The organism is Streptomyces sp. NPDC104367 (assembly GCF_055583825.1).
On the sequence record NZ_JBVJND010000009.1, the window covers coordinates 115344 to 172216 of the forward strand.

Genomic DNA, 56873 nt, shown 5'->3' on the forward strand with positions numbered 1-56873 from the left:
CCCTCTTCTGTTGTGCCGAACGCCAATGAAGACACTCCCACTGCCCTGAGTCAGGCGCAGCAGCGCGCGGTGAGCGAACTGCTGCGGGTGGCGCCCGTCGCCGACGATCTCGCCCGTCGATTCCAGGAGGCCGGGTTCTCGCTCGCCCTGGTCGGCGGCTCGGTCCGGGACGCGCTGCTGGGCCGGCTCGGCAACGACCTGGACTTCACCACCGACGCGCGACCCGAGGACGTACTGAAGATCGTCCGGCCGTGGGCGGACGCCGTCTGGGAGGTCGGTATCGCCTTCGGCACGGTCGGGGTGCAGAAGGAAGCCCGCGTCGGCGACACCGTTCGGCACTTCCAGATCGAGGTGACCACCTACCGGTCCGAGGCCTACGACCGCACCTCGCGCAAGCCCGAGGTGTCCTACGGGGATTCGATCGAGGAGGACCTCGTCCGGCGTGACTTCACGGTCAACGCGATGGCGGTGGCACTCCCGGAGAAGGAGTTCATCGACCCGCACGGCGGCCTGGAGGACCTGGCGCGCGGGGTGCTGCGCACGCCGGGAACGCCCGAGGCCTCCTTCTCGGACGACCCGCTGCGGATGATGCGAGCGGCCCGCTTCTCCGCGCAGCTCGACTTCGAGGTGGACCCCGGGGTCGTCGCGGCGATGAAGGACATGTCCGGGCGCCTGGAGATCGTCTCGGCCGAACGGATCCGGGACGAGCTGAACAAGCTGATCCTCTCCGCCCACCCCCGCCAGGGGCTGACGCTGCTGGTCGACACCGGCCTCGCCGACCACGTCCTGCCCGAGCTGCCGGCCCTCCGTCTGGAGAGCGACGAGCACCACCGGCACAAGGACGTCTACGACCACACGCTGATCGTCCTGGAGCAGGCGATGGCGCTGGAGGAGAACGGGCCCGACCTCACCCTCCGTCTCGCCGCGCTGCTGCATGACATCGGCAAGCCGCGCACCCGCCGCTTCGAGAAGGACGGCCGCGTCTCCTTCCACCACCACGAGGTGGTCGGGGCGAAGATGACCAAGAAGCGCATGACGGCCTTGAAGTACTCCAACGAACTGGTGAAGGACGTCTCGCGGCTGGTCGAACTCCATCTGCGCTTCCACGGCTACGGCACCGGGGAGTGGACGGACTCGGCGGTCCGCCGCTATGTCCGGGACGGGGGTCCGCTGCTGGACCGGCTGCACAAGCTGACCCGGTCCGACTGCACCACCCGGAACAAGCGCAAGGCGGCGGCACTGTCCCGTGCCTACGACGGCCTGCAGGAGCGCATCGCCGTGCTCCAGGAGCAGGAGGAGCTGGACTCGATCCGCCCGGACCTGGACGGCAACCAGATCATGGAGATCCTCGGGATCAGGCCCGGTCCGGAGGTGGGTCAGGCCTACAAGCACATGCTGGAGCTCCGCCTGGAGAACGGTCCGATGACGCATGACGCCGCGGTGGCCGCACTCAAGGAGTGGTGGGCGGCGCAGGGCTGACCGTACGGGACGGGGTCATGTTTCACGTGAAACATGAACGGCCCGGAACGCGAGAAGGGGCGATGTTTCACGTGAAACATCGCCCCTCTGTCTTACTCGCTTACTTCGAGTAGTCCTTCAGGCAGAGCAGGAAGTTGTCGCTGCTCTGGGTCTCCGTGTAGGCGTACTGGAAGTCCTTGGCCTTCGTCTCACAGGAGGCCTGGGCGCTGGTGCTGGTGAACGAGCCGTCGATCTTGGCCAGCACCACGTACTGCGCCTTCGAGGAGCTGCAGTCCACGACCTCGAGGTCCGGGTTGCTGTCGTTGCTGCTGCCCCGGTGCATGCAGTCGCCGACCTTCGCGGTGTCGGCGTCGTCGCGGCTGGCTATGTAGCCGCCGATGGCCACCACGATGGCGGCTCCGATGATGACGATGTTCTTGATCGCCTTGAAGCCGAGCTTGCGCTTGGGCTGCGGAGGCACCGGAGCGTACGGGCCGCCCTGCTGCGGGAAACCGGGCTGCGGCGGGTAGGGGGCCTGGCCCGGCTGCGGGTACCCACCCTGGGGCGGGTACGGAGCCTGACCCTGGGGCGGATAGGGGGCCTGCCCCTGCGCCGGGTGCTGCGGGTACGGAGCCTGGCCCTGGGGTGGCTGCGGAGTTGTCACTTTGGGGTCCCCCTTGAGAACGTCGGTGCGCGATGCGCAAGTTAAGACCCGCGTAAGTTAGCCGCTGCCACTGACACTGCTGTGACCCAGGTGGCATTCCGTGACTCCGCTGTGACCGTCAGCGGAGCTCAAAGCGGGCCATAGTCCCAGCAACCGCCGCGTAGACGAAGGCGACCGTGACGACGAGGGTCGCGGAGCGGCCGTCCGGCGGAAGCATCAGGGCGGCGACACCGGCGGCCCCGACGAAGGCGACGTTGAAGAGCACGTCGTACACGGAGAAGATCCGGCCCCGGAATCCGTCGTCGACGGACGACTGCACGACGGTGTCCGTGGCGATCTTCGCGCCCTGGGTGATCAGTCCCAGCACGAAGGCGGCGACGAGCATGGGGCCGGTCGTGAAGGGCAGGCCGAGGGCGGGCTCCAGCACGGCGGCGGACGCGGCGCACACGACGATCCAGCGGCCCGGGCCGAGCCGTCCCACCGCCCACGGGGTCACCATGGCCGCCGCGAAGAAGCCGGCGCCGGAGATCCCCAGCGCCAGCCCGAGCAGCCCGAGCCCGTTGTCCGGGTCGGAGGAGAAGGCGTACCGGCACAGCATCAGCACCATGACCAGCAGAGCGCCGTAGCAGAAGCGCATCAGCGTCATGGCGAACAGGGCCCAGGCCGCCTCGCGGCGCCGGGGTTCGGCCAGATGACGTACCGCCGCCCGCAGGTCCCGGGCTGTGGTGACGACGGCCGTACGCAGGCTCGGCTGCGCCGTTCGCCGGTCGGGGCCGAGCAGTCCGGGAGCCATGGTCAGGGAGGTGAGGGCCGCGCACAGATAGAGCGTGGCGCCCAGCAGCACCACCACGGCGTCGGAGTCCGAGGCCACCAGCCGCACGGCGAAGGCCAGCCCGCCGCCCGCGGTCGCGGCGAGGGTGCCGGCGGTCGGCGAGAGCGAGTTGGCCAGCACCAGCCGTTCGGTGTCGACCACCCTCGGCAGCGCGGCGGACAGACCCGACAGGACGAAGCGGTTGACGGCCGTGACGCACAGGGCGGAGACGTAGAAGAGCCAGTCGGGCACGTGGCCGACCATCAGGACGGCGGTGGCCGCTGCCAGCAGGGCCCGCAGCAGGTTGCCGTAGAGGAAGACCTGGCGGCGGCGCCAGCGGTCCAGCAGGACGCCGGCGAAGGGGCCCACGAGCGAGTACGGGAGGAGCAGGACCGCCATGGCCGAGGCGATGGCGGCCGGTGAGGTCTGCTTCTCCGGGGAGAAGACGACGTAGGCGGCGAGCGCGACCTGGTAGACGCCGTCGGCGCCCTGGGAGAGCAGGCGTACGGCGAGCAGACGGCGGAAGTTCCGCAGGCGCAGCAGGACCCGCAGGTCACGGACGACGGGCATGGGGCACAGCCTCACATATGGGACCGCACCTATGGGAAGGGTCCCCGGGTCGGATGACCCGGGGACCCTCACAGCCCTGGCAGGAGCGTTGTTTTTTTGGTGAGGAGCGTCAGCGCTCGACGTCGCCGCGGATGAACTTCTCCACGTTCTCGCGGGCCTCGTCGTCGAAGTACTGGACCGGCGGGGACTTCATGAAGTAGCTCGACGCGGAGAGGATCGGGCCGCCGATACCGCGGTCCTTGGCGATCTTCGCGGCGCGCAGGGCGTCGATGATGACACCGGCCGAGTTCGGGGAGTCCCAGACCTCGAGCTTGTACTCCAGGTTCAGCGGAACGTCACCGAAGGCACGGCCCTCGAGGCGGACGTAGGCCCACTTGCGGTCGTCCAGCCAGGCCACGTAGTCGGACGGGCCGATGTGGACGTTCTTCTCGCCGAGGTCCCGGTCGGGGATCTGGGAGGTGACAGCCTGCGTCTTGGAGATCTTCTTGGACTCCAGGCGGTCACGCTCGAGCATGTTCTTGAAGTCCATGTTGCCGCCGACGTTCAGCTGCATCGTGCGGTCCAGGACGACGCCCCGGTCCTCGAACAGCTTCGCCATGACGCGGTGCGTGATGGTGGCGCCGACCTGCGACTTGATGTCGTCGCCGACGATCGGGACACCGGCCTCGGTGAACTTGTCCGCCCACTCCTTGGTGCCGGCGATGAAGACCGGGAGGGCGTTGACGAAGGCGACCTTGGCGTCGATGGCGCACTGGGCGTAGAACTTCGCCGCGGCCTCGGAGCCGACGGGCAGGTAGCAGACGAGGACGTCGACCTGCTTCTTCTTGAGGATCTTCACGACGTCGACCGGCTCGGCCGCGGACTCCTCGATGGTCTCGCGGTAGTACTTGCCGAGGCCGTCGAGGGTGTGGCCGCGCCGCACCTTCACACCGGTGTTGGGCACGTCGCAGATCTTGATGGTGTTGTTCTCGGAGGCGCCGATGGCGTCCGCCAGGTCGAGGCCGACCTTCTTGGCGTCCACGTCGAAGGCGGCGACGAACTCGATGTCCTTGACGTGGTAGTCGCCGAACTGGACGTGCATCAGGCCGGGGACCTTGGACGCCGGGTCGGCGTCCTTGTAGTACTCGACTCCCTGCACCAGCGACGCGGCACAGTTGCCCACGCCGACGATGGCTACGCGAACCGAACCCATTCCGGTTGCTCCCTGTGTGTACGAGTGAGGCCCTGCACGGGACTCACGTGGCGGTGTCGTCGGGCAAATCCGGCCGGGGAGTGTCCCCGGACCGGGGCAGGTTGCCCGGCGCTCCATTGGTGGTGTTCTGCTGAGCGGACCCCCCGGAGGCGGAACCCTTCAGGTCCCGTCCGGCCCGCTCGCTCTCGATGAGCTCGTTCAGCCAGCGCACTTCGCGCTCCACGGACTCCATCCCGTGGCGCTGGAGCTCAAGCGTGTAGTCGTCGAGACGTTCCCGGGTGCGCGCCAGCGAGGCGCGCATCTTCTCCAGACGCTCCTCCAGCCGGCTGCGACGGCCCTCCAGCACGCGCATCCGCACATCGCGCGAGGTCTGCCCGAAGAAGGCGAACCGGGCGGCGAAGTGCTCGTCCTCGTAGGCGTCGGGGCCGGTCTGGGAGAGGAGCTCCTCGAAGTGCTCCTTACCTTCCGCCGTCAACCTGTAGACGATCTTGGCGCGGCGGCCGGCGAGCGGTGCGGCGAGGGCGTCCTCGGTGGTGTTCCCCGGCTCCTCGATCAACCAGCCGCTGGCGACCAGCGTCTTGAGGCAGGGGTAGAGCGTTCCGTAGCTGAACGCACGGAACACACCCAGTGAGGTGTTGAGCCGTTTCCGCAGCTCATAGCCGTGCATCGGCGATTCGCGGAGCAGACCGAGCACGGCGAACTCAAGGATGCCGGAGCGCCGGCTCATGGTCGCCTCCTCTCGTCCGCGGGTCGCTTATCTCGCTCTGATGTATCGACTCGATACATCACGACGATAGATCGGGCTCACCCGTGCGACAAGAGGAGGGACGGTGAACGGGATCACATCACCGATTCGTAGGAGGTAACTTGCCTGATTTGGGGTGAACTTCGGGGCTCGGAGGGTTTTGGCGGTGCGTAGTCTGTGCGGCATGCAGACCACCGGGAACCGAGTGACGCCTGGGGGGCGTCCCTGTCCCCGGTGCAGTACGGGTGAATGCAGGACCGACCACATCCGTATTTCGGGGGGACCGGAAACCAGCCGCCGTTTCCAGGCGCGCACGGGTGCGCCTGCCCGAGGAGTAATCGTTCGATGAGCGAGCACCGTCGCAAACCGCCGCAGCCGCAGGGAGGCGGACGTGCCGCGGCCCGACGCGGCCAGCCCGGTCCGTCCTCCGGCCGCCGCGCGGCACCGCGAGGCGCCACCGGGTCTCCGTCCGACTCCTATGGGTCTCCTTCCTATGGGTCGGACTCCCAAGGCTCGGGTGGCGAAGAGCGCCCCTACGGCAGTCGTGCTGAGGCACGCCGGGCGGGGCAGAGAAACACGGGAGGTAACCGCCGCAGAGGGGCCGAGAACGAGAGTCCGGCCGGCCGGGGTCCTGGTGGGTCCGGTCCCGGGCGCGGCAGAGGGCGCGTGTCCACGGCGCCCGGCAAGAAGCGCCTGATCGACTACCCGAGGGTGAACAGGTTCGGCTGGCGCCGCTGGGTGCCGTCGTGGAAGCTCGTCTCCGGGCTGTGCATCACCTTCTTCGGCAGCCTGGTGGCGCTGGTCGGCGTCAGCTACGCCATGGTGACCATCCCGAACGAGAACGACGCCGCCAAGTCCCAGAACAACGTCTACTACTGGTCCAACGGCGATCAGATGGTCGCGACGGGCGCCGGTGCGAACCGGCAGAACGTCACCATCGACCTGATCCCCGAAGCCATGCAGAACGCGGTGATCTCGGCCGAGAACAAGAGCTTCTACTCGGACTCGGGCGTCGACCCCATGGGTATCGCCCGCGCCCTGGTCAACATGGCCCGCGGTGGTGAGACGCAGGGTGGTTCGACGATCACCCAGCAGTTCGTCAAGAACACCTACCTCAGCCAGGACCAGACGGTCTCCCGGAAGTTCAAGGAGATGTTCATCTCCATCAAGGTGGGCACCAAGCTCACCAAGCCGCAGATCCTCCAGGGTTACCTGAACACCTCGTACTTCGGTCGCGGCGCGTACGGCATCCAGGCCGCCGCCCAGACCTACTACGGCGTGGACGCGAAGGACCTCACCCCGAGCCAGTGCGCGGTCCTGGCCGCCCTGCTCAAGGGGGCGACGTACTACGATCCCGCGGGTAACCCGGACATCGACGCAGCGGCCACCAAGGACGCCAACTACAAGCGCTCTTATGATCGCTGGGGCTGGATCCTCGAGGAGATGCACAAGGACGATCACCTCAGCGACGCGGAGTACCAGAAGGCCATCAAGAAGTACCCCATGCCCCAGGGCCGCAAGGCGACCAAGGGCATGACCGGCCAGATCAGCTACCTCGCCGACACGGCCAAGAAGTACGTCCTCGCGCACTCCGACATCACCGAGGCGCAGTTCGACAAGGGCGGCTTCCAGATCTACACGACCTTCCAGAAGGACAAGGTCAACGCGCTGAGCGCGGCCGTGCAGAAGGTCCAGAAGGCGCGTCTGGATCCGAAGAACCGTGAGAAGGACAAGTACGTCCAGTTCGGCGCCGCCTCGGTGGTGCCCAACGACGGCGCGATCGTCGCCCTGTACGGCGGCGCCGGCTACGAGAACAACCACTTCACCAACAACGCGGACACCTCCGGTGTCCCCGTCGGTTCGACGTGGAAGCCGTTCGTGCTGGCGGCCGCCATGGAGTACGGGACCTACAAGACCGACGGTGTCGGGGTCTCGCCGCAGAGCAAGTACAACGGCGACGACAACCTGAAGGTCCAGAAGCAGGACGGCTCGTACTACCTGAACAAGGACAACTCGATCTTCCGCCAGAGGAACGAGAGCGACCACGCCTGGGGCTACATCACCCTGCGCAAGGCGATGGAGCAGTCCATCAACACGCCGTTCGTCCAGCTCGGCGTGGACGTCGGTATGACGAAGGTGCGGGACGTGGCCCAGGCGTCCGGGATCCTGCCCGACAGCATGTCCCAGGACCTGAACCCGTCGTTCGCCATCGGTACCTCCACCCCGAGCGCGATCCGTATGGCGGACGCCTACGCGACCTTCGCCGCGGCCGGCAAGCACGCGGACCCGTACTCGGTGACGGCGGTCAAGGAGGACGGGCAGCCGGTGGACGGCTTCAGCAAGCCGAAGGTGTCCACCGCGATGCCGGAGAACGTCGCGAACAACGTCACGGACACCCTGGAGAACGTGATCCAGAACGGTACGGGTACCAACGCCAAGGCCCTCGGCCGTACGGCGGCGGGCAAGACCGGTACCACCGACAGCAACAAGTCCGCCTGGTTCGTCGGCTACACCCAGCAGCTGGCGACCTCGGTGGCGATGTTCCGTGAGAACCCGAAGGACGCCGAGCTGCTCTCCATGAACGGCACCGCCGGCGTGGAGTCCATCCACGGTGGTGACATCCCGACCTCGGTGTGGACCGAGTACATGACGGCCGCGCTCAAGGGCAAGAACGACCCCGGCTTCCCGGATGCCATCAAGATCGGCAAGGTCGCCGACGAGGCGGGTGCTCCGTCCCCGACGCCGACCATCAGCATCACGCCGAGCGAGACGCCCAGCGAGACGCCGAGCGCCACGCCCAGCGAGACGTTCACCTCGCCGTCGCCCTCGGCGACGGAGACCTGCCAGTTCGCCTTCAACTGCTCGACCGACGGCGGCGACAGCGGGAGCACCTCGGATACGACGTCCTCGCCATCGGCCACGGAGACCACCAGCGAAGGCAACACCAGAGGCAACTCCAACGGTGGAAACCTTTTCGGGGGGTCGAGCGGCTAGCCGCGAGGTCTGACCGATTGGCGGCTGTTTCGCCCGTCGTAGTGTGTTTCACGTGAAACAAGGGCCGCCGTACCCGACCAGGTACGGCGGCCCTCGGCGTATTCCTAGAGAGGTACGGCAGGATGGGCCCCATGCCCAGTGCAGAGACGACGCCCGCGGGCGTGCGCGAGCCGGAGCCGGTACGGCCGACCAGGGAAGACGCGGTCGCCGCAGCCGGGAGTGAGCTGATCGGCGGCCCCATCGGGCGGCGTGCCCTGCCAGGGACGTCCTGGTGGACGCCTGTACGAGTCGTGGCGCTCGTGGCGATCGGCATGTTCGCCCTGGGCCTGGTCCAGAAGGCGCCCTGCTACAACGGCGCCTGGTTCTTCGGCGCGAGTTCCCAGTACACCCACGCCTGCTACTCGGACATCCCGCACCTCTACCAGGGGCGGGGCTTCGCCGACGGCCTGGTGCCGTACTTCGACAAGATCCCCGGCGACATGGACTACCTCGAATACCCGGTGCTGACCGGTGTGTTCATGGAGGTGGCCGCATGGCTCACGCCGGGCACCGGCAGCATCCAGCTCCAGGAGCAGGTGTACTGGTTCGTCAACGCCGGGATGCTGATGGTGTGCGCCGCCGTCATCGCCGTGTGCGTGGTCCGTACGCACCGGCGGCGTCCCTGGGACGGTCTGCTGGTCGCCCTCGCGCCCGCCTTCGCGCTGACCGCCACCATCAACTGGGACCTCCTGGCGGTCGCTCTGACGGCCGCGGCGATGCTGATGTGGTCCCGGAGCCGTCCCCTCGCCTTCGGGGTCCTCCTGGGGCTCGCCACGGCCGCCAAGCTGTATCCCGTGTTCCTGCTGGGGCCGCTGTTCCTGCTGTGCTGGCGCGCGGGCAAGTGGCGCGAGTTCTGGACCGCCACGGGCGGCGCGGTGGTCGCCTGGCTCGTCGTGAACCTGCCGGTGATGCTCTTCGCCTTCGACGGCTGGTCGAAGTTCTACACGTTCAGCCAGGAGCGGGGCGTCGACTTCGGCTCCTTCTGGCTGATCTGGGCGCAGAACACCACCACCCCGCCGTCCACCGGCTTCGTGAACAACGCGGCCATGGTCCTGGTGCTGCTCTGCTTCCTGGGTATCGCCGCCCTGGCGCTGACCGCTCCGCGCCGGCCGCGCTTCGCCCAGCTGGCCTTCCTGGTGGTGGCGGCCTTCATCCTCACCAACAAGGTCTACTCCCCGCAGTACGTGCTGTGGCTGGTGCCGCTGGCCGTCCTCGCCCGGCCCAAGTGGCGGGACTTCCTGATCTGGCAGGCCTGCGAGGTGGCGTACTTCGTGGGCATCTGGATGTACCTCGCGTACACGACCAGCGGAGACGCCCACAAGGGTCTGCCGACACACGGCTACCACTGGGCGATCGCCGTACACCTGCTGGGCACGCTCTACCTGTGCGCGGTCGTCGTCCGCGACATCCTGATGCCCGAGCGGGACGTGGTGCGCCGCTCCGGCGACGACGATCCCTCCGGCGGGGTGCTGGACGGAGCCGAGGACGTCTTCATGATCGGCCTCGCGGCCCATCCCCCGCACCACGCGGTCGAGTTCGAGGGACCCCAGGTGGAATGGGGAAGCCGGCCTTCCGAAGACGGTTCGCTCTGAGCGAACAGAAGAGAAGGGCCGTCACACGGGGTTCCGTGTGCGGCCCTTTTCGCTGTTCCCAGGTCCGTCAGCGGTCCACGAGACGGTCGAACTGGGTGGTGGTGTGCCGCAGATGGGCCACCAGTTCCTCTCCGACCTTCGGCTCCGGGGCGTCCGAGGGCACGAAGAGGATCGACACCTGCATGTGCGGCGGCTCCGCGAACCAGCGCTGCTTGCCGCCCCAGACGAACGGGGCGAGGTTCCGGTTCACCGTGGCCAGGCCGGCCCGTGCGACGCCCTTGGCGCGCGGCATGACGCCGTGCAGGGCCTTCGGGGCCTCCAGACCCACCCCGTGCGACGTACCGCCCGCCACAACCACCAGATAGCCGTCCGAGGCCGACTTCTGCTGCCGGTAGCCGAACCGGTCGCCCTTGGCGACACGGGTGACGTCCAGGACCGCCCCGCGGTACTCGGTCGCGTCGTGGTCCCCCAGCCACAGCCGGGTGCCGATCCGCGCCCGGAACCGCGTCTGCGGGAACTGCTGCCGCAGCCGGGCGAGTTCGTCGGCCTTGAGGTGGCTGACGAACATCGTGTGCAGCGGCAGCCGCGCCGCGCGCAGCCGGTCCATCCAGCCGATGACCTCCTCGACGGCGTCCGAGCCGTCCGTGCGGTCCAGCGGCAGATGGATGGCGAAGCCCTCCAGGCGGACGTTCTCGATGGCCTGGTGCAGCTGCGGCAGGTCCTGCTCGCTGATGCCGTGCCGCTTCATCGTGGACATCACCTCGATGACCACACGGGCCCCCACCAGGCCGTACACGCCGTCGATCGACGACACCGAGCGGATCACCCGGTCGGGGAGCGGCACCGGCTCCTCACCGCGCCGGTACGGTGTCAGCACCAGCAGATCGCCGCCGAACCAGTCCTTGATGCGCGCGGCCTCGTACGTCGTGCCGACGGCGAGGATGTCCGAGCCCAGGCGCGTGGCCTCCTCCGCCAGCCGTTCGTGCCCGAAGCCGTAGCCGTTGCCCTTGCAGACCGGGACCAGGCCCGGGAACTGTTCCTGCACGTGCTTGTGATGCGCCCGCCAGCGCGCGGTGTCGACGTAAAGCGTGAGCGCCATGGCCGGACCTGGAACCTTTCTGGGAGGCTGGGCTGAGTCAGAGGGAGCGGTGTGTCAGGGCTATAGAAGCACGGAGCGTGACGTCAGCGACGCGACATGTAGATGTCGAGCGCCTTGTGGAGCAGCTTGTTGAGCGGAAAGTCCCATTCGCCGAGGTATTCGGCGGCCTGGCCGCCGGTGCCCACCTTGAACTGGATCAGACCGAAGAGGTGGTCCGTCTCGTCCAGCGAGTCGGAGATGCCGCGCAGGTCGTAGACGGTGGCACCGAGCGCGTAGGAGTCGCGCAGCATCGTCCACTGCATCGCGTTCGAGGGCCGCACCTCACGGCCGATGTTGTCGGAGGCGCCGTAGGAGTACCAGACGTGCCCGCCGACGACCAGCATGGTGGCGGCGGACAGGTTCACCCCGTTGTGGCGGGCGAAGTACAGCCGCATCCGGTTGGGGTCCTCGCTGTTGAGGGCCGTCCACATGCGCTGGAAGTACGACAGCGGGCGCGGCCGGAAGTGGTCGCGCACGGCCGTGATCTCGTACAGCCGCTGCCATTCCTCGAGGTCCTGGTAGCCGCCCTGGACGACCTCGACGCCGGCCTTCTCGGCCTTCTTGATGTTGCGTCGCCACAGCTGGTTGAAGTTCTTGTGGACCTCTTCCAGGGAGCGGTTCGCCAGCGGCACCTGGAAGACGTAGCGGGGCTGCACGTCGCCGAAGCCGGCGCCGCCGTCCTCGCCCTGCTGCCAGCCCATGCGGCGCAGCTTGTCGGCCACCTCGAAGGCGCGCGGCTCGATGAAGTCGGCCTCGATGTCGCGCAGCCGCTTCACGTCCGGGTTCTGGATGCCCTGCTTGATGGAGTTGGACTCCCAGCGCCGGATGATCACCGGCGGGCCCATCTTCACGGAGAAGGCGCCCTGCTGCTTGAGGTGGGCCAGCATCGGCTGGATCCACTCGTCCAGGTTCGGCGCGAACCAGTTGATGACCGGGCCTTCGGGCAGGTAGGCGAGGTAGCGCTTGATCTTGGGCAGCTGGCGGTACAGCACCAGGCCCGCGCCGACCATCTCGCCGGTGCGCTCGTCGAACCAGCCCAGGTTCTCCGAACGCCATTCCGCCTTCACGTCAGCCCAGGCCGGGACCTGCATGTGGCTCGCCGCAGGCAGGCTCTGGATGTACGCCAGATGCTGTTCGCGGCTGATGGTCCTCAGGGTCAGGCTCATGTCGGGGCGCTCCTCGGGCTGGTGTGTCCCCATGGGTACAGGGGCTCCGGCTCTCGCGCCGAAGCCTACTGCGCCTTTCCCGCGGCCTGACTGGCCGTACGGCACCTACGCCCCGGCTGCTGGCGGCCGGGGCGTTCCGCGACGGTGCGGAAGGTGCCGGGGCCTACCCGAAGAGCCCGCCGTTCGCCATGCCGAGGAAGAAGCCGACCCCCGAGGCACCGAGACCCAGGACCAGACCGAAGCGCTCGCGCGTGGTGATCGAGACCCACTGCCCGTACAGGCCGGTGAAGATCCCGATCAGGCCTGCCCACGAGCTGAGCAGGTGCAGGCTGTCGAAGAAGCACGTGATGAAGGCGATCACCCCGAGCACCAGGGTCGCGGCCATCAGCGAGTCCTGGAGGGGATGGGTCTTGCCGTCCGTGGCGAACAGTGATCCGGCGGTGTTGGGTCGCAATGCCTGTGCCATAGGGCACCTCCTGCGGAAGGCGGCGCATGGTAGCGCCGTACACACCCGATGTGTACAGATTGAGGGCCCTGGCCGCCGGATTTCAACCGGAAGCGGGTGTGCAGGTACTCTGTACCCTCTGCACCGGTGTCTGCCCAGGCCGCGGCAGGGGGATCCCGAGGGAACCCCCGAATGTCAGTGGCGGCCGATACCGTTGCGTACGCATCACAACCCTCCTGCCACGGAACGACCGTGGCCGCTGAGTCCAAAGGAGGTGGGTTCCACATGCGTCACTACGAGGTGATGGTCATCCTCGACCCCGATCTGGAGGAGCGCGCTGTCGCCCCCCTGATCGAGAACTTCCTCTCCGTCGTCCGTGAGGGCAACGGCAAGGTGGAGAAGGTCGACACCTGGGGCCGTCGTCGTCTCTCGTACGAGATCAAGAAGAAGCCCGAGGGCATCTACTCGGTCATCGACCTGCAGGCCGAGCCTGCGGTCGTCAAGGAGCTCGACCGCCAGATGAACCTGAACGAGTCGGTCCTCCGGACCAAGGTCCTCCGCCCCGAGACCCACTGAGCTTCCAGCTCAGCTGAGTTCGGGATTCGAGTAGCAGCAACCAAGCAGCCAGAGCAGCAAACCCGCCGAGAGGTTCCCCATGGCAGGCGAGACCGTCATCACGGTCGTCGGCAATCTTGTCGACGACCCCGAGCTGCGCTTCACCCCGTCCGGTGCGGCGGTCGCGAAGTTCCGCGTCGCGTCCACTCCCCGCACCTTCGACCGCCAGACGAACGAGTGGAAGGACGGCGAGAGCCTCTTCCTCACCTGCTCGGTCTGGCGTCAGGCGGCGGAGAACGTCGCCGAGTCGCTCCAGCGAGGCATGCGCGTCATCGTGCAGGGCCGGCTGAAGCAGCGGTCCTACGAGGACCGTGAGGGTGTCAAGCGCACGGTCTACGAACTGGACGTCGAGGAAGTCGGCGCCAGCCTGCGGAGCGCCACGGCCAAGGTCACCAAGACCGCCGGTGGTGGCGGCCGTGGTGGCCAGGGCGGTTACGGTGGCGGTGGCGGTGGCGGTGGCGGTGGCGGTGGCGGCGGCTGGGGCGGCGGCTCCGGCGGCGGCCAGCAGGGCGGCGCTCCCAACGACGACCCCTGGGCCTCCGGCGCTCCCGCCGGCGGCGGCAACCAGGGTGGCGGCGGCGGCGGTGGCGGTGGCGGCTACTCGGACGAGCCCCCCTTCTAAGGACCACAGGTCCTGAGAGCCAAGGGCTCGTATCCCCACTTCTTGATCACACAGGAGAAACATCATGGCGAAGCCGCCTGTGCGCAAGCCTAAGAAGAAGGTCTGCGCTTTCTGCAAGGACAAGGTCCAGTACGTGGACTACAAGGACACGAACATGCTGCGGAAGTTCATTTCCGACCGCGGCAAGATCCGTGCCCGCCGCGTTACCGGCAACTGCACGCAGCACCAGCGTGACGTCGCCACGGCCGTCAAGAACAGCCGTGAGATGGCGCTGCTGCCCTACACGTCCACCGCGCGCTAAGGGAAGGGTGACCGAAACATGAAGATCATCCTCACCCATGAGGTCTCCGGCCTCGGCGCTGCCGGCGACGTCGTCGACGTCAAGGACGGCTACGCTCGCAACTACCTGATCCCGCGGAAGTTCGCTATCCGCTGGACCAAGGGCGGCGAGAAGGACGTCGAGCAGATCCGTCGCGCTCGCAAGATCCACGAGATCCAGACCATCGAGCAGGCCAACCAGGTGAAGGCCCAGCTCGAGGGCGTCAAGGTCCGCCTGGCCGTGCGTGCCGGCGACGCCGGTCGCCTCTTCGGTTCCGTCACCCAGGCCGACATCGCTTCGGCGATCAAGGCTGCCGGTGGCCCCGAGGTCGACAAGCGCCGCATCGAGGTCTCCTCGGCCATCAAGACCCTGGGCGCCCACGCGACGTCCGTGCGTCTGCACCCCGAGGTTGCCGCCACGGTCAGCATCGAGGTTGTCGCTGCCTGACGCTGCGCTCGGTCTGAGCAGTAGCTGAAAGGGGCCGTACCCGTGAGGGTGCGGCCCCTTTGGTCTGCCCGGGGTGGCTGCGAGGGGCATGTTTCACGTGAAACATGACGGACGCGGTGTTTCACGTGAAACAGGCAGTGCGCCCCACAAGCGGCAGTGAGACAGAGACAGAGACAGCGATGGCGTACCGGTCAGCGCGTCGTGCCGTCAGCGCGTCGCGCCGGTCACGATCCAGCGGCCCGAGCGGGCGCGCAGCCACAGTGTGAGCATCCGCACGGTCATCATCAGTGTCATCGCTCCCCAGAGAGCCGTGAGCCCGCCGCCGAGTGCCGGGACGAGCAGCGCCACGGGGGTGAAGACCACGAGGGTCACGACCATCGCCCCCGCGAGGTACGGCCCGTCCCCGGCGCCCATGAGGACGCCGTCCAGGACGAAGACCACCCCGGAGATCGGCTGGGAGAGCGCGATGATGAGCAGCGCGGGCAGTGCGATGTCCTTCACGGCGGGATCGCTGGTGAACAGGGGGAGGAAGAGCGGCCGGGTGGCCACCACGAGCAGGCCCAGGACCACTCCGGTGGCGATGCCCCACTGGACCATCCGACGGCAGGCCTCACGGGCGCCGCCGGCGTCATCGGCACCGAGGTAGCGGCCGATGATGGCCTGTCCGGCGATGGCGATCGCGTCCAGCGCGAAGGCCAGCAGGCTCCACAGCGAGAGCACGATCTGGTGGGCGGCGATATCGGCGTCCCCCAGCCGGGCCGCGACCGCCGTGGCGATCATGAGGATGGCCCGCAGCGAGAGCGTCCGGACCAGCAGGGGTACGCCGGCCTGTGCGGAGGCCCGTATCCCGGCGGAGTCGGGGCGCAGAGATGCCCCGTGCCTGCGGGCTCCACGCACGACGACGGTCAGATAGACCGCCGCCATCCCGCACTGTGCGATGACCGTGCCCCAGGCGGAGCCGGCGATGCCCAGCCCGACGCCGTAGACGAGGAACACGTTGAGTCCGGCGTTGGCGACGAAGCCGGCGACGGCGACGTACAGCGGGGTCCGGGTGTTCTGGAGGCCGCGCAGGACGCCGGTGGCCGCGAGCACGACCAGCATCGCCGGGATGCCGAGCGAGGAGATCCGCAGATAGGTCGTCGCGTAGGGGGCCGCGGTGGCCGAGGCGCCGAAGACGTCCACGATGCCGGGTGCCAGCGGCAGCACGACGGCGATGACGGCGGCGCCGAGCAGCAGGGCCAGCCAGATGCCGTCCATGCCCTGGCGGATGGCCGCCGGGAGATCACCGGCGCCGACGCGGCGGGCGACGGCGGCCGTGGTGGCGTAGGCGAGGAAGACGAAGACGCTCACCGCGGTGGTGAGAAGGGCCGAGGCGACCCCGAGTCCGGCGAGCTGGGCGGTGCCGAGATGGCCGACGATCGCGCTGTCGGCCATGACGAAAAGCGGCTCGGCGACGAGTGCGCCGAAGGCCGGGACGGCCAGTGCGACGATCTCTCGGTCGTGGCGCCGCCGGGTGGCTTCGGGGATCGCGGGAGCCTGTGTCATGGGCGTCAATCTAATCGTCCACAGGTAATGGATGCAACCACGATCCGACCATTACTGCTTTGCTCACTGTCCGTGCTTTCGCGCACCGTTCGAAGCGATCTTGGTCCGACTGGGAAAGTTTTTCTTCTGCACAGCCGATGGATCGGAACGTCGCAGGTCAGGAGGTATTGCGGGGGAAGATCGAGGGCTTGTTCACAGCGCTGTCCACCGTGTCGTACACAGGTTTTGGCAGGTTCTCCACAGCATACGGGCCGTCGTCCACATGGCCTGTGGATAACCAGATTGGCTGACGGTGCCCGCGGGCCTACCGTGGTCCGGCGCCCGCTCCTTCTCACGGCCTCGGAAACCTCACAGAACCGACGCGTCCAGGACCGGAATGGGACGACCAGGTATGTCAGTGCCGTGCCGTACAAAAGAGGGCACGGCGAGGTCCGCCGGGCGGACGGGAGGAGGTGGCTCGGTGAGCATTTCCGAGCCCTTGGACGATCCGTGGGCCGAGACCGGTCCCAGTGATCGTCTGCCCGCCTCCCGCCGGCGGGGCGAGGGCGGCCGAGGCCGGGACGACCGGCACGACCGGGGCCGGGACGACAGCGACTGGGACGGCGGAGGCTCCACGTTCGAGCGGGTTCCCCCGCAGGACCTGGACGCCGAGCAGTCCGTGCTCGGCGGCATGCTGCTCTCCAAGGACGCCATCGCGGACGTCGTCGAGATCCTCAAGGGCCACGACTTCTACAAGCCCGCGCACGAGACGATCTACCAGGCGATCCTCGACGTCTACGCGAAGGGCGAGCCGGCCGACCCCATCACCATCGCCGCCGAGCTCACCAAGCGCGGCGAGATCAACAAGGTCGGCGGGGCCTCCTATCTGCACACCCTCGTCCAGACGGTGCCGACCGCGGCGAACGCCGAGTACTACGCGGAGATCGTCCACGAGCGGGCCGTACTGCGCCGCCTGGTCGAGGCCGGCACCCGCATCACGCAGATGGGATACGCGGCCGACGGCGACATCGACGAGATCGTCAACAGCGCCCAGGCCGAGATCTACGCGGTCACCGAGCAGCGGACCAGCGAGGACTACCTGCCGCTCGGCGACATCATGGAGGGCGCCCTCGACGAGATCGAGGCGATCGGCTCCCGTACCGGCGAGATGACCGGTGTGCCCACCGGCTTCACCGACCTGGACTCGCTCACCAACGGCCTGCACCCCGGTCAGATGATCGTCATCGCCGCGCGTCCCGCCATGGGCAAGTCGACCCTCGCGCTGGACTTCGCCCGGGCCGCGTCCATCAAGAACAACCTGCCCAGCGTCATCTTCTCGCTCGAAATGGGCCGCAACGAGATCGCGATGCGTCTGCTGTCCGCCGAGGCCCGGGTCGCCCTGCACCACATGCGCTCCGGCACGATGACCGACGAGGACTGGACCCGTCTCGCCCGCCGGATGCCGGACGTGTCGGCCGCGCCGCTCTACATCGACGACTCCCCGAACCTGTCGATGATGGAGATCCGTGCCAAGTGCCGGCGGCTCAAGCAGCGCAACGACATCAAGCTCGTGATCATCGACTACCTGCAGCTGATGCAGTCCGGCGGCAAGCGCTCCGAGAGCCGTCAGCAGGAGGTCTCGGACATGTCCCGAAACCTCAAGCTGCTGGCCAAGGAGCTGGAGGTCCCGGTGATCGCGCTCTCGCAGCTGAACCGTGGCCCCGAGCAGCGCACCGACAAGAAGCCGATGGTCTCCGACCTGCGTGAGTCCGGCTCCATCGAGCAGGACGCCGACATGGTCATCCTGCTGCACCGCGAGGACGCCTACGAGAAGGAGTCACCGCGCGCGGGCGAGGCGGACATCATCGTCGGCAAGCACCGAAACGGCCCGACGGCGACGATCACCGTGGCCTTCCAGGGCCACTACTCCCGCTTCGTGGACATGGCGCAGACCTGACCCGTGCCGTTGCCGGTCGCTCACCCGGCCTGTCCGTGGCCGGTGAACAGGCCGACGAGGCTGTGCGGGGCGGCGGTGCCGAAGAGGAGTTCGTGGAGGTGGTCGCCCTCGGCGGCGGCCGTGGCGCTGCGGGGGAACATCGCCCGCTCGAACCCGGCGAGCGCGGTCTCCGTGTCGTCGGGTGCGCGGCGAGCGCCTCGCCGAGTTCGGCGCCGTCGAGCATGGCGAGGTTGGCGCCCTCGCCGTTCGGCGCTGAGAGGTGGGCGGCGTCGCCGAGCAGGGTCACCCCCGGTACCCGTTCCCAGCGGTGCCCGGCGGGCAGGGAGTGGATGGGGCGCAGGACCGGCGGGGTGTCGGTGCCGGTGATCAGGGCGGTGAGTTCCGGTGCCCAGCCCTCGAACTCCGCGGCGATCCGCGCGGTCGCGGCCGCGGTGTCGGTGAAGTCGATGCCGGCGAACCAGTCCTGAGGCTCGGTCAGCGCCACGTAGGTGTGCAGCGTCCCGTCGTTCTCGCGGTGCGCCTGGATGCCCTTGCCCGGCGCGAGCGCGAAGAGCGACCCGCCGCCGACCGCCTTCGCGGCGGCCGGGTGCCGGGTGTCGCCGTCGAACAGGTAGGTCTCGACGTACGACCTGCCGGTGTACCGGGGAACGGCGGTGGACAGCAGCGGCCTCACGCGTGACCAGGCGCCGTCCGCGCCGACCAGCAGGCTCGTCTCGACGGTGCCGCCGTCGTCGAAGACCACCTCGTGGCGGCCCCCGCCGAGGGAGCGGGTGCCGCTGACCTTGCTGCCCCACCGGACGGTGCCGGCCGGGAGCGATTCGAGCAGGATCCGCCGCAGTTCGCCGCGCAGCACCTCGGGGCGGCCGCCGGTACCGTCGTCGGCCTCCTCGTACAGGACCGTGCCGTCCCGTCGGAGGACCCGTACCGCCTGGCGGCCTTCCAGGACGACGGCCCGGAACTCGTCCGTCAGACCGGCCGCCCGGAGGGCGAGCTGCCCGCTGTGGTCGTGGATGTCGAGCATGCCGCCCTGTGCCCGAGCCGCCGGTGAGGCGTCGGCCTCGTGGACGGTGGCCGGGATGCCGTGGACGTGCAGGACGCGCGCGAGCGTGAGGCCGCCGAGCCCGGCGCCGATGATCGTGACCGGAGCGGTCATGGTGCTTCCTTCCCGACCCTGGACCGCCGGGTGCCCGCCCGACGTCTGGAACGGTGTTCCAGGATAGCCAGGGTGGAACGCCGTTCCGGATCCTGTCAAGCTGGAACGTTGTTCCACGATGCCTGGAACGGCGGCACGGCAACCAAGGAGCGTCGTCCGGAACGGCGGTAGGAACCTCTCTCCCGCGAGCGCATCGTCGGCGCGGCCGCCGAACTCCTCGACGCCGTGGGCGAGAGCGGACTCACCTTCCACGCCCTGCCCGAAAGCCTCGCCACCGGTCCCGGAGCGAGCTACTGGCACGCCACGGGCAGGGCCGAACTCCCGTCGGCAGTCCGGCCGGCCGTGGGTCACCGCCGAAATGAACTCGACGCCGGTCCGCCCACCGGGTGGACTGGGCGCATGACGACATTCCAGGAAGAGCTGCTCCCCGCCACCCGGCGGGCGCTGCTGCGTCGGATCGCCGTGGCACAGGCCGAAGGACGGGCACCGTCCCTGGTGGCGGCGGTCGTGCGGGGCGGCCGAGCCGTCTGGCACGGGGCGCGGACCTCGGTGGACGAGCACGGGCCGGACGAGGACGTGCAGTACCGGATCGGCTCGATCACCAAGACGTTCACGGCCGTTCTGGTGCTCCGGCTGCGCGACGAAGGGCTGCTCGACCTCGGCGATCCGCTGGAGAAGCACCTGCCGGGAACCGGCGCGGGGGAGGCGACGATCGCCGAACTCCTCGCCCACACCGGCGGGCTGGCGGCTGAGTCGCCGGGCCCCTGGTGGGAGCGCACCCCGGGCTCACTGCGCCCGGAACTGAGCGACGTCCTCGGCGAACAGCCCCTCCTGCACCCCGTAGGCCGCCGCCACCACTACTCCAATCCCGGCTACACCCTGCTCGGCGCACTGGTCGAGGAAGTCCGCGGCGCCCCCTGGGAGGAGGTGCTCCGACGGGAGGTCCTCGACCCCCTGGGCCTCGACCGTACGAGCGCCCAGCCGCGGACGCCCCACGCGGGCGGCTGGGCGGTGCACCCCTGGGCCGACGCGATGCTCCCGGAGCCGCTGGAGGACCTGGGCCGGATGGCGGCGGCCGGACAGCTCTGGTCCACCACCGGCGATCTGGCACGGTTCGCCGTGTTCCTGGTGGCCGGCGACGACCGGGTGCTGAGCGCCGAGTCCGTGCGCGAGATGCGCACCCCGGCGGCGCCCGCCGAGCCCGCGGACGTCCTGGACGGTGCCACCTACGGCCTCGGCCTGCAGATCCAGCGCCGCGACGGCAGGCTGCTCGTCGGGCACTCCGGGTCGTTGCCCGGCTTCCTCGCCAACCTCACGATCAGCGTGGACGACGACGTGGCGGCCGTGGTGCTGGCGAACTGCACCTCCGGCCCGCTGCTGTCGGTCGTGGGCGCCGACCTCGTCCGGATCGTCGCGGAGGCCGAGCCGCGCATCCCCGAGCCCTGGCGTCCCCTGGCCCGGGTGGAGTCGTCCGTACTGGAGTTGGCGGGCCAGTGGTACTGGGGCACCCACGCCTTCGTCCTGCGGGTGACGGCCGACGGGCTGCTCTCACTGGGTCCGCTCGCCGGCACCGGCCGCCGGGCGCGCTTCCGGCCCGGCGGCGACGGCACCTGGACCGGCCTGGAGGGCTACTACGCGGGAGAGGTTCTACGGCCCGTACGGCGCCCGGACGGGGCCGTGAGCCATCTGGACCTCGGATCGTTCGTGTTCACGCGTCAGCCGTACGACGAGACGGCTCCCGTGCCCGGAGGCGTGGACCCCGAGGGGTGGCGGGGGATCGGCTGACGGACGACGTGTGTGGGGGTGTTTCACGTGAAACGCCCTCCGCCGTTCAGATCTCCAGCTTGAAGCCGACGTGCGAGGCGGTGAAGCCGAGCCGCTCGTAGAAGCGGTGGGCGTCGGTCCGGGAGCTGTCCGAGGTGAGCTGTACCAACTGGCAGCCCTGACGGCGGGATTCGTCGATCGCCCACTCGATGAACCGGGTGCCCAGCCCGCTGCCGCGCTCGTCGGCGTGGATCCGTACGGCCTCGATGATCGACCGGGTGGCACCACGCCGCGACAGCCCTGGAACGACCGTCAGCTGGAGCGTGCCGACGACGTGGCCCTCGCGCACGGCGACGACCAGGTGCTGGTGGGGATCGGCACTGAGCCGCTCCAGGGCGCTCAGATAGGGCGCCAGGTCGTCCGGTGACTCACGCCGGGCGCCCAGCGGGTCGTCGGCGAGCATGCCGACGATCGCCGGGATGTCCTCGGCGACCGCGGCGCGTATCTCAAGATCTCCCATGACCGCAGCCTAGGCGGGTACGTGCAGCGACTCCACGGCCCGGACCAGGGGAGCCAGCTCGGGCTTGCGGGCGGCCTCGTCGAGGGCCTCGCGCAGCGCCGTGTCGTTGGTGGGACGGGCCTCTTCGAGCAGCCGCAGCCCCGCCTCGGTGACGTTCGTGTAGATGCCCCGCCGGTCGGTCGGGCAGAGGTAGCGCTCCAGGAGGCTCCGGTCCTCCAGCCGGGTCACCAGCCGGGTGGTGGCGCTCTGGCTGAGCACGACCGCGTCGGCGACCTGCTTCATCTGCAGATGGCCGCCTTCGCCGTCGTGCTGCCGGCTGAGGACGTCGAGCAGTGAGTACTCGCGCACGCTCAGGTCGTGCTTCGCCTGAAGGGCGCGCTCGATGTGCGCCTCGATCCTCCCGTGCAGCAGGGAGAGGGCGCACCAGCCCTGGGAAAGGGCGGTGAGCGCGGGGTCCGTCGCTGTCATTGGCGTGTTCCTCCGTCCCGGAGCGGCTGGATCCAGGATAGAGCAGGCTCGCAATATCCATCGCTTGCATATAACCCGCGTCTGCAATTATTGTGAACGCACGCAAAGCGCACCTGCAATCATCTGGGAAGGGTTGTCACCCATGCCTCTCGCGCTTCTGGCCCTCGCGATCGGGGCCTTCGGAATCGGCACGACCGAGTTCGTGATCATGGGCTTGCTGCCCGAGGTCGCCGGTGACTTCGGGGTCTCCATTCCCACCGCCGGACTGCTCGTGACGGGCTACGCGCTGGGTGTGGTGATCGGCGCCCCGCTGATGACCGTCCTCGGCACCAAGGTCCCGCGCAAGCGGATGCTGATGCTGCTGATGGGCCTGTTCATCGCCGGCAACCTGCTGTCCGCCGCGGCCCCCACCTTCGCCGTCATGCTGACCGGCCGCGTGGTCGCCTCCCTCGCGCACGGCGCCTTCTTCGGCATCGGCTCGGTCGTGGCGGCCGAGCTGGTCGCCCCGAGCAAGAAGGCCGGGGCCATCGCGATGATGTTCACCGGTCTCACCGTGGCCAACGTGATCGGCGTCCCGCTCGGCACCCTGGTGGGCCAGCACGTCGGCTGGCGCGTCACCTTCGGCATCGTCGCCGCTCTCGGCGTCGTCGGCCTCGCCGGGATCGCCAGGCTGGTGCCCGAGCTGCCCAAGCCGGAGGGTGTGCACCTGCGGCACGAGCTGGCCGCGTTCAGGAACACCCAGGTCCTGCTCGCCATGGCGATGACCGTCCTCGGCTTCGGCGGGGTCTTCGCCGCCATCACCTACATCGCGCCGATGATGACCCAGGTCACCGGCTTCGCCGACGGCTCCGTCACCTGGCTGCTGGTCCTGTTCGGCCTCGGCATGGTCGGCGGCAACCTTGTCGGCGGCAGGTTCGCCGACCGCGCCCTGATGCCCATGCTCTACGTGTCCCTGGGTGCCCTGGCCGTCGTCCTCGCCGTCTTCACGCTCACCGCGCACAACAAGATCGCGGCTGCCGTGACCATCACCCTCATCGGCGCCCTGGGCTTCGCCACCGTCCCGCCGCTGCAGAAGCGCGTCCTGGACCAGGCGCACGGCGCCCCCACCCTGGCCTCGGCCGTGAACATCGGCGCCTTCAACCTCGGCAACGCCCTGTCCGCCTGGCTCGGCGGCATCGTGATCGCGGCCGGGTTCGGCTACACCTCCCCCAACTGGGTCGGCGCCGCCCTGGCCGCGGCCGCCCTCGTCCTCGCCTTCCTGTCGGCCGCGCTGGAGCGCCGTGACAGCACCAGGAGTGCCGTGGTGGCCGCCGGCACCCCCACCGGGCAGCGGGCCCCGGTCCACCACTGAGCCCCGCCCGGGACACCGGGCCGACCGGCCCCCGCCCCCGTCCCCACCGTCTCACCCCAGCGGTACCCAAGGAGAAACCCCTCATGAGCACCACCACCGTCGCCCCGCTGACCATCCAGGACGCCGAACTCCTGATCGCCGAGGCCCGCCACGCCGCCGAGGCCGCCGGGGTCACCGTCAGCGTCACCGTCCTGGACGCCGGAGGCCATCTGCTCGCCTTCCGGCGGGACGACCGGGCCGTGCTGATCTCCGGCGAGACCAGCACCCGCAAGGCCTACACCGCCCTCCAGCTGAACGCCCCCACCGCCGATCTCGTCGACGCCGTGCAGCCCGGCGGTCTCTTCCACACCCTGCCCACGGCACTCGACCGGCCGCTGCTGTTCATCGCGGGCGGTGTCCCCGTCCACCGGGACGGCCGGCTCGTCGGAGCCATCGGCGTCGGCGGCGGTGCGCCCGACCAGGACCACGGCTTCGCCACGGGCGCCGTCCAGGCACTCGCCTGACGAGCCCCCGGTCACCACAGGACTGGAACACCACGGGACTGGAACACAGGACCGGGAGACCGCAAGACCCGGAAACCAAGGGACCTGGAAACCACGCGACGCCGGCTCCAACGGGAGGAGCCGGCGTTCGCCGTCCGTACCGGGCGCCGGGTACCGGCAGCCCCGAAGCCTCAGCCCGCCGCCACCGTGAGGGGCGCGAACCGTCGCGTCCAGTCTCCCGGCAGCTCAGGGATGCCGTACGTCATGACCACGGTGTCGGCGACGGACGCCAGCCCGTGCTCCCTCGCCCACGCCAGCAGTTCCTCGTGCCGTGCGTCGATGTCCGTGCGGAGCGGCCGGTCGGTACGGGCGGCGAGCGAGGCGATCAGAGCCTTCGCCGTTTCCGTGTCCCGGGCGATCAGCGGGCCGACGACATGGGTGTCCATGTTGGGCCAGGCGGCCGCGTACCCGATGATCCGGCCGTCCTCCACCGCGACCCGCAGCAGGTCGGAGAAGGCGGGGAGCCGCGTGATCACGAGGGTGCGGTCGACCCCGAACACCTCCTCGTCCAACCGGAGGACGGAGCCGAGATCCTCGGCGGTGGCCGCCCGTGTGTCCACCCGGGCCTCCGGCCCGCCCGGCGTGAATAGCCCGGTCACCCGCTCCGCGCGTCCCACGGCCTTGAACCCCAGTTCCTCGTAGAGCGGGCGGCCGTTCGATGTCGCGTACAGCGTCAGGGGAGTCGTGCCCATCACCGAGACCACATGCCGTATCAACCGGCGTCCGATCCCCTGGCGGGCGTGCCGTTCGGCGACCAGGGCCATGCCGATGGCGCCGAGGTCCGGACGCTCGCTCGGGCCGTACTCCGTGACGACGCAGGCGGCGACCAGGCCTCCGCCGGGGTCGTCGATGCCGTAGCCCTTTCCCGCGGTGAGCAGCAGGCGCCACTTGTGTTCCTCGCGCGGCCACCCCCGGTCCTCGGACAGGTCGGCGCAGGCGCTGAGATCGCGGGGGGTCAGCCGGCGAATGGGCAGATGGGCGACGGAAGGAGTTGACACGCAGGTCAGGCTGTCCGACCGGCGCCCTCGGCGTCCACCTGTTTCGGGGCGCACGCACGTTCTTTTGGCCAGGCCGTAGCCGTAGCAACAGCCCCTGGACAGACGGGGGACGTTTCACGTGAAACATCGCCACACGGCCGTCGTTCATGACGCTCGCGAGGGGCCCTGCCCGCTCCCCGTTAGCCTCGGGCCCATGGCGAGACTTCATCTCTTCGACCTCGACGGCACGTTGCTGCACGGGACCTCCGCACCCGTCGAGATCTCCCGCCAACTCGGCCTGGAGGCCGAGGCGGTGGAGCTTGACCGGTTGATCTCGGCGGGCCGCATAGACCCGCCGGAGTACGCGCTGCGGGCGCACGCCCTGTGGGCCGAGCTGACCGACGCCCATGTGACCGCCGCCTTCGACGGGGCGCCCTGGCTGGCCCGGATCCGGGACGTGTGGGCCGAGATCAGGGGATCGGGCGAGTACTGCGCGGTGATCTCGCTCTCACCCTCGTTCTTCGTGGAGCGGCTGCTGGACTGGGGAGCCCACGCGGCCTTCGGCTCACGCTTCCCGGCGGTGCCGTTCGCCGAGCCGGTGGATCCGGCGGGAGTCCTCAGTGCCCCGGCCAAGGTGACCATCGCGGACCGGCTCTGTGAGCGGTTCGGGGTCGGCCGGGCGGACTGCGTCGCCTACGGCGACTCGATGTCGGACAGGGATCTGTTCGCCGTGGTCCCGGTGTCCGTCGCGGTCAACGCGGACGGACATCTCGCCGGTCTCGCGACGTACTCCTACACGGGGCGGGATCTGTGGGATGCCTACGAATTGACGCGAGGCGTCCGGTAGTTGGGGGAATCACTGGTTCGTCCGTTGCCTGAACGGTGGGGGAGACAGGGGGGACTTGTGTGCCGGGCGTCGGCCGGTAGGGTCGACTCCGGTTCACCTCCGGGGCGAGACGCTCCGGCGGGTGTGACTGCGGCCCATGTCACACTCTCGCCTTACTTGTCCGCACACGAGGGCAGCGCGGGTTCAATGTGGCCCTGTCGGCCATGGGCCCGACCGGGAAGAGCTAGCCGTCAACGGGGGAAAGCAAGCACCTTCCGAGCGAGGAAGTGCGCAGACCGACCGAAAGATGTTCGAGGCGAGGCACACCATGGACGCTCCGACCACCACGTCGGCGGGCAACGACGGGGCCGGCGGGGGCAGCTGGTTCACGCCCCCGGCCAAGCCCCCGGTCGAGTCTTCCGCCGAGCCTCCGTTCGTGGGGCCGGGTGGTGCGCAGGGGGCGCCCCAGGGCCCGCGTCCCGTGCCCGCAGACCCCTTGGGGCGAATAGGGGCACCGGAGGAGCGGTCCCGTCTCCAGCAGGGCGTCCAGGCCCCGTCCGCCCAGGGGTACGCGGCGGTCGGCCCCTACGTCTCCGGACCCGCGACCGGCGCTCCCGCCCCCGAACAGCGCGTCCCCTCCCAGCGCGGCGCCCAGGCGCTCCAGGACGCCTCCCCGGACGCCCTCCGTATCCGCGGCACCATGGCCGAAGTCGGTTCGGTCGCCGACAAGGTCACCTCGTACTTCTACGCACTGCTCTTCGTGCGCCACCCCGAACTGCGCTCGCTGTTCCCGGCCGCCATGGACACCCAGCGGGACCGGCTGCTCAAGGCGCTGCTCACCGCCGCCGAGCACATCGACAACACGCCCGTGCTGGTCGACTACCTCCGGAACCTGGGCCGCGGCCACCGCAAGTACGGCACCCGGCCCGAGCACTACCCGGCCGTCGGCGAGTGCCTCATCGGCGCGCTGAGCAAGTACGCCTCGGCCGTCTGGGACCCGGAGACGGAGGCGGCCTGGGTGCGGGCGTACACGACGATGTCCCAGGTGATGATCGACGCGGCCGCGGCCGACGAACTGCGCGCTCCGGCCTGGTGGCACGCGGAGGTCGTCGCCCACGACCTCAGGACCACGGACATCGCCGTGCTCACGGTCCGCCCGGACCAGCCGTACCCCTTCCTGGCCGGGCAGTACACGAGCCTGGAGACCCCCTGGTGGCCGCGGGTCTGGCGGCACTACTCGTTCGCCTCCGCGCCGCGCTCCGACGGTCTGCTGACCTTCCACGTGAAGGCCGTGCCGGCGGGCTGGGTCTCCAACGCGCTCGTGCACCGCGCCCGCCCCGGTGACGTCATCCGCCTCGGTCCGCCCGGCGGCTCGATGACCATCGACCACACGAGGGACAGCGGACTGCTCTGCCTGGGCGGCGGCACCGGGATCGCGCCCATCAAGGCGCTGGTCGAGGACCTCGCCGAGCGTGGCTCCCGCCGCCCGGTCGAGGTGTTCTACGGCGCGCGCACGGATCACGACCTGTACGAGATCGACACGCTCCTCCGGCTCAAGCAGAGCCACCCCTGGCTCGAGATCCGCACGGTCGTCGACCAGCAGGCGCACCTCCAGCTCCCCGACGCCATCCGCTCCTACGGGCCCTGGGCCGGGTACGACGCCTACCTCTCGGGCCCGCCCGGCATGATCCGCAACGGCGTCCACGCGCTGCGGGCCGTCGGCATCCAGGCGCACCGGATTCGGCACGACTCGGTCGAGGAACTGGTCGTCGTCGGCGAGTGACCCGTCACCCCAGGTCGGGGGCGTGCATGGCCCGTACGCCCTCGATGTTGCCGTCGAGGTAGTGCCGCAGGGACAGCGGCACGAGGTGCACGGAGGCGATGCCGACACGGGTGAAGGGGACGCGCACGATCTCGTACTCGCCCGTCGGTTCCTCGATCTCCGGGCCGTGCCGCAGGGCCGGGTCCATGGACTCCAGTCTGCAGACGAAGAAGTGCTGCACCTTCACACCGGTCGCGCTGCCGCTCTCGCCGATGTGCTCGACGGTGTCCACGAAGCAGGGCACCACGTCGGTGATCTTGGCGCCGAGCTCCTCGTGCACCTCGCGGTGCAGGGCGTCGACGACGGTCGTGTCCTCCGGCTCGACCCCGCCACCGGGCGTCACCCAGTACGGATCGACACCGGGCTTGGTGCGCTTGATCAGGATCAGGTCGTCGCCGTCCAGGAGGACGGCACGGGCGGTGCGCTTGACCACGGGTCGGACGGTCATGGGAGAAATGTGGCCCAGCCGGTTCCACGTGAAACATCCAGGGGCGCCGCCGTACGGCCGGACCGGGCGAACCCGGACAACCTCGCTCAGCCCCAGCCCACGGCCGCGTGCCGGAGCCATTCGTGTGCCCGCGCCACGTGCGGCATGGCGAGCGTGCCGGTACGCACCACCAGGAAGTACGTCCGCAGCGGGGGCACCGCGGGATCGTGCAGCGCCACGACCTCACCGCGCTCCAGCGCGGCCGTGCACAGATAGCGGGGCAGGACGGCCAGGCCGGCGCCCGCGACCGCGCAGGCGAGCACCGCGCGGAGATCGGGTACGACGACCGTGCCCGAGGCGGCCGGGCGCGCGTCGAAGACGGAGCCCCAGTAGCGCGAGACGAACGGCAGCGACTCGTGCACCTCGACGAGCGGCAGGTTGTCCAGCACGGACGCGCCCTTGCCGTGCACGGTCCCGGCACCGATCTCCTCGGCCCAGCGCGGAGCGGCGACCAGCACATGCTCCTCGTCGCACAGCGCGGTCGCGGTGAGCAGGGCGCCGCGCGGTTGGGCGGTGCTGATGGCCAGGTCGTGGTGTCCGGCGGAGAGTCCCTCCAGGGTCTCCTCGGCGGTCCCGAACGAGGCGCGCATCGCGAAGCCCTGGCCGTCGTCGCCGGCCAGCTCCATGAGGGCGGGCAGGGCGCGCTCGGCGGTGAACTCGGGCGGCCCGGCGAGATGCAGGGTCCGCACCGAGGAGTCGTCGTCGATACCGCGCTCCGCTATCTCCACGAGGGCGTCGAGGTGCGGGGCGGCCTTGTGGGCGAGTTCGTCGCCGATGGTCGTGGGAGTCACCCCGCGGGCCTGCCGCAGGAAGAGCGGGCGGCCCAGCTGCTTCTCCAGGGTGCGGATCTGGGAGGTCACGGCCGGCTGTGAGAGGCCGAGCAGGGCGGCGGCGCGGGTGAAGGAGCCGGCCCGGTGCACGGTCACGAAGGTGCGCAGCAAGGCCAGATCCATCGCATGCCCTTTCCTTCGCCCTGCCCCTTTCCGGCCGCCGTGGGCAGGTTCCCAACTATAAATAAGTCGATAGGCCTCTGTCGCTACAGTGATTGGACACTGACGCAGAGTCAACTAGCCTTGGTCGCGCGGTTCTTGGCGCGCGAGAACCGGGACGGTCCGAGCCACGAGGGGGGAGGCTCGGACCGTCCGTTATGCGTAGCCGGGCCCGTGGGGACGTCCGTAATCCGGTCACCGGTGCGATGCGTCGAGCGCGCGGAGCACGTCGGCCACCAGATCCTCGGGATCCTCGGCCCCGACCGACAGCCGGACGAAGCCCTCCGGCACGTCGTCCCCGCCCCAGCGGCGCCGCCGCTCGGCCGTGGAGCGCACCCCGCCGAAGCTCGTCGCGTCGTCGACCAGCCGCAGGGTCTCCAGGAAGCGCTCGGCACGCGCGCGTGAGGACAGTACGAAGGAGATCACCGAGCCGTAGCGGCGCATCTGCTGCGAGGCGATCTTGTGCGCGGGGTCGTCGGGCAGCCCGGGGTAGCGCAGCCCGGTCACCTCGGGCCGCTCGCGCAGCGCCTGGGCGAGCAGCAGGGCGGTCGCGTTCTGCCGGTCCACCCGCAGTTGGAGGGTGGCCAGGGAGCGGTGGGCCAGCCAGGCCTCCATGGGGCCGGCGATCGCCCCGACGATCTTGCGCCAGCGGCGTACGGCGGCCATGGCCTCGGTGTCGCGGCCGGCGACGTATCCCAGCAGGACGTCCCCGTGCCCGGTGAGCTGCTTGGTCCCGCTGGCCACGGAGAAGTCGGCGCCCAGCGCCAGCGGCCGCTGGCCGAGCGGGGTGGCGAGGGTGTTGTCGACGGCGACCAGGGCGCCACCCGCGTGTGCCGCCTCGACGAGCCGCCGGATGTCGCACACGTCGAGCCCGGGGTTGCACGGCGACTCGATCAGCAGCAGCCTGGCCCCGTCCAGCACGTCGAGCTGGGCGTCGCCCCCGGTCGGCGCGGTGCGCACCTCGATGCCGTACGCCTCCAGCTGGGCGCGGATCAGGGGCAGCACCTGGTATCCGTCGGACGGCAGCACGACCGCGTCCCCGGCGCGCAGCTGGGAGAAGAGCACCGCGGAGATGGCGGCCACCCCGGAGGCGAACACGAGCGTGCCGATGTCCTCGCCGGGCGCCTCCAGCTCGCCGATGGCCCGCTCCAGGTGGCTCCAGGTCGGGTTCTCGTCGCGTCCGTAGGCGTACGGACCGCTGACCTCGCCGGGCAGATGGAAGTGCGCGGCGAACACCGGCCCGGGCAGGGTCGGCTCGTTCTTGACCGGCTCGGGCAGCCCCGCGCGCACCGCGCGTGTGCCCTCGCCCATGGCCGCCTCGCTCATGCCGTCGTTCCCTCCAGCTCGTCCCGTACCGCGGCGAGCAGCCCCTCGCTCGCCGCCTCCACCATCTCAAGGCACTCCTCGAAGCCGTCCAGACCGCCGTAGTACGGATCCGGTACGTCGAGGTCGTCGCCCGCGGCCGGGTCGAACGAGCGCAGCAGGCGCACCTTGCGCGCGTCCTCCTCGGTGGGTGCGAGGCGGCGCAGGGCCTTGAGGTGGCCCGAGTCGAGCGCGATCACCAGGTCGAGACCGGCGAACCAGGACGCCTGGAACCGGCGGGCGGTGTGGCCGCCTTCGTAGCCGTGCTCCTCCAGGACGCGGACGGTGCGGGGGTCGGCGCCGTCCCCCTCGTGCCAGCCGTCGGTGCCGGCGCTGTCGGCCTCGACCCGGTCGTCGAGGCCGGCCTCGGCCGCACGGGCCCGGAAGACGGACTCGGCCATCGGAGAACGGCAGATGTTGCCCGTGCAGACGAAACAGACGCGGTAGGTCATCGGGTGCTCAGTCCCCGTCGGGGAGGACCATGTTCAGGGCCCAGGACACGATCGAGATGATCAGGCCGCCCAGTACGGCCGTCCAGAACCCGTCCACGTGGAAGCTCAGGTCCAGCTTGTCGCACACCCAGGACGTCAGCAGCAGCATGAGCGCGTTGACCACCAGGGTGATCAGGCCGAGCGTCAGGATGAACAGCGGGAAGGTCAGCACCTTCACGATCGGCTTGACCAGGACGTTCACCAGGCCGAAGACCAGGGCGACCAGGATGAGTGTCCAGACCTTCTTGGGCGTGCTGTCACCGGTCAGGGTGATCTTGTCGAGCAGCCACACGGCGACCGCCAGGGCGCCCGCGTTGGCGATCGTCTTGACTACGAAATTCTTCATGTGTCTGATCGTGGCAGAAGAGATCGGATGCAAATAGTGAGGCGAGGGCGACAACGGCGATGAAGGCATTCCGGCTGGACGAACTGGAGGCGGAGCGCGCCGCCAACGACGGTGCCTACCTGCAGTTCCTGCGGGAGCGGAACATGTCGGTCGGCCTCTACGCCCTGAACGCGGGTGATCAGGATCCGCAGAACCCGCACAGCCAGGACGAGGTCTACTTCGTCGTCAGCGGCCGGGCGGCGATCACCGTCGGCACGGAGACCACCCAGGTGGCGCGGGGCAGCGTGGTCTACGTGCCGGCCGGAGTGGCCCACAAGTTCCACCACATCAGCGAGGATCTGCGGGTTCTGGTCGTCTTCTCTCCCCCCGAGGCCTGACCCCGGCCCTCGGGGTTCCCTAGGGGAAGGGTCAGGGGAGGACAAGGGATCGTGGGCCCCCACCCGTCCCCGCGCGGCCCTAGCATCGGGTGCAGGACATCGACAACTGGTCGAGACGCGAGGGAAAGCAGAGGACGAGGGCCATGCGAGAGATCTTCACGGGACTGCCGTGGTGGGTGAAGTGGATCGCGGTGCCGGTCATCGCCCTGGTCGTGTTCGGCGGTCTGATCACGGCCGTGATCAGCTGGGTGGTGTTCCTGCTCTTCAAGCTGCTGATCTTCGTGGCGCTGGTCGGCGGCCTGATCTACATCGTGCGGAAGTTCATGTCGAACTCCTCGTCGAAGAGCGACTGGTGAGTGTCGTGGGAACCGGCGGCCGGTAACAGGAAACGCCGGTTCGCTCGGGGGAGGGAAGTTTCCCTCAGAGGCCGACCGGGAGCGGCGACGGACGGTTAGAGTCTCTGACCCCCTCGCGCTCCGGGAGTAACCTTTGGCCACGGTTGACGCCATCCCCCCACCCACGGTCGGCACCGCACCCGCCGGATCCCACGCACCCCCCGCCCAACGCAGCACCGGCACACCGCCCGTGCAGCGGCCGGCCACCGCGGCCGGCCCCGGGCAGCCGCACCCGGCCACCCTCATCGGCTCCGTGCAGCGCGCGATGCGGCTGCTGGAATGCGTCGCCGGACATGAACACGGCGCCCCCGCCAAACAACTGGCCCGCGAGACCGGCCTCGCCCTGCCCACCGCCTACCACCTGCTGCGCACCCTGGTCCACGAGGGCTATCTGCGCCGCGACAAGGGGCTGTTCTTCCTCGGCGAAGCGGCGGAGCGGCTCGGCAGCAGCGGAGCGCGGCAGAAACGTCGCGGCGCGGTGGCCGACACCCTCGCCCACTGGCGCGATTCGATCGGTGTCCCCGTGTACTACGCGATGTACCGGGAGGGCGAGATCGAGATCATGTGCGTTTCCGACTCCCCCGGCATCCCGGCGGTCGAGGAGTGGGCCGACTTCCGCGAGACCGGGCACGCGCACGCGATCGGCCAGTGCCTGCTCTCCCAGCTGGACGAGGACGCCCGCCGCGACCATCTGGACCGCTATCCCGCGCAGACCCTCACCCGGTACACGGTCCGGGACAGCCACACGGTGCTGCGGCGGCTGGCGCGGACGCGCCGGATGGAGCCGGTGGTGGAGCGCCAGGAGTACGCGCTGGGCACGGTGTGCGCGGCGGTCCCCATCACCGTCGGCACCACGGCGGCCACGCTGGCCATCTCCCTCCCCCTCCACCAGGCCGACCGGCTGCTGCCCGCCGCACGGCGCTTGCAGGACGAGGTCGGACGGCATCTGGGGGCACTGGCGATCTCTATCAGTATCTGAAAACTCACTCCTTGTGATCTGCCGTGTACTTTCAGCAAGATTTGACCACTATCAAAGGGATAAAACCCGGCCAGTCGGTGTCATATGACGGGGTAGGCGATGCGCGAGTCCGTACAAGCTGAAGTCATGATGAGCTTTCTCGTCTCGGAGGAGCTCTCCTTCCGCATCCCCGTGGAGTTGCGCTACGAGACCTGTGATCCGTATGCCGTCCGGCTCACCTTCCACCTGCCCGGGGACGCGCCGGTGACCTGGGTCTTCGGCCGGGAGCTGCTGATCGACGGGGTGGGCCGGCCGTGCGGGGAGGGCGATGTGCACATCGCGCCCGCCGATTCCGAGGTGCTGGGCGAGGTGCTGATCCGCCTTCAGGTCGGTGGCGACCAGGCGGTGTTCCGCTCCTCGGCGCCGCCGCTGGTGGCCTTCCTGGACCGTACGGACAAGCTGGTGCCGCTCGGCCAGGAGGGCGCGCTCGCCGACTTCGACGCACACCTCGACGAGGCTCTGGACCGCATCCTGGCCGAGGAGCAGAGCGCCGGCTGAAGCGGGTCGCGGCACGGTGCGGGAGCCGCTCCACCGAGCCGTCGCAGGACGCGCAGGAACGCTTCTGTGCGCGGGCAGAAGGCGGAACGATTCTCCCGCCACGAGGCCGACGGCCCTCGGACCGCCGCCCGGGACGCCAGCGATGTCTCAGGCCCCGGCCGCCCTCACCGCTTCCGGCGCCGCCCCCGACCGGCGCGCGCCGGAGCCGGCACGGTCTCCAGGAGTGCGGGCTCCGTGCCCGGCCGGTCGGCCGACACCACCAGGGCCGCGAGCAGCGTGGTGACCGGCACCGAGGCGACCAGGCCGATCGAGCCGACCAGCGTGCGCACGATCTCCTCGGCCACCAGCTCGCTGTTGGCGACCGTCGACACACTGCTCTGCGCGATCGAGAAGAGCAGCAGCAGCGGCAGCGCGGCGCCCGCGTAGGCCAGCACGAGGGTGTTGACGACCGAGGCGATGTGATCGCGGCCGATGCGGATGCCCGCCCGGTACAGCCCGCGCCAGCCCATCGTCGGGTTGGCCTCGTGCAGCTCCCACACGGCCGAGGTCTGGGTCACCGTCACATCGTCGAGAACGCCCAGCGAACCGATGATGACGCCGGCCAGCAGCAGACCGCTCATGTCGATCGACGGGTACAGCCCGTGGATCAGGCCGGTGTTGTCGTCCGTGTTGCCGGTGAGCGCGGCCCAGTCGATGAACTCCGAGCCGAGCAGGCCGATCAGGCAGAGCGAGACCAGCGTGCCGAGCACCGCCACCGAGGTCCGGGCCGACAGCCCGTGGCACATGTACAGGGCGATCAGCATGATGGCACTCGACCCGACGACCGCCACCAGCAGCGGGTTCGAGCCCTGAAGGATCGCCGGCAGGATGAACAGGGTCAGCACCAGGAAGCTGACGGCCAGCGCGACCAGCGCCATCACACCGCGCAGCCGGCCCACCACCACGACGGCGAGCGCGAAGATCCCGGCCAGCAGCGCCATCGGGAACTTCCGGTTCACGTCGGTGACCGAGTACTGCAGGTCCTTGGGCGCCGAGGGCTCGTACGCGACGACGACCTTCTCGCCCTCGTGCAGCTGCCGGGACTGGTCGGGCTGCACGATCTCGGTGAACGTACGGCCCTTGTCCTTGCCGGTGTCGACGCGGATCGTGGCCTTCTTGCAGGTGCCGTCCTCCTCCTGCTTCGCGGAGCTGCCCTCGGCGGTGGAGGTGTCGCCGGTCGAACCGCCCCCGGAGGCGTTGACCGACTTGCAGCTGACCGAGACGACCTTGGCGACCGTCGCCTGCTGCGTCTGGCGGTCGAAGCCGACACCGGTGCGCTCGTGAGCCGGGGCCCCGCCGGGCCACAGCACCGCCATGCCGACCACGACCGCGGCGGCGAAGGGGATGAGGATCGCCGCGATGACCTTGCGCAGATGCTTCGAGACGGGCGCGGCGGGTCCGTGGCTGTGACTGTGTCCGTGCGAGTGCCCCTGCCCGCCGCCCGGGCCGCCCTGTCCCTGGCCGTGGTGGGCGTGGTCGTGATGGGCGTGGCTCTGGTCGTGCCCGGGGCCGTGATCGTGCTCCTGGCCGGGGCCGGGGCCATGTCCGGCGGCGTGATCGTGCCCGTCGCCGGCACCGTGGCCTCCGTGGCCCGGTCCGACGCCCTGTCGGGCGCCGTTGCCGCGCCGTGGGTCCGGGGGCGGGTAGGGAGGCTGCTGTGTCGTGGTCACCGACCGATCATCGCAAGAACGGCAGGGGCCCCCTGTTCACCGCGCCCGAATTGACGCTAGCGTGGAGGCACCTTTGCACACGCGGGAGCTCGGAGCACCGGGCTGAGAGGGCGCTGACCTCCGTATTCGCGATGTTTCACGTGGAACGAGTGATGTTTCACATGAAACGCCGTCCGACGGAAGCCGCTGCGTCGACCGCCGAACCTGTTACCGGGTAATGCCGGCGTAGGGAGTAGGTCTCATGACCAACAAGGACGTACGCACGCCTGCCTTCAGTCAGGACGAAACGCCCGTTTCGGGTGGCCAGTCCCAGGAGGCCGGGAAGTCCATCGGCTGGCACAAGGGGTATGTCGAGGGCACGCGCCCCGACCTGCGGGTGCCGGTCCGTCAGGTGCATCTGACCAACGGGCAGTCGGTCACGCTCTACGACACCTCCGGGCCGTACACCGATCCGTTCGTCGAGACCGACGTCCGCAGGGGGCTTCCGCCGTTGCGGGAGAGCTGGATCATCGCCCGCGGTGACACCGCGGAGTACCCGGGCCGGCCCGTGCGCCCCGAGGACGACGGGATCAAGCACACCTCGCCGCGCGGCGGCCTGCGCAACCTGGACGCGGTCTTCCCGGGCCGTCCGCGCCAGCCGCGCCGCAGCCGGGACGGTGGGGCGGTCACCCAGCTCGCGTACGCCCGCCGGGGCGAGATCACCCCCGAGATGGAGTACGTGGCCATCCGGGAGAACGTCTCCCCCGAGGTCGTCCGCGAGGAGATCGCGGCGGGCCGGGCGGTGCTGCCGGCGAACGTCAACCACCCGGAGATCGAGCCGATGATCATCGGCAAGCGGTTCCTGGTGAAGGTCAACGCCAACATCGGCAACTCCGCGGTGACCTCCTCCATCGAGGAGGAGGTGGAGAAGATGACCTGGGCGACCCGTTGGGGCGCCGACACGGTCATGGACCTGTCCACCGGCCGCAACATCCACACCACCCGCGAATGGGTGCTGCGCAACTCCCCCGTCCCCATCGGCACGGTGCCGCTCTATCAGGCGCTGGAGAAGGTCGACGGCAGGGCCGAGGAACTGACCTGGGAGATCTACAAGGACACGGTCGTCGAGCAGGCCGAGCAGGGCGTGGACTACATGACCGTCCACGCGGGTGTCCGCCTGCCGTTCGTGCCGCTCACCGCGAACCGCAAGACCGGCATCGTCTCGCGCGGCGGCTCGATCATGGCGGCCTGGTGTCTCGCGCACCACAAGGAATCGTTCCTGTACGAGAACTTCGAGGAACTCTGCGAGATCCTCGCCGCCTACGACGTCACCTACTCGCTGGGCGACGGCCTGCGCCCCGGCTCCATCGCGGACGCCAACGACGAGGCGCAGTTCGCGGAGCTCCGGACGCTCGGGGAACTCAACCGGATCGCGAAGCGTTTTGATGTTCAGACCATGATCGAGGGCCCGGGCCATGTCCCGATGCACAAGATCAAGGAGAACATCGACCTTCAGCAGGAGATCTGCGATGAAGCTCCGTTCTATACGCTCGGCCCGCTGACCACGGACGTCGCACCGGCGTACGACCACATCACCTCCGGTATCGGCGCCGCGATGATTGCCTGGTGGGGCACGGCGATGCTTTGCTACGTGACCCCCAAGGAACACCTGGGCCTGCCCAACCGGGACGACGTCAAGACCGGTGTCATCACCTACAAGATCGCCGCCCACGCGGCGGACCTCGCCAAGGGCCACCCGGGCGCCCAGGAGTGGGACGACGCCCTGTCCGACGCCCGCTTCGAGTTCCGCTGGGAGGACCAGTTCAACCTCGCCCTGGACCCGGACACGGCCCGCGAGTTCCACGACGAGACCCTGCCGGCGGAGCCGGCCAAGACGGCCCATTTCTGCTCGATGTGCGGCCCGAAGTTCTGCTCGATGAAGATCTCCCAGGACATCCGTCGTGAACACGGCGGCAGCCGGGCCGAGGTCGAGGAGGGGATGGCGCAGAAGTCCAGGGAGTTCGCAGCCGCGGGCAACCGCGTGTACCTGCCGCTCGCGGACTGACCGTGGGCGGGTTGCCGGGGATGCGGCCTGCGCCCCCGGGGTGGGGGCGCAAGCCGGGTTATTCCGGCTGGTGTTCCGGGCCTCCGTAGTCCGGGCTGGTGTAGTCCGGGCTCGTGAAGCTCGGCCGGGTGGCCGGTGCGGTGCCGTCGTCGGTGCTGAAACCCGGGCGGCCGTACCCGAGCCGCGGCATCCGGTTGACCGGTGCCGACGGCGCCGTGTCGCGCAGCGGGGCGGGACCGGGTTCGGTGGCCAGCGCTTCCTGGAGGAAGGGCAGGATGCCGCGCTCCAGCAGGGCGTCGCGCCAGGCCTCCCGGGCCCTGGCCACCTCCCCGCCGGGCTCGCCGTAGGCCCCGGACTCCAGCGAGGGGCTGTTGCGCAGTGCGGTGAGCAACAGGCCTGCCCCGGCCACCAGAATGGCGGCCGCGGTCATCGCGCCGAACACCCAGCCGGCGGTGAGCATGGTCTGGGCGAACGCCGGTGCCGGGTCCAGCATCTTCAGGACGTAGCCGACGAGCAGGAAGATCGCCGCGGCTGTTCCGGCGAGCACGGGCGCCAGGACCGCGACGACGGCGACGGCGCCCGCGCCGGTGGTCTCGGCGGCCTCGCCGAGGGTGGTGGCGAGCCCCATGGCGCCGCCCACGGCCGGCTCCCCCGAGCCGGACTCCTGGGCGGTGGCCGGGGTGGACCGCGCAGGATTGCGCAGTTCCTCGCGGACCTTCACGTAGTGCTGGTACTCGGTCGCCGCGGCCGCCGCTATCAGCGCGGTGGCGTTGAGCGCCATGGTGCGCAGCTGTTCGGTGTTCAGACGCTGACCGGTGGCGGCCAGCTCGGGACGGTAAGGGGCGGAGCGCAGCGCCTCATCGAGGATCCGCTCGTATTCCTGGCGGTCCTCGCTGTGCAGGTGCTGCGGAACGCTGTTCATGTGCATCCCCCGATGCTCCGTAGGGCTTGGGGCTCGCACGCCGGCGAGCCGTCGGGCAGAAACGGAGGGGAGCCTGCTACGGATAAACCGATGGTAGAGCCGTTACGGCACGCGGTGACAGGGGGTTGCCGGAAATTGGGGGTTGCCCGCGTGTGACCCCGAAGGGATAGAACAGCGCGCCGAACGCTCAGATGTCCAGCGGAAGTTGCCTCACCAGCAGCTTTCCGGCCATGGTCACTCCGCCGTCCATCGCGATGGCGAGTCCCTCCGCGTAGACGTGCGGCCCCTCGACGACGGGACCGCTGCCCTCCTCGGCCTCCTCGGAGCCGACTTCGCCCAGCAGATAGGGAATCGGGCTGTGCCCGTGAACGATGCGGGTACCGCCGTACGTATCGAGGAGGGAACGGACGGCGTCTGCACCACCCTCGTCGCGGAAGGAGAACCGCTTGGTGAACTTACGGAACAGGTCCCAGACCTCGTCCGCGTCGTTACGGGTGATGGTCTCGCGGACGGTGTCGTTGACCGCCTCGATCGAGTCGCCGTAGTCGAGGTAGGCGGTGGTGTCGGAGTGGACCAGCAGGTAGCCGTCGACCCCCTCGACGGCGTCCAGACGGGACATCCACTGGAGGTGGTGGTCCTGGAGGCGGTCCATGTCGGTCTTCTGGCCGCCGTTGAGCAGCCAGGCGGCCTGGAAGGTGGCGGTGCCCGCGCCGGAGTTGACGGGGGTGTCCCCGAACCGCTTCGCGCCGAGCAGCAGCAGCTCGTGGTTGCCCATGAGCGCCTTGCAGTAGCCGCCCGCCGCGGCCGCCTCGGCGGACAGCCGCATCACCAGGTCGATGACGCCGATGCCGTCCGGGCCCCGGTCGGTGAAGTCGCCGAGGAACCAGAGCCGGGCGTTGCCCGCGCACCAGTTGCCCTCGGCGTCGACCAGGCCCTGCTCGCGCAGGGCGGTGACCAGCTCGTCGTAGTAGCCGTGCACGTCCCCGACCACGTACAGCGGGCCGGGGCCCTCCGCGGGCTGCGCGGCGGGGGCGGCGGCCGTCTCGACGGGCAGCCGGAGCGTGTCACCGGCCTGGATGACGGGCAGGTCGCGCTGGGTCGGCGTGTACCCGTCGGGATAGTCCTCGGGGTACGCCTCGTCGAGCGGCGGGACGGCGTCGCCGGGGTGGGTGCTCTCGGCGTACGGACCGGTCTCGTTGACGTACGCGGGCACGCGGAAGTCGCGCACCGTCGCCGTCCGCTCCGTCTCGGGTCCCTGACCGGCCCCCTGAGTCATCAGACCCCTCCACCATCACGCCGCAGCTGCACCGCTTCGGACTGCCTGGTCGCAGCGGCCCGCGGTGTCGTGCGCCCATCATAGGAACGCGCGTCGCGCCGTGTGATGACCCAGGGGTGGTGAATCGGGGCAGGACTCCGGTCCGTCGCGGCTTTCGCCCCGGTTGGGCAGGGCTTCGGACCTCCGCCTTTCGCCTGCCGGCCGCGCTGTGACGCGGCCCGGCAGGCTTTCCGCGTGTCCGTGCTACTCCTCCTCCGGCGCCCGCGGCGGGCTGACCGTGGTGCGCTGCGGCCGTCGCTGGGAGGAGGTACGCACGATCAGTTCGGTCGGTATCACCTGCTCGACCGGCTGGTCCGACTCGACCCCCTCGATCGCGTCGATGAGGAGCTGCACCACCGCCGTGCCGATGCGGCGCGGCTTGAGCGAGAGCGTGGTGATGGGCGGCTCGGTGTTGGCGTAGACGGTCGACTCGCTGCAGCACACCAGCAGCAGGTCGTCCGGGACGCGCAGCCCGTAGCGGCGGGCGGCGGCGAGCAGATCGGTGCCGTTGGGGTCGAAGAGGCCGTAGACGGCGTCGGGACGGTCCGGGCGGGCCAGGAGACGGTCGGCGGCGACCGCGCCCGCGCACGGGTCGTGCGCGGGGTAGGCCTCGTAGACCGGGTCCTGGCCGACGCGTTCGCACCAGCGCAGGTAGGCCGTGGTCGACAGATGGGTGTACGTGTCCGTCGTGGTGCCCGTGAGCAGGCCGATGCGGCGGGCGCCGGCGTCGGCGAGGTGGTCGAGGATGCCGAGGACGGCGGCCTCGTGGTCGTTGTCCACCCAGGCGGTGACCGGGAGGGCACCGGCCGGGCGGCCGTCGGAGACCACCGGCAGGCCCTGCCGGACCAGCTCGCTGACCACCGGGTCCTGGTCGGAGGGGTCGATCACGACCGTGCCGTCCAGGGCCACGTTCGACCACACGTCGTGGCGTGAGGTCGCGGGCAGGATCACGAGGGCGTAGCCGCGGGCGAGCGCGGCCGAGGTGGCCGCTCGCGCCATCTCGGCGAAGTACGCGAACTCCGTGAAGGTGAAAGGTTCATCCCCGTACGTCGTCACAGTCAGGCCGATCAGGCCCGACTTGCCGGTACGGAGCGTGCGGGCCGCCGCCGAGGGGCGGTAGCCCAGCCGGTCGGCCACCTCGCGGACGTGGCGCCGGGTGGCATCCGGGAGCCGGCCCTTGCCGTTCAGGGCGTCGGACACGGTCGTGATGGAGACTCCGGCGGCGGCGGCCACGTCTCTGATGCCCGCCCGGCCCGGCCGGCTGCCTCGCCGAGAGGTTTCCGCGCGGCTCACCTGGTGCTTCCCTGCTGCTGTCATGGCGAGCCGATAGTAGGGCTCATGCGGTGGGGTAGTGCGGACGCATATGCACGCGTTGACAGGTACGTTTCTGCAAGGTCAAAGCGGGTCAACTACCTTAGAAAGAAAGTCAGTTGAACGATCCAATGGTGAGACGTGACTTGTCGGCACGCATGGGCCTGCCAAGTGCCCGATGTCTCGAAGAGGTCTCAACTCACCTGCACGGGTGATGCGCGCCACGGCGTGAGCCACCGGCGCATAGATATATGTAGGGCGCGCCCCCGATACATGCGCCTTCGTACGGTGATGCCCGTGATGCCGGTGGGGCGGATGGGGTCCGGCTCCCCGGTGCCCCGGCCGCATCCCGTCTCTACGCAGCGGGACCGAATCCTCATAAGGTGAGAAGTATTGAATGCCGGCGGCGTGGACGGTCCGCCGGAGGTCACGAGGAGGACTGCGGTGAGCGAGACGAGCCCCAAGCTGCGCGTGGAGCTGGAGGGTATTCCCACCTACAAGCCGGGCAAGCCCGCCGCGGCCGAGGGCCCGGTCGCCTACAAGCTGTCCTCCAACGAGAACCCGTACCCCCCGCTGCCCGGCGTGATGGAGTCCGTGACGGCGGCCGCCGCGTCCTTCAACCGCTACCCGGACATGGCCTGCACCGGGCTGGTGAACGAGCTGTCGGACCGCTTCGGCGTCCCGCTCTCCCACCTGGCCACCGGCACCGGTTCGGTCGGCGTGGCCCAGCAGCTCGTCCAGGCCACCAGCGGCCCCGGTGACGAGGTGATCTACGCCTGGCGGTCCTTCGAGGCGTACCCGATCATCACGCAGATCAGCGGCGCCCGCTCGGTCCAGGTGCCGCTGACGTCCGGCGAGGTGCACGACCTGGACGCGATGGCGGACGCGATCACCGACCGGACCCGCCTGATCTTCGTCTGCAACCCCAACAACCCGACCGGCACGGTGGTGCGGCGGGCCGAGCTGGAGCGGTTCCTGGACCGGGTCCCGGGTGACGTGCTGGTGGTGCTGGACGAGGCCTACCGGGAGTTCATCCGCGATCCCGAGGTGCCGGACGGCGTCGAGCTCTACCGCGAGCGGCCGAACGTGTGCGTGCTGCGGACCTTCTCCAAGGCGTACGGCCTGGCCGGGCTGCGCGTCGGCTTCGCGATCGCGCACGAGCCGGTCGCGGCGGCGCTGCGCAAGACGGCGGTGCCGTTCGGCGTGAGCCAGCTGGCCCAGGAGGCGGCGGTCGCCTCCCTGCGGGCCGAGGACGAACTGCTCGGCCGGGTCGGCTCGCTGGTCTGCGAGCGGCAGCGGGTGGCCGAGACGCTGAGCGCCCAGGGCTGGACGGTGCCCGAGTCCCAGGCGAACTTCGTGTGGCTGCGGCTGGGGGAGCGTACGACGGCCTTCGCGGAGCTCTGTGAGGAGCACGGTGTGGTCGTCCGGCCGTTCCCGGGCGAGGGCCTGCGGGTGACGATCGGGGAGACCGAGGCGAACGACATCTTCCTGAAGGTGACGGAGGCGTTCCGCAAGGAGCTCTAGCTCCCCGGGAAGGACCACGCGTACGGGGTCGCACGGCCGGTGTCCGAGGCCGGGCGGCCCCGTACGTCTGTGTGAGGGGGTGCCGAACGGCTCAAGTGTGACCCCCCTTCGAACTCCGATAATCAGTGCGTCATAATGGCTTGTGAATGTGAATGCATTCACAAGCGCGTCCCGTTTGCTCCGTGATGTACGTGACAAAGGGCGCATAGTGCCGCTGTACCACGGCGACCTAAGGAGAGTGACGACGTGTACCTGGCTCTGGCGCCGGAGACACTGGCGCGCTGGCAGTTCGGCATCACCACCGTCTATCACTTCTTGTTCGTGCCGCTGACGATCTCGCTGGCCGCCCTCACGGCCGGTCTGCAGACCGCCTGGGTGCGCACGGAGAAGGAGAAGTACCTCAGGGCGACCAAGTTCTGGGGCAAGCTCTTCCTGATCAACATCGCGATGGGCGTCGTCACCGGCATCGTCCAGGAGTTCCAGTTCGGCATGAACTGGTCCGACTACTCGCGGTTCGTCGGCGACATCTTCGGTGCCCCGCTCGCCTTCGAGGCGCTGATCGCGTTCTTCTTCGAGTCCACCTTCATCGGGCTGTGGATCTTCGGCTGGGACAAGCTGCCCAAGAGGATCCACCTGGCCTGCATCTGGATGGTCTCCATCGGCACGATCCTGTCCGCGTACTTCATCCTCGCGGCCAACTCGTGGATGCAGCACCCCGTCGGCTACAAGATCGACAAGGTGAAGGGGCGCGCCGAGCTCACCGACTTCTGGGCGGTCCTCACCCAGAACACCGCGCTGGCCCAGGCCTTCCACACACTCTCCGCGTCGTTCCTGACCGGCGGCGCCTTCATGGTCGGCATCGCCGCCTTCCACCTGTTCCGCAAGAAGCACATCACGGCGATGAAGACCTCGCTGCGGCTCGGCCTGATCACCGTGGTCATCGCCGGCCTGCTCACCTCGATCAGCGGTGACACCCTCGGCAAGGTCATGTTCAAGCAGCAGCCGATGAAGATGGCCGCCGCCGAGGCGCTGTGGGACGGCCAGAACTCGGCCCCCTTCTCGATCTTCGCCTACGGCGACGTCAGCAAGGGCCACAACAGCGTCGAGCTGTCCGTCCCCGGCCTGCTGTCGTTCCTCGCCGACGACGACTTCGGCTCGTACGTCCCCGGCATCAACGACACCAACAAGGCCGAGCAGCAGAAGTACGGCGCCGGCGACTACCGGCCCATCATCCCGGTCACCTTCTGGGCGTTCCGCTGGATGATCGGCTTCGGGATGGCGTCCTTCGCCATCGGCCTGGCCGGACTCTGGCTGACCCGCAAGAAGTTCATGCTGCCGCAGCACCTGAGGGTCGGCGACGACGAGGTGCCGCATCTGGTCCTCTTCAGGAACAAGGCCCTCAGTCCCAAGCTCTCCAGGCTGTACTGGCTGGTGGCGATCTGGACGCTCGGCTTCCCGCTGATCGCCAACTCCTGGGGCTGGATATTCACCGAGATGGGCCGCCAGCCATGGGTCGTCTACGGCGTTCTGCAGACCCGGGACGCGGTCTCCCCCGGGGTCTCCCAGACCGAGGTCCTCATCTCGATGATCACCTTCACCGCGCTGTACGCCGTCCTCGCCGTGGTCGAGGTCAAGCTGCTGGTGAAGTACATCAAGGCCGGCCCGCCCGAGCTCACCGAGGCCGACCTGAACCCGCCCACGAAGATCGGCGGCGAGGACCGTGACGCCGACAAGCCGATGGCCTTCTCGTACTAGGCCGAGGGAGACGCAGTCATGGAACTTCACGACGTCTGGTTCGTGCTGATCGCCGTCCTGTGGACCGGCTACTTCTTCCTGGAGGGCTTCGACTTCGGGGTCGGTGTCCTGACCAGGCTGCTGGCCCGGGACCGGCTGGAGAAGCGGGTGCTGATCAACACGATCGGTCCCGTCTGGGACGGCAACGAGGTCTGGCTGCTCACCGCGGGCGGCGCGACCTTCGCCGCCTTCCCCGAGTGGTACGCCACGCTCTTCTCCGGGTTCTACCTGCCCCTGCTGGTCATCCTGGTCTGCCTGATCGTCCGGGGCGTCGCCTTCGAGTACCGGGCGAAGCGGCCCGAGGAGAAGTGGCAGCGCAACTGGGAGACGGCGATCTTCTGGACCTCGCTGATCCCGGCGTTCCTGTGGGGCGTGGCCTTCGGGAACATCGTGCACGGCGTGAAGATCGACCGGAACTTCGAGTACGTCGGCACCGTCTGGAACCTGCTCAACCCGTACGCCCTGCTCGGCGGACTGGTGACGCTGACCCTGTTCACCTTCCACGGGACGGTGTTCACCGCGCTCAAGACCGTCGGTGACATCCGGGTACGGGCCCGGAAGCTGGCGACCAGGATCGGTCTCCTGACCGCCGTGCTGGCGCTGGTCTTCCTGCTGTGGACCCAGGTCGACAGCGGGGACGGCGCGAGCCTGGTGGCGCTGGTCGTGGCCGTCGTCGCGCTGGTCGCCGCGCTCGGGGCGAACCTGCGGGGCCGCGAGGGCTGGGCGTTCGCCCTGTCCGGCCTGACCATCGTGGCCGCCGTGGCGATGCTCTTCCTGTCGCTCTTCCCGAACGTCATGCCGTCGTCGCTCGACGCGGACTGGAGCCTCACGGTCACCAACGCCTCGTCGAGCCCGTACACCCTGAGGATCATGACCTGGCTGGCGGCGATCGCCACGCCGCTGGTCCTGCTCTACCAGGGGTGGACCTACTGGGTGTTCCGCAAGCGGATCGGTACGCAGCACATCGCTGCCGAAGCCGCGCACTGAGTCCGAGGGGAGGGCGTCTCATGGTGATGTTCACGGCGGTCCGTGATGTTTCACGTGGAACGCCCTCTCCGGGCCGAAGGGCATGTTTCACGTGAAACCAATCGATCCCCGTCTGCTGCGCTACGCCCGCGCCACCCGCCTCTTCCTGGTGGCCGTCGTCGGCCTCGGTGCCGTCGGCGCCGGGCTGGTCGTCGCCCAGGCCATGCTCATCGCCGAAGTGGTGGTCGGCGCCTTCCAGCACGGCCACCCGGTCTCCGCGCTCCGCACTCCCCTGCTGCTGTTGGCGGCGGTCGCCGTCGGACGGGCGCTGGTCTCCTGGCTCACCGAGCTCGCCGCGCACCGGGCGAGCGCGGCGGTCAAGTCCGAGCTGCGGGGCCGGCTCCTCGACCGGGCGGCGGCGCTCGGTCCCGGCTGGCTGAGCGGACAGCGGACCGGGTCGCTGGTCACCCTCGCCACGCGTGGCGTCGACGCGCTCGACGACTACTTCTCGCGGTATCTGCCGCAGCTGGGGCTCGCGGTGGTCGTGCCGGTCGCGGTGCTGGCGCGGATCGTCACCGAGGACTGGGTGTCCGCGGCGATCATCGTCGGCACGCTGCCTCTCATCCCGCTCTTCATGGTCCTGATCGGCTGGGCCACGCAGTCCCGGACGGACCGTCAGTGGCGGCTGCTGTCCCGGCTGTCCGGCCACTTCCTGGACGTGGTCGCCGGGCTGCCCACGCTGAAGGTGTTCGGCCGGGCCAAGGCGCAGGCCGAGTCGATCCGGCGGATCACCGGCGAGTACCGGCAGGCGACCATGCGGACGCTGCGGATCGCCTTCCTCTCCTCCTTCGCGCTGGAACTGCTCTCCACGCTGTCCGTGGCGCTCGTCGCCGTGACCATCGGCATGCGGCTCGTCCACGGCGACATGGACCTGTACATCGGGCTGGTCATCCTGGTGCTGGCGCCCGAGGCGTATCTGCCGCTGCGGCAGGTGGGCGCCCAGTTCCACGCGGCGGCGGAGGGGCTCGCGGCGGCGGAGGAGATCTTCGCGGTGCTGGAGACGCCGGTGCCGGCGTCCGGCGCGGACGAGGTCCCCGTGGGCGGCGGCCTGGCCTTCGAAGGGGTGACGGTCCGCTACCCGGGCCGGTCGGCGGACGCGGTCACCGATGTCTCCCTCACGGTCGAACCCGGGGAGACCGTCGCGCTGGTCGGCCCCAGCGGGGTGGGCAAGTCGACGCTGCTGAACGTGCTGCTGGGGTTCGTACGGCCGCAGGAGGGGCGGGTGCGGGTCGGGGGAGCCGATCTCGCCGACCTGGACCTGGAGGAGTGGCGGTCGCGGATCGCGTGGGTGCCGCAGAGGCCGCACCTGTACGCCGGGACGATCGCCGAGAACGTACGGCTGGCGCGGCCCGACGCCGACGACGAGGCGGTACGGCGGGCGCTGCGGGACGCGGGGGCGCTGGAGTTCGTGGACGCGCTGCCCGACGGGGCCGGGACGGTGCTCGGTGAGGATGGGGCCGGGCTGTCCGCGGGGCAGCGGCAGCGGCTGGCGCTGGCACGGGCGTTTCTCGCGGACCGGCCCGTGCTGTTGCTGGACGAGCCGACGGCTGCGCTGGACGGGGTGACCGAGGCGGAGGTCGTGGCGGCGGTACGGCGGCTCTCCGTGGGTCGGACCGTACTGCTGGTCGTCCACCGTCCGGCCCTCCTCGCGGCAGCGGACCGAGTGGTGACCCTCTCCTCCCCAGCCCCTTGCCCACCCACCACCCGACTCGGTGGGCTGCGAGGCGAGGCACCGGGTGCCCCCGACGCGGCGACTGGCGAATTGACGGCCGGACTCGCCGAGCCAGAGGGCACAGCGACGGCCGGACTCGGCGTGCTGGAAGGCGAAGCGACGGCCGGACTCGGTGTGCTGGAGGAGGAAGCGACGGCTCGGCTCGGTGGGCTGGAGGGCGAAGCTGCGGGCGGGTCCGGTGCGTTGGACGAGGGAGCGGCTGGCGGGTTCGGTGGGCTGGAGGAGGAAGCAGCCGGCGGGCCGGGTGTGCTGGCGAAGGATGCGGTAGGTGGGGGTGGGCGGTTCGAGGGGGAGGCTCGGGGGGTTCTTGTTCGGGTCCGGGGGGATTCCGGGGGCTGGTGGGGGCGGTTGGGGCTGGCTCTGCTGTTGGGGGCGTTGGCGCTCGGGAGCGCTGTCGGGCTGATGGCGACCTCCGGGTGGCTGATCTCGCGGGCCTCGCAGCAGCCGCCGGTGCTGTACCTGATGGTGGCCGTGACGGCGACGCGGGCCTTCGGTATCGGGCGGGCCGTGTTCCGCTACAGCGAGCGGCTGGTGTCGCACGACGCCGTGCTGCGGATGCTGGCCGACACCAGGGTCGCCGTGTACCGGCGCCTGGAGCGGCTCGCCCCCGCGGGACTGCGGGAGACCCGGCGGGGCGATCTGCTCACCCGGCTGGTCGCCGACGTGGACACCCTCCAGGACTACTGGCTGCGCTGGCTGCTGCCCGCAGGGGTCGCCGTGGCCGTCTCCGCCGCGTCGGTCGGTTTCACGGCCTGGCTGCTGCCCGAGGCCGGCGCGGCGCTCGCCGTGGGCCTGCTGGCGGCCGGCGTCGGCGTTCCGCTGGTGACCTCCACCGTGGCCCGGCGCGCCGAGCACCGGCTGGCACCCGCCCGCGGCGAACTCGCCACCCGCGTCACCGATCTGCTCACCGGCACCGCCGAACTGACCGTCGCCGGCGCGCTGCCCGCCCGTAAGGCCGAAGCCCGCCGGGCCGACGGCGCGCTCACCCGGATCGCCGAGCGCGCCGCCACCGCCACCGCCCTCGGTGACGGACTGACCGCGCTGCTGACGGGCCTGACCGTCACCGCCGCCGCGCTGCTGGGCGCCCAGGGGGTCGCCGACGGCCGTCTGAACGGCGTGGCGATGGCCGTCGTCGTCCTGACCCCGCTGGCCGCCTTCGAGGCCGTCCTGGGTCTGCCGGTCGCCGTACGGCACCGCCAGCGGGTGCGCCGGAGCGCCGAGCGGGTCTACGAGGTGCTGGACGCCCCCGCGCCCGTACGCGAGCCGGAGCGGCCGCGGCAGGCGCCCGCCACGCCCTTCCCGGTCGTCCTGAAGGGCCTGACGGCCCGGCACCCGGGACAGCGGCGGGACGCGCTCACCGGTCTCGACCTGACCCTCCACGAGGGCCGCCGGATCGCCGTGGTCGGTGCCTCCGGTTCCGGCAAGACGACCCTCGCCCAGACCCTGCTGCGGTTCCTCGACCCGGCGGCGGGCACGTACACGCTCGCCGGCGTGGACGCGTACGGCATGGACAGCGACGACGTACGGCGGCTCGTCGGGCTGTGCGCCCAGGACGCGCACCTCTTCGACAGCTCCGTGCGCGAGAACCTGCTGCTCGCCCGGAAGGACGCCGGCGAGCAGGACCTGCGGGACGCGCTCGCGCGGGCCCGGCTGCTCGACTGGGTGGACGGACTGCCCGACGGGCTGGACACGCTGGTCGGCGAGCACGGGGCGCGGCTGTCCGGCGGACAGCGGCAGCGGCTGGCGCTGGCGCGGGCGCTGCTCGCGGACTTCCCGGTGCTGGTCCTGGACGAGCCCGCCGAGCACCTGGACCTGCCCACGGCGGACGCGCTCACCGCGGATCTGCTGGCCGCCACCGAGGGCCGCACCACGCTGCTCATCACGCACCGGCTGGCCGGGCTGGCGGCCGTGGACGAGGTGATCGTGCTCGACGCGGGCCGGGTGGCGCAGCGCGGAACGTACGCGGAGCTGGCCGCCGTGGCCGGGCCGCTGCGGGAGCTGGCGGAACGGGAGGCGGCGGCGGAGGCGCCGGCGGCGGTGTAGCCCGCGGATCCCGGGCGCGGGCCCGGGACCGGCGGCCCACGGGTCAGCGCGCGGTCAGCAGCTGCTCGATCACGACCGCCACGCCGTCCTCGTTGTTGGCGACGGTGCGGCCGGAGGCGGCGGCGACGGCGGCGGGATGGGCGTTGCCCATCGCGTACGACTGCCCGGCCCAGGTCAGCATCTCGACGTCGTTGGGCATGTCGCCGAACGCGACGACCTGCTCGGGCGGGATGCCGCGCTCGGCGCACTCCAGGGCGAGGGTGCTGGCCTTGGAGACGCCCGGGCCGCTGATCTCCAGCAGGGCGCTGGGGCTGGAGCGGGTGACGGTGGCGCGGTCGCCGACGGCGAGCCGGGCGAGGGTCAGGAAGGCGTCCGGGTCGAGGTCGGGGTGGTAGGCGAGGATCTTCAGCACGGGCTCGCCGGCGCTCGGACCGTCGGTCGCCAGGATCAGCTCGGCGGGCAGCAGGTGGTCCGGTATCTCCAGGTGGAGCTTGGGATAGGCCGGTTCCTGGTGGAAGCCGTACGTCTGCTCGACCGCGTAGACCGTGCCGGGCGCGGCGTCGCGCAGCAGCCGTACGGTGTCCAGGGCGTTCTCCCGGGCCAGCTCGCGCACCTTCACGAAGCGGTGGGCGCCGGGGCCGCCGTGCAGGTCGACCACGGCGGCGCCGTTGCCGCAGATCGCCAGGCCGTGGCCGTGGACGTGGTCGCTGACGACGTCCATCCAGCGGGCCGGGCGGCCGGTGACGAAGAAGACCTCGATGCCCGCGTCCTCGGCGGCGGCCAGCGCGGCGACCGTCCTCGGGGAGACCGACTTGTCGTCACGCAGCAGGGTGCCGTCGAGGTCGGTGGCGATCAGGCGGGGCGGGGTCGCGAAGTCAGGGGTCTCGGGCTGTCGGGTCGCTGAGGTCACCGGGCCATTCTCGCGCATATGCCCGCACGGCAGTGCGGCAGTGTGCACAGATGAGACACGGACGGCTCCGGGGCGTCGCCGCTCCGCCGCGGGGGCGGCCCGCCGCCCGTCAGCGCAGCTGGGCCGGGGCCTCCATGGCGATGCGCTCGAAGGTCTTCCGGTCGGCCGCGAAGTCCGAGCCGGGGATGGGCCAGTGGATCACCAGCTCGGTGAAGCCCAGCTCCTGATGGCGGCCGGCGAAGTCCACGAAGGCGTCCAGGGACTCCAGCGGGCGCCCGCGGTCCGGGGTGAAGCCGGTGAGCAGCACCTTGCCGAGCGAGGCGGGGTCGCGGCCGGCCGCGGCGCAGGCGTCGCCGAGCCTGCCGAGCTGGCCGCGCAGCGCCTCCACCGACTGCTCGGGCGTGCCCGTCTCGTACAGCTTCGGGTCGCCGGTGGTCACCCAGGCCTGGCCGTGCCGGGCGGCGAGCCGCAGCCCGCGCGGGCCGGTGGCCGCGACCGCGAACGGCAGCCGGGGCCGCTGCACGCAGCCGGGGATGTCGCGCGCCTCGTGGGCCGAGTAGAACTCGCCCTCGTGGGTCACGGAGTCCTCGGTGAGCAGCCGGTCGAGCAGCGGCACGAACTCGGCGAACCGGTCGGCGCGCTCGCGCGGGGTCCACGGCTGCCGGCCCAGCGCGGTGGCGTCGAAGCCGGTGCCGCCGGCTCCGATGCCCAGGGTCACCCGGCCGCCGGAGATGTCGTCGAGGGAGATCAGCTCCTTGGCGAGGGTCACCGGGTGCCGGAAGTTCGGCGAGGTGACGAGCGTGCCCAGGCGCAGCCGGTCGGTGGCGCAGGCGGCGGCGGTCAGCGTCGGCAGGGCACCGAACCACGGGCCGTCCCGGAAGCTGCGCCAGGACAGGTGGTCGTAGGTGTACGCGGTGTGGAAGCCCAGCTCCTCGGCCCGTGTCCAGGCGTCGCGGCCGCCCTCGCTCCAGCGGCGGTACGGCAGGATCACGGTGCTCAGGCGCAGACTCATGCGTCCGAGCCTACGGGGACCCGCGGCCGGCCGACGAAACCGTCAGTGCGGCTCGGGGAGGCGCAGGTACCGCGGTGGCACGGCCTTGGTCAGCCACACCCCGTTCGCGCTGAGGTGGAAGACATGGCCGTCCCGGTGCATCGCGCCGGTGTCGACGGACAGCACGACCGGACGGCCGCGCCGGGCGCCGACCCGTGTCGCGGTCTCGCGGTCGGCCGACAGGTGCACGTCGTGCCGGTTCATCGGCCGCAGGCCCTCGGTCCGGATCGCGTCCAGGTTCCGGGCCACGGTCCCGTGGTAGAGGTACGGCGGCGGGGTCGCCGGGGGCAGTCCCAGTTCGACCTCGACGCTGTGGCCCTGGCTGGCCCGGATCCGGGTGCCCTCGACGGCGAAGCGCTGCTTGTCGTTGGCGGCGACCACGTGGTCCAGTTCCTCGCGGCTGACCGGGAAGCCGTGTGCCGCCGTGGCCGCGAGCAGTGTGTCGATCTCCACCCAGCCGGCCTCGTCGAGGGTGAGGCCGATGCGTCCGGGCTGGTGGCGCAGGTGTTTCGAGAGGTACTTCGACACCTTCACGGTGCGCCGCTCGTCCCACGCTCCTTCGTTGCGTCTCACGTTCATGTCATCAGGGTGCCGGGAGAGACGCGGATCACGCAGATATTTTCCGCCCGAGGTTTGATCCACAACCAAGTGCGGTTATCCACAGGGCAATTGGCTGTGCTGTGGACAACTGCTGTGCGATTCAGGGTGTTTCGTCAAGATCGTTGACAGGGCGGTGATGTGAAGACAGGGCGTCCAAGTGCCGTGCGCTCACCTCGCGTTCGGCGGCGAGCGCGATGAACTCGGCCAGGTGCTCCGTGCCAACCAGGGCGCGTACGGCCTCGATCGTGTCGACGGGCAGGGACACATGACGTGTCTCCTCACGGGCTCTCGTCCGCTCCCCCGCGCCGAGCCGCCGGCGTACCTCCTCCGTGGCGAACAGCCGCATGGCACGCGCGAGTTCGGCGTCCACGGTCTGCTGCGCGAGCGGGCGAAGACGGCGCAGGACGGAGGCGGCCTCGGCCGCTCTCGCGTCGCTTCGCCGGCCGGGGTCGTCGAGGTAGCGGGCGAAGACGTGCTCGGTGGTGAACTCCAGGAAACGGGAGGCGATGTGCTCCACCTGCACCCTCAACTCCCGCAGATGATCAGCGATCGCGGAGAGCGGAACCCCGGCCGCGTACAACTCGGCCGCCACGGCCAGCTCCTGGGGACTCGGGACGAGGAAGGAGCCGGGATCCCCGTCCACCGGTTCCAGCACGCCGAGTTCCACGGCCTCGGCCACGGCCGCCTCGTCGGGGGCGTCGCCGAAGCGGGCGTCCAGGTCGGCGCGGGAGAGCCGGGCCGGTTCCTCGTCGGTCCAGGGTCCCTCGGCCTCGGTGACCAGGCCGAGGACGCCTGCCAGCCCGCGGCCGGTGTCCCAGGCGTCGAGCAACTCCCTTATGGAGGCCAGGGTGTAGCCACGGGCCAGGAGATGGGCGATCTGGTGGAGGCGGGTGAGATGGACGTCGGAGTAGAGGTTGGCCCGGCCCCGGCGCTCCGGACGGGGGAGGAGCCCCTTGTCCTGATAGGCGCGGACGGTCCGGACACTGGTCCGGGCGAGCCGGGCCAAGTCCTCGATGCGGTAACCGTTCTGGGCCGGGGCGTCGGTCATGAGGGTCCCTGATCCGGTGCGGGTGGGCGGGTCACGTCCCGGGCGGAACGCGCAACTCGCCCTGGACGGTCACAGCCTGGGCTCCACGCGCGCGATGCGCCTCAACACCCCCGGAGCCAGGCGCGAGAGCATCCGCGCCCCCTTCGCCTCCGGAGTCACCGGTACCACCGCCCGGTTCCGTTCCACCGCGTCCAGGATCGCCGAAGCCACCTTCTCCGGCGGGTAGTTCCGCATGCCGTACAGCCGGGCCGAGCGCTCCTGGCGGCGGCGTTCCTCCGCCTCGTCCACCCCCGTGAAGCGGGCCGTCGAGGTGATGTTCGTGTTGACGAGACCGGGGCAGATCGCGGTCACGCCGATGCGCTGCGAGGCCAGTTCGGCGCGCAGGCACTCGGACAGCATCAGGACCGCCGCCTTGGAGGTGCTGTAGGCGGGCAGTGCCCGGGAGGGCTGGTAGGCCGCGGCCGAGGCGACGTTCACGATGTGGCCGCCCTGGCCGCGTTCCGCCATCTTCGCCCCGAAGAGCCGGCAGCCGTGGATCACACCCCAGAGGTTGACGTCCAGGACGCGCCGCCACTCCTGCGTCGTGGTCGTGAGGAACGAGCCCGACAGGCCGATGCCCGCGTTGTTGACCAGCACGTCCACGACGCCGTACGCGTGGTGGACCCGGTCCGCGAGCTTCTCCATCGCCTGCTCGTCGGAGACGTCCGCCGTCTCCGCCCAGGCGTCCGCCGCGCCGGACAGCCGGGCCAGTTCGGCGGTGCGGGCGGCGGCCTCCGCGTCCCGGTCCACGGCCACCACGCGCGCGCCCGCCTCCGCGAACGCGAACGCCGTCGCCCGGCCGATGCCGCTGCCCGCGCCGGTGACCAGGACCAGCTGGCCGCCGAACCGCTGGGTGTGGCGGTCCGAGGGCCTCGGCTCCGCGCCCCGGCCGTCCTCGACCGACATCACGAACTGCTCGATCCAGGAGGCGACCTGGTCCGGGCGGGTGCGCGGGATCCAGTGCTTGTCGGGCAGGGTGCGCCGGGTCAGCTGCGGAGCCCAGTGCTCCAGGTCGTCGTAGAGCCGCTCGGAGAGGAACGCGTCCCCGAGGGGCGTGATGAGCTGCACGGGCGCGTGCGCGAACGCGTCCTCGCGCGGGCGGCGCAGCCGCGGCCGTACGTTGTCGCGGTAGAGCCAGGCGCCGTGTGCCGCGTCGGTGGGCAGGGAGGCGGTGGGGTAGCCGGTGGCGGCCGGGAGCTTCTCGACGCGCTGGAGGATCTTCGGCCAGCTCCTGCCCAGGGGGCCGCGCCAGGCCAGTTCGGGGACGACCGGGGTGTGCAGCAGGTACACGTACCAGGACTTGGCGCCCTGGCCGAGGAGCTGGCCCACCCGGCGGGGTGTCGGGCGTTTCACGCGGGCGTCGATCCAGTGCCCGAAGTGGTCGAGGGACGGTCCGGACATCGAGGTGAAGGAGGCGATGCGGCCCTCGGTGCGGCCCACCGTGACGAACTCCCAGGACTGCACCGAGCCCCAGTCGTGGCCGACCAGGTGCACCGGGCGGTCCGGGCTGACCGTGTCGATCACCGCGAGGAAGTCGTCGGTCAGCTTGGTCAGCGTGAAGCCGCCGCGCAGCGGCTTCGGCGCGGTCGAGCGGCCGTGGCCCCGGACGTCGTACAGGACGACGTGGAAGCGGTCGGCCAGGCGGGTCGCGACCTCGGACCAGACCTCCTTGGTGTCCGGGTAGCCGTGGACGAGGACGACGGTCGGCCGTGCCGGGTCGCCCAGCTCCGCCACGCACAGCTCGATGCCGCCGGTGCTGATCCGGCGCTCGCGCGTGTCCTTCAGTGCCGTCACCTGTCCTCCGCCCAGCGCCGCACGTGCGGCAGATCGTCGTCCAGCCAGAAGGCGCTCTGACCGGGGTCCCGGGAGTCGGTGACCACCAGGATCTCCTCGAACTTGGCGCCCGTGCCCCGGAAGCCGAGATGGGGTTCGACCGCCCACAGGCCCGGCCGCGGCGGGTGGTCGGAGAAGCGGTACGGCGACCACAGGGGCGACCAGCCCTCGCGGTGACCGTGCAGCGCGTCGGCCGCGAGCCCCTTCAGGGACTGGGTGCCGAACCCGAACAGCCGCGGTGACCAGCGCCGCTGCCGCACGCGGTCCACCTTGTGGGCGATCACGCCGAAGGGGTAGGCGCGATGCCGGTTGGCATACCCCTGGCGGACCATGAGCCGGTCCACGTCCCGGTAGATCTCGCGCAGCGGCCGCCGCTCGCGCACCTCGCGCAGGATCAGCTCCCGGTGCGCCTCCAGGTCGGCCATCAGCCGGTCCTGGACCGGGTTGACGCCGAGCGAGCCCGAGTAGCCGATGTCCGCCGTGAACCCCTCGGACACCGGGGCCATGTCCAGGATGAACGGCATCCCCGGCGCCAGCCGCCGGTCGGTCGGGAAGAACTGGAGCGGTATCCGGAAGCCGGCGAAGGCCGTACGGTCGCCGAACCAGGCGAAGGGGAGGTGGAACCAGTCCCGTACGCCCCGCTCGCGCAGCCAGTCGCGCTGCATCCGGGCCGCCTCGCGCTCGGTGATCCCGGGCTCCAGCCGGGCCGCGACCGCCTCCGCGCACGCGTAGGCGAGTCGCTGGACGCGCCGGAAACCCCGGAGCTCCGCGGTGCGTTCGTCCTTCAGTGCCGTCGTCATCCGCCCCGTCCCCGTCGACTGCGGTACGCGTCCGTAACTTGACACTGGTGAATGTGACAGTTGTTAGAGGCGGCGTCAATAGGAGGGGGCGGGCCTGTGGACAACTCCGCGTAGCCCTCAGGCAGGGGATCCCCTAGGGCCCCGTAATACTCCAGAGTGAGGCGAAGACGGCTCTCGGGTCTGACGACCGGGCGTGGTCCATGTCACTACCTTCGACGACGTGACTGTGATCGCGACCGAAAGCCTGAGCAAGCGGTTCCCCCGGGTGACCGCGCTCGACCGGCTGTCCGTGGACATCGGACCCGGTGTGACCGGACTCGTCGGAGCCAACGGCGCCGGCAAGTCCACCCTGATCAAGATCCTGCTGGGTCTGTCCCCCGCGACCGAGGGCCGTGCCGAGGTGCTCGGCCTCGACGTCGCCACCAAGGGCGCCGCCATCCGCGAGCGCGTCGGGTACATGCCGGAGCACGACTGCCTGCCGCCGGACGTCTCGGCGACCGAGTTCGTCGTGCATATGGCCCGTATGTCCGGCCTCCCGCCGGCCGCGGCCCGCGAGCGCACCGCGGACACCCTGCGCCATGTCGGCCTCTACGAGGAGCGCTACCGCCCCATCGGCGGCTACTCGACCGGCATGAAGCAGCGGGTGAAGCTGGCCCAGGCGCTGGTGCACGACCCGCAGCTGGTCTTCCTCGACGAGCCGACCAACGGCCTCGACCCGGTCGGCCGCGACGAGATGCTCGGCCTGATCCGCCGTGTCCACTCCGACTTCGGCATCTCGGTCCTGGTCACCTCGCACCTGCTCGGCGAACTGGAACGCACCTGCGACCACGTGGTCGTCGTCGACGGCGGCAAGCTGCTGCGCTCCAGCTCCACCAGGGACTTCACCCAGACCACGACCACCCTCGCGATCGAGGTCACCGACAGCGACGAGCACCCCGACGGCACCCGCGCGGTGCGCGAGGCGCTGCACGCGCGCGGGGTGGAGACGCACGACGAGGGCGGCGGCCTCCCGGGCGCCGGCCACATCCTGCTGCTCACCGCGCAGGGTGACCAGACGTACGACCTGGTGCGCGACGTCGTCGCCGACCTCGGTCTCGGCCTGGTGCGCATGGAACAGCGCCGGCACCACATCTCCGAGGTCTTCACCAGCGAAGACGAGCAGCGCAAGGAGGCGGCCGTCCATGGCGGTTGAGCAGCCCCCGGCCACCCCCGCGGGTGCCCAGTCCCGGATCCACGACATCGGCTACCGCGGCTACGACGGCCCGCGCCTCGGCCGCGCCTACGCCCGGCTGTCCCTCTACTCGCAGACCCTGCGCGGCTCCTACGGCCTCGGCCGCTCGGTGAAGTCCAAGGTGCTGCCGATGCTCCTGTTCGCGGTGATGTGCGTGCCCGCGGCCATCATGGTCGCCGTCGCCGTCGCCACCAAGGCGCACGACCTGCCGGTCTCCTACACCCGGTACGCGATCATCATGCAGGCCGTCATCAGCC

50 protein-coding genes and 1 pseudogene (1 of these 51 only partly in view) are annotated in these 56873 nt (G+C 70.2%); 24 read left to right on the forward strand and 27 right to left on the reverse strand.

Annotated features, from left to right (window positions below; all coding sequences use genetic code 11):
- Positions 1-12: 12 nt before the first annotated feature.
- The gene (locus tag ACZ619_RS15750; protein WP_469598912.1) at positions 13-1479 is read left to right on the forward strand and encodes a CCA tRNA nucleotidyltransferase; all 1467 of its coding nucleotides are present in this window, start codon (positions 13-15) and stop codon (positions 1477-1479) included.
- A 100-nt stretch (positions 1480-1579) separates the two neighbouring features.
- Here ACZ619_RS15750 and ACZ619_RS15755 read toward each other — a convergent pair whose 3' ends face one another.
- The 4 genes from ACZ619_RS15755 to ACZ619_RS15770 all read right to left on the reverse strand — a co-directional run bounded on the left by ACZ619_RS15755 (position 1580) and on the right by ACZ619_RS15770 (position 5422).
- Positions 1580-2122 carry an LppU/SCO3897 family protein gene (locus ACZ619_RS15755; RefSeq protein WP_469598914.1) on the reverse strand — a complete coding sequence of 181 codons (543 nt, stop codon included), beginning with the start codon at positions 2120-2122 and terminating at the stop codon, positions 1580-1582.
- Between the two features lie 118 nt (positions 2123-2240).
- Positions 2241-3503, reverse strand: coding sequence for an MFS transporter (locus ACZ619_RS15760; protein WP_469598916.1), 1263 nt, complete (start codon positions 3501-3503; stop codon positions 2241-2243).
- 109 nt (positions 3504-3612) lie between these two features.
- The gene (locus ACZ619_RS15765; protein ID WP_359211585.1) at positions 3613-4695 is read right to left on the reverse strand and encodes an inositol-3-phosphate synthase; all 1083 of its coding nucleotides are present in this window, start codon (positions 4693-4695) and stop codon (positions 3613-3615) included.
- 43 nt (positions 4696-4738) lie between these two features.
- A complete protein-coding gene (locus tag ACZ619_RS15770) occupies positions 4739-5422 on the reverse strand; it encodes a PadR family transcriptional regulator (RefSeq protein WP_469598918.1) in 684 nt (227 codons plus the stop codon).
- Positions 5423-5785: 363 nt separating this feature from the next.
- Here ACZ619_RS15770 and ACZ619_RS15775 point away from each other — a divergent pair, with 363 nt between their 5' ends.
- Positions 5786-8434: a transglycosylase domain-containing protein gene (locus ACZ619_RS15775; RefSeq protein ID WP_469598920.1), complete on the forward strand. Its 2649-nt coding sequence runs from the start codon at positions 5786-5788 to the stop codon at positions 8432-8434.
- Between the two features lie 131 nt (positions 8435-8565).
- The gene (locus ACZ619_RS15780) at positions 8566-10065 is read left to right on the forward strand and encodes a glycosyltransferase family 87 protein (RefSeq protein ID WP_469598922.1); all 1500 of its coding nucleotides are present in this window, start codon (positions 8566-8568) and stop codon (positions 10063-10065) included.
- A 67-nt stretch (positions 10066-10132) separates the two neighbouring features.
- Here the strand turns inward: ACZ619_RS15780 and ACZ619_RS15785 are convergent, their stop codons facing one another.
- The 3 genes from ACZ619_RS15785 to ACZ619_RS15795 all read right to left on the reverse strand — a co-directional run bounded on the left by ACZ619_RS15785 (position 10133) and on the right by ACZ619_RS15795 (position 12835).
- Entirely contained in the window at positions 10133-11164 is a 1032-nt protein-coding gene (locus ACZ619_RS15785) for an alanine racemase (protein ID WP_469598924.1), read from the reverse strand.
- A gap of 83 nt (positions 11165-11247) precedes the next feature.
- On the reverse strand, positions 11248-12369 hold the full coding sequence (femX, locus tag ACZ619_RS15790; protein WP_469598926.1) for a peptidoglycan bridge formation glycyltransferase FemX: 1122 nt from the start codon (positions 12367-12369) through the stop codon (positions 11248-11250).
- A gap of 163 nt (positions 12370-12532) precedes the next feature.
- On the reverse strand, positions 12533-12835 hold the full coding sequence (locus tag ACZ619_RS15795) for a hypothetical protein (RefSeq protein WP_469598928.1): 303 nt from the start codon (positions 12833-12835) through the stop codon (positions 12533-12535).
- Positions 12836-13099: 264 nt separating this feature from the next.
- Between ACZ619_RS15795 and rpsF the strand changes: the two genes are divergently transcribed.
- The 4 genes from rpsF to rplI all read left to right on the forward strand — a co-directional run bounded on the left by rpsF (position 13100) and on the right by rplI (position 14817).
- Positions 13100-13390: a 30S ribosomal protein S6 gene (gene rpsF / locus ACZ619_RS15800; RefSeq protein ID WP_005482942.1), complete on the forward strand. Its 291-nt coding sequence runs from the start codon at positions 13100-13102 to the stop codon at positions 13388-13390.
- A 79-nt stretch (positions 13391-13469) separates the two neighbouring features.
- A complete protein-coding gene (locus tag ACZ619_RS15805; protein ID WP_469598930.1) occupies positions 13470-14051 on the forward strand; it encodes a single-stranded DNA-binding protein in 582 nt (193 codons plus the stop codon).
- Between the two features lie 64 nt (positions 14052-14115).
- Positions 14116-14352 carry a 30S ribosomal protein S18 gene (gene rpsR / locus ACZ619_RS15810; protein WP_006381652.1) on the forward strand — a complete coding sequence of 79 codons (237 nt, stop codon included), beginning with the start codon at positions 14116-14118 and terminating at the stop codon, positions 14350-14352.
- An 18-nt stretch (positions 14353-14370) separates the two neighbouring features.
- Complete coding sequence (rplI, locus tag ACZ619_RS15815) at positions 14371-14817, forward strand: 50S ribosomal protein L9 (RefSeq protein WP_355712524.1); 447 nt, start codon at positions 14371-14373, stop codon at positions 14815-14817.
- A 207-nt stretch (positions 14818-15024) separates the two neighbouring features.
- On the opposite strand, the gene ACZ619_RS15820 is transcribed toward rplI, so the two are convergent.
- Entirely contained in the window at positions 15025-16362 is a 1338-nt protein-coding gene (locus ACZ619_RS15820; RefSeq protein WP_469598932.1) for an MATE family efflux transporter, read from the reverse strand.
- A gap of 460 nt (positions 16363-16822) precedes the next feature.
- Between ACZ619_RS15820 and dnaB the strand changes: the two genes are divergently transcribed.
- On the forward strand, positions 16823-18298 hold the full coding sequence (dnaB, locus tag ACZ619_RS15825; RefSeq protein ID WP_469598934.1) for a replicative DNA helicase: 1476 nt from the start codon (positions 16823-16825) through the stop codon (positions 18296-18298).
- A gap of 20 nt (positions 18299-18318) precedes the next feature.
- On the opposite strand, the pseudogene ACZ619_RS15830 reads toward dnaB, so the two are convergent.
- Positions 18319-19451, reverse strand: a pseudogene (locus ACZ619_RS15830) (FAD-dependent oxidoreductase).
- Between the two features lie 399 nt (positions 19452-19850).
- Here ACZ619_RS15830 and ACZ619_RS15835 point away from each other — a divergent pair.
- Positions 19851-21236, forward strand: coding sequence for a serine hydrolase domain-containing protein (locus ACZ619_RS15835; RefSeq protein WP_469598936.1), 1386 nt, complete (start codon positions 19851-19853; stop codon positions 21234-21236).
- Positions 21237-21282: 46 nt separating this feature from the next.
- Here ACZ619_RS15835 and ACZ619_RS15840 read toward each other — a convergent pair whose 3' ends face one another.
- On the reverse strand, positions 21283-21735 hold the full coding sequence (locus ACZ619_RS15840) for a GNAT family N-acetyltransferase (RefSeq protein WP_469598938.1): 453 nt from the start codon (positions 21733-21735) through the stop codon (positions 21283-21285).
- A 9-nt stretch (positions 21736-21744) separates the two neighbouring features.
- A complete protein-coding gene (locus ACZ619_RS15845) occupies positions 21745-22203 on the reverse strand; it encodes a MarR family winged helix-turn-helix transcriptional regulator (protein ID WP_469598940.1) in 459 nt (152 codons plus the stop codon).
- Between the two features lie 142 nt (positions 22204-22345).
- On the opposite strand from ACZ619_RS15845, the gene ACZ619_RS15850 reads away from it, so the two are divergent.
- Together ACZ619_RS15850 and ACZ619_RS15855 are read left to right on the forward strand one after the other, a co-directional pair.
- Positions 22346-23554 (forward strand): MFS transporter, encoded by a 1209-nt coding sequence (locus tag ACZ619_RS15850; RefSeq protein WP_469598941.1) that lies wholly within the window; start codon positions 22346-22348, stop codon positions 23552-23554.
- A gap of 83 nt (positions 23555-23637) precedes the next feature.
- Positions 23638-24057 (forward strand): GlcG/HbpS family heme-binding protein, encoded by a 420-nt coding sequence (locus tag ACZ619_RS15855; RefSeq protein WP_469598943.1) that lies wholly within the window; start codon positions 23638-23640, stop codon positions 24055-24057.
- Positions 24058-24227: 170 nt separating this feature from the next.
- Here ACZ619_RS15855 and ACZ619_RS15860 read toward each other — a convergent pair whose 3' ends face one another.
- A complete protein-coding gene (locus ACZ619_RS15860) occupies positions 24228-25094 on the reverse strand; it encodes a GNAT family N-acetyltransferase (RefSeq protein ID WP_469598945.1) in 867 nt (288 codons plus the stop codon).
- Positions 25095-25287: 193 nt separating this feature from the next.
- Between ACZ619_RS15860 and ACZ619_RS15865 the strand changes: the two genes are divergently transcribed.
- On the forward strand, positions 25288-25920 hold the full coding sequence (locus ACZ619_RS15865) for an HAD family hydrolase (RefSeq protein WP_469598947.1): 633 nt from the start codon (positions 25288-25290) through the stop codon (positions 25918-25920).
- 286 nt (positions 25921-26206) lie between these two features.
- Positions 26207-27682, forward strand: coding sequence for a globin domain-containing protein (locus ACZ619_RS15870; RefSeq protein ID WP_469598949.1), 1476 nt, complete (start codon positions 26207-26209; stop codon positions 27680-27682).
- Between the two features lie 4 nt (positions 27683-27686).
- Here ACZ619_RS15870 and ACZ619_RS15875 read toward each other — a convergent pair whose 3' ends face one another.
- The 5 genes from ACZ619_RS15875 to ACZ619_RS15895 form a co-directional block, all read right to left on the reverse strand.
- Positions 27687-28169 carry an NUDIX domain-containing protein gene (locus ACZ619_RS15875; protein ID WP_469598951.1) on the reverse strand — a complete coding sequence of 161 codons (483 nt, stop codon included), beginning with the start codon at positions 28167-28169 and terminating at the stop codon, positions 27687-27689.
- An 86-nt stretch (positions 28170-28255) separates the two neighbouring features.
- On the reverse strand, positions 28256-29161 hold the full coding sequence (locus ACZ619_RS15880; protein WP_469598953.1) for a LysR family transcriptional regulator: 906 nt from the start codon (positions 29159-29161) through the stop codon (positions 28256-28258).
- 231 nt (positions 29162-29392) lie between these two features.
- Positions 29393-30523, reverse strand: a complete 1131-nt coding sequence (locus tag ACZ619_RS15885) for a cystathionine gamma-lyase (protein WP_469598955.1) — start codon at positions 30521-30523, stop codon at positions 29393-29395.
- Positions 30520-31011 carry a low molecular weight protein-tyrosine-phosphatase gene (locus ACZ619_RS15890; RefSeq protein ID WP_469598956.1) on the reverse strand — a complete coding sequence of 164 codons (492 nt, stop codon included), beginning with the start codon at positions 31009-31011 and terminating at the stop codon, positions 30520-30522. The genes ACZ619_RS15885 and ACZ619_RS15890 overlap by 4 nt, the downstream gene beginning before the upstream one ends.
- Before the next feature lie 7 nt (positions 31012-31018).
- Positions 31019-31396 carry a phage holin family protein gene (locus tag ACZ619_RS15895; RefSeq protein ID WP_469598958.1) on the reverse strand — a complete coding sequence of 126 codons (378 nt, stop codon included), beginning with the start codon at positions 31394-31396 and terminating at the stop codon, positions 31019-31021.
- A 59-nt stretch (positions 31397-31455) separates the two neighbouring features.
- On the opposite strand from ACZ619_RS15895, the gene ACZ619_RS15900 reads away from it, so the two are divergent.
- From ACZ619_RS15900 to ACZ619_RS15915, 4 genes are all read left to right on the forward strand, one after another.
- Entirely contained in the window at positions 31456-31773 is a 318-nt protein-coding gene (locus tag ACZ619_RS15900; protein WP_469598960.1) for a cupin domain-containing protein, read from the forward strand.
- Positions 31774-31916: 143 nt separating this feature from the next.
- Positions 31917-32129: a DUF5326 family protein gene (locus ACZ619_RS15905; protein ID WP_089100495.1), complete on the forward strand. Its 213-nt coding sequence runs from the start codon at positions 31917-31919 to the stop codon at positions 32127-32129.
- Positions 32130-32433: 304 nt separating this feature from the next.
- The gene (locus ACZ619_RS15910) at positions 32434-33147 is read left to right on the forward strand and encodes an IclR family transcriptional regulator (protein WP_469599223.1); all 714 of its coding nucleotides are present in this window, start codon (positions 32434-32436) and stop codon (positions 33145-33147) included.
- A 99-nt stretch (positions 33148-33246) separates the two neighbouring features.
- A complete protein-coding gene (locus tag ACZ619_RS15915) occupies positions 33247-33684 on the forward strand; it encodes an SsgA family sporulation/cell division regulator (protein WP_469598962.1) in 438 nt (145 codons plus the stop codon).
- A 164-nt stretch (positions 33685-33848) separates the two neighbouring features.
- Here the strand turns inward: ACZ619_RS15915 and ACZ619_RS15920 are convergent, their stop codons facing one another.
- Positions 33849-35393, reverse strand: a complete 1545-nt coding sequence (locus tag ACZ619_RS15920; RefSeq protein WP_469598964.1) for a YibE/F family protein — start codon at positions 35391-35393, stop codon at positions 33849-33851.
- Positions 35394-35634: 241 nt separating this feature from the next.
- On the opposite strand from ACZ619_RS15920, the gene thiC reads away from it, so the two are divergent.
- Complete coding sequence (gene thiC / locus ACZ619_RS15925; RefSeq protein ID WP_469598965.1) at positions 35635-37437, forward strand: phosphomethylpyrimidine synthase ThiC; 1803 nt, start codon at positions 35635-35637, stop codon at positions 37435-37437.
- A 58-nt stretch (positions 37438-37495) separates the two neighbouring features.
- On the opposite strand, the gene ACZ619_RS15930 is transcribed toward thiC, so the two are convergent.
- From ACZ619_RS15930 to ACZ619_RS15940, 3 genes are all read right to left on the reverse strand, one after another.
- Complete coding sequence (locus ACZ619_RS15930) at positions 37496-38365, reverse strand: hypothetical protein (RefSeq protein WP_469598967.1); 870 nt, start codon at positions 38363-38365, stop codon at positions 37496-37498.
- A gap of 181 nt (positions 38366-38546) precedes the next feature.
- Entirely contained in the window at positions 38547-39635 is a 1089-nt protein-coding gene (locus ACZ619_RS15935; RefSeq protein ID WP_469598969.1) for a metallophosphoesterase, read from the reverse strand.
- Positions 39636-39878: 243 nt separating this feature from the next.
- On the reverse strand, positions 39879-40991 hold the full coding sequence (locus ACZ619_RS15940) for a LacI family DNA-binding transcriptional regulator (protein WP_469598971.1): 1113 nt from the start codon (positions 40989-40991) through the stop codon (positions 39879-39881).
- A gap of 438 nt (positions 40992-41429) precedes the next feature.
- Here ACZ619_RS15940 and hisC point away from each other — a divergent pair, with 438 nt between their 5' ends.
- From hisC to cydD, 4 genes are all read left to right on the forward strand, one after another.
- Positions 41430-42509, forward strand: a complete 1080-nt coding sequence (gene hisC, locus ACZ619_RS15945) for a histidinol-phosphate transaminase (RefSeq protein WP_469598973.1) — start codon at positions 41430-41432, stop codon at positions 42507-42509.
- A 246-nt stretch (positions 42510-42755) separates the two neighbouring features.
- Entirely contained in the window at positions 42756-44264 is a 1509-nt protein-coding gene (locus tag ACZ619_RS15950) for a cytochrome ubiquinol oxidase subunit I (protein WP_469598975.1), read from the forward strand.
- A gap of 18 nt (positions 44265-44282) precedes the next feature.
- A complete protein-coding gene (gene cydB / locus ACZ619_RS15955) occupies positions 44283-45290 on the forward strand; it encodes a cytochrome d ubiquinol oxidase subunit II (protein ID WP_469598977.1) in 1008 nt (335 codons plus the stop codon).
- Positions 45291-45381: 91 nt separating this feature from the next.
- Positions 45382-49104, forward strand: a complete 3723-nt coding sequence (cydD, locus tag ACZ619_RS15960) for a thiol reductant ABC exporter subunit CydD (RefSeq protein ID WP_469598979.1) — start codon at positions 45382-45384, stop codon at positions 49102-49104.
- 43 nt (positions 49105-49147) lie between these two features.
- Here cydD and ACZ619_RS15965 read toward each other — a convergent pair whose 3' ends face one another.
- The 6 genes from ACZ619_RS15965 to ACZ619_RS15990 form a co-directional block, all read right to left on the reverse strand.
- Complete coding sequence (locus ACZ619_RS15965) at positions 49148-50032, reverse strand: HAD hydrolase family protein (RefSeq protein ID WP_469598981.1); 885 nt, start codon at positions 50030-50032, stop codon at positions 49148-49150.
- 91 nt (positions 50033-50123) lie between these two features.
- Positions 50124-51026, reverse strand: a complete 903-nt coding sequence (locus ACZ619_RS15970) for an LLM class flavin-dependent oxidoreductase (protein ID WP_469598982.1) — start codon at positions 51024-51026, stop codon at positions 50124-50126.
- A gap of 42 nt (positions 51027-51068) precedes the next feature.
- Positions 51069-51644 carry an RNA 2'-phosphotransferase gene (locus ACZ619_RS15975; RefSeq protein WP_469598984.1) on the reverse strand — a complete coding sequence of 192 codons (576 nt, stop codon included), beginning with the start codon at positions 51642-51644 and terminating at the stop codon, positions 51069-51071.
- Between the two features lie 121 nt (positions 51645-51765).
- Entirely contained in the window at positions 51766-52713 is a 948-nt protein-coding gene (locus ACZ619_RS15980; RefSeq protein ID WP_469598986.1) for a MerR family transcriptional regulator, read from the reverse strand.
- 69 nt (positions 52714-52782) lie between these two features.
- Entirely contained in the window at positions 52783-54546 is a 1764-nt protein-coding gene (locus ACZ619_RS15985) for an SDR family oxidoreductase (RefSeq protein ID WP_469598988.1), read from the reverse strand.
- Complete coding sequence (locus tag ACZ619_RS15990) at positions 54543-55385, reverse strand: M24 family metallopeptidase (protein ID WP_469598990.1); 843 nt, start codon at positions 55383-55385, stop codon at positions 54543-54545. Before ACZ619_RS15990 ends, ACZ619_RS15985 begins: the two co-directional genes overlap by 4 nt.
- A 226-nt stretch (positions 55386-55611) precedes the next feature.
- Between ACZ619_RS15990 and ACZ619_RS15995 the strand changes: the two genes are divergently transcribed.
- Both ACZ619_RS15995 and ACZ619_RS16000 read left to right on the forward strand, forming a co-directional pair.
- Positions 55612-56577: an ABC transporter ATP-binding protein gene (locus ACZ619_RS15995; protein ID WP_469599225.1), complete on the forward strand. Its 966-nt coding sequence runs from the start codon at positions 55612-55614 to the stop codon at positions 56575-56577.
- Positions 56567-56873 carry the 5' end (the start) of an ABC transporter permease subunit gene (locus ACZ619_RS16000; protein WP_469598992.1) on the forward strand. Its footprint extends 602 nt past the window's final position, so 307 of the gene's 909 nt are visible here — the first part of the coding sequence; the start codon lies at positions 56567-56569; its stop codon lies off the right edge, out of view. The genes ACZ619_RS15995 and ACZ619_RS16000 overlap by 11 nt, the downstream gene beginning before the upstream one ends.

Excerpts from the sequence above, each read along its gene's own strand:
- ACZ619_RS15840 (WP_469598938.1), bottom strand. The coding sequence starts at position 21,735 with ATGGGAGATCTTGAGATACGCGCCGCGGTCGCCGAGGACATCCCGGCG.
- ACZ619_RS15910 (WP_469599223.1), top strand. The coding sequence starts at position 32,434 with ATGCGGCTGCTGGAATGCGTCGCCGGACATGAACACGGCGCCCCCGCC.
- ACZ619_RS15990 (WP_469598990.1), bottom strand. The coding sequence starts at position 55,385 with ATGACGACGGCACTGAAGGACGAACGCACCGCGGAGCTCCGGGGTTTC.
- ACZ619_RS15855 (WP_469598943.1), top strand. The coding sequence starts at position 23,638 with ATGAGCACCACCACCGTCGCCCCGCTGACCATCCAGGACGCCGAACTC.
- rplI (WP_355712524.1), top strand. The coding sequence starts at position 14,371 with ATGAAGATCATCCTCACCCATGAGGTCTCCGGCCTCGGCGCTGCCGGC.
- rpsF (WP_005482942.1), top strand. The coding sequence starts at position 13,100 with ATGCGTCACTACGAGGTGATGGTCATCCTCGACCCCGATCTGGAGGAG.
- ACZ619_RS15885 (WP_469598955.1), bottom strand. The coding sequence starts at position 30,523 with ATGAGCGAGGCGGCCATGGGCGAGGGCACACGCGCGGTGCGCGCGGGG.
- ACZ619_RS15905 (WP_089100495.1), top strand. The coding sequence starts at position 31,917 with ATGCGAGAGATCTTCACGGGACTGCCGTGGTGGGTGAAGTGGATCGCG.
- ACZ619_RS15900 (WP_469598960.1), top strand. The coding sequence starts at position 31,456 with ATGAAGGCATTCCGGCTGGACGAACTGGAGGCGGAGCGCGCCGCCAAC.
- ACZ619_RS15760 (WP_469598916.1), bottom strand. The coding sequence starts at position 3,503 with ATGCCCGTCGTCCGTGACCTGCGGGTCCTGCTGCGCCTGCGGAACTTC.
- ACZ619_RS15880 (WP_469598953.1), bottom strand. The coding sequence starts at position 29,161 with ATGGATCTGGCCTTGCTGCGCACCTTCGTGACCGTGCACCGGGCCGGC.
- ACZ619_RS15865 (WP_469598947.1), top strand. The coding sequence starts at position 25,288 with ATGGCGAGACTTCATCTCTTCGACCTCGACGGCACGTTGCTGCACGGG.
- thiC (WP_469598965.1), top strand. The coding sequence starts at position 35,635 with ATGACCAACAAGGACGTACGCACGCCTGCCTTCAGTCAGGACGAAACG.
- ACZ619_RS15785 (WP_469598924.1), bottom strand. The coding sequence starts at position 11,164 with ATGGCGCTCACGCTTTACGTCGACACCGCGCGCTGGCGGGCGCATCAC.
- femX (WP_469598926.1), bottom strand. The coding sequence starts at position 12,369 with ATGAGCCTGACCCTGAGGACCATCAGCCGCGAACAGCATCTGGCGTAC.
- ACZ619_RS15965 (WP_469598981.1), bottom strand. The coding sequence starts at position 50,032 with ATGCGCGAGAATGGCCCGGTGACCTCAGCGACCCGACAGCCCGAGACC.
- ACZ619_RS15770 (WP_469598918.1), bottom strand. The coding sequence starts at position 5,422 with ATGAGCCGGCGCTCCGGCATCCTTGAGTTCGCCGTGCTCGGTCTGCTC.
- ACZ619_RS15875 (WP_469598951.1), bottom strand. The coding sequence starts at position 28,169 with ATGACCGTCCGACCCGTGGTCAAGCGCACCGCCCGTGCCGTCCTCCTG.
- ACZ619_RS15895 (WP_469598958.1), bottom strand. The coding sequence starts at position 31,396 with ATGAAGAATTTCGTAGTCAAGACGATCGCCAACGCGGGCGCCCTGGCG.
- ACZ619_RS15970 (WP_469598982.1), bottom strand. The coding sequence starts at position 51,026 with ATGAGTCTGCGCCTGAGCACCGTGATCCTGCCGTACCGCCGCTGGAGC.
- ACZ619_RS15940 (WP_469598971.1), bottom strand. The coding sequence starts at position 40,991 with ATGACAGCAGCAGGGAAGCACCAGGTGAGCCGCGCGGAAACCTCTCGG.
- ACZ619_RS15890 (WP_469598956.1), bottom strand. The coding sequence starts at position 31,011 with ATGACCTACCGCGTCTGTTTCGTCTGCACGGGCAACATCTGCCGTTCT.
- ACZ619_RS15820 (WP_469598932.1), bottom strand. The coding sequence starts at position 16,362 with ATGACACAGGCTCCCGCGATCCCCGAAGCCACCCGGCGGCGCCACGAC.
- ACZ619_RS15870 (WP_469598949.1), top strand. The coding sequence starts at position 26,207 with ATGTTCGAGGCGAGGCACACCATGGACGCTCCGACCACCACGTCGGCG.
- ACZ619_RS15935 (WP_469598969.1), bottom strand. The coding sequence starts at position 39,635 with ATGACTCAGGGGGCCGGTCAGGGACCCGAGACGGAGCGGACGGCGACG.
- ACZ619_RS15850 (WP_469598941.1), top strand. The coding sequence starts at position 22,346 with ATGCCTCTCGCGCTTCTGGCCCTCGCGATCGGGGCCTTCGGAATCGGC.
- ACZ619_RS15775 (WP_469598920.1), top strand. The coding sequence starts at position 5,786 with ATGAGCGAGCACCGTCGCAAACCGCCGCAGCCGCAGGGAGGCGGACGT.
- cydB (WP_469598977.1), top strand. The coding sequence starts at position 44,283 with ATGGAACTTCACGACGTCTGGTTCGTGCTGATCGCCGTCCTGTGGACC.
- rpsR (WP_006381652.1), top strand. The coding sequence starts at position 14,116 with ATGGCGAAGCCGCCTGTGCGCAAGCCTAAGAAGAAGGTCTGCGCTTTC.
- ACZ619_RS15845 (WP_469598940.1), bottom strand. The coding sequence starts at position 22,203 with ATGACAGCGACGGACCCCGCGCTCACCGCCCTTTCCCAGGGCTGGTGC.
- ACZ619_RS15980 (WP_469598986.1), bottom strand. The coding sequence starts at position 52,713 with ATGACCGACGCCCCGGCCCAGAACGGTTACCGCATCGAGGACTTGGCC.
- ACZ619_RS15930 (WP_469598967.1), bottom strand. The coding sequence starts at position 38,365 with ATGCACATGAACAGCGTTCCGCAGCACCTGCACAGCGAGGACCGCCAG.
- ACZ619_RS15805 (WP_469598930.1), top strand. The coding sequence starts at position 13,470 with ATGGCAGGCGAGACCGTCATCACGGTCGTCGGCAATCTTGTCGACGAC.
- ACZ619_RS15915 (WP_469598962.1), top strand. The coding sequence starts at position 33,247 with ATGCGCGAGTCCGTACAAGCTGAAGTCATGATGAGCTTTCTCGTCTCG.
- ACZ619_RS15835 (WP_469598936.1), top strand. The coding sequence starts at position 19,851 with ATGACGACATTCCAGGAAGAGCTGCTCCCCGCCACCCGGCGGGCGCTG.
- ACZ619_RS15975 (WP_469598984.1), bottom strand. The coding sequence starts at position 51,644 with ATGAACGTGAGACGCAACGAAGGAGCGTGGGACGAGCGGCGCACCGTG.
- ACZ619_RS15765 (WP_359211585.1), bottom strand. The coding sequence starts at position 4,695 with ATGGGTTCGGTTCGCGTAGCCATCGTCGGCGTGGGCAACTGTGCCGCG.
- ACZ619_RS15780 (WP_469598922.1), top strand. The coding sequence starts at position 8,566 with ATGCCCAGTGCAGAGACGACGCCCGCGGGCGTGCGCGAGCCGGAGCCG.
- ACZ619_RS15795 (WP_469598928.1), bottom strand. The coding sequence starts at position 12,835 with ATGGCACAGGCATTGCGACCCAACACCGCCGGATCACTGTTCGCCACG.